Annotated in this window: 56 protein-coding genes (2 of these 56 cut by a window edge); 41 read left to right on the top strand and 15 right to left on the bottom strand. The window is 34.9% G+C overall.

Going from position 1 to position 57,671, the window contains the following annotated elements:
* The 6 genes from M0G43_RS05065 to M0G43_RS05040 all read right to left on the bottom strand — a co-directional run.
* Positions 1–291 carry the 5' portion of an acyl-CoA thioesterase gene (locus tag M0G43_RS05065; protein ID WP_248024047.1) on the bottom strand. The gene continues 261 nt to the left of window position 1, outside the view, so 291 of the gene's 552 nt are visible here — the first part of the coding sequence; it begins with the start codon at positions 289–291; its stop codon lies beyond the left edge, outside the window.
* A gap of 3 nt (positions 292–294) precedes the next feature.
* Positions 295–1,686 carry a DNA recombination protein RmuC gene (gene rmuC, locus M0G43_RS05060; RefSeq protein WP_248024045.1) on the bottom strand — a complete coding sequence of 464 codons (1,392 nt, stop codon included), beginning with the start codon at positions 1,684–1,686 and terminating at the stop codon, positions 295–297.
* 60 nt (positions 1,687–1,746) lie between these two features.
* Positions 1,747–2,541, bottom strand: a complete 795-nt coding sequence (locus M0G43_RS05055; protein WP_248024044.1) for an ABC transporter ATP-binding protein — start codon at positions 2,539–2,541, stop codon at positions 1,747–1,749.
* A 126-nt stretch (positions 2,542–2,667) separates the two neighbouring features.
* Complete coding sequence (locus M0G43_RS05050; protein ID WP_248024043.1) at positions 2,668–3,696, bottom strand: FecCD family ABC transporter permease; 1,029 nt, start codon at positions 3,694–3,696, stop codon at positions 2,668–2,670.
* Positions 3,697–4,836 (bottom strand): ABC transporter substrate-binding protein, encoded by a 1,140-nt coding sequence (locus tag M0G43_RS05045; RefSeq protein ID WP_248024041.1) that lies wholly within the window; start codon positions 4,834–4,836, stop codon positions 3,697–3,699. It abuts the gene before it with no gap.
* 120 nt (positions 4,837–4,956) lie between these two features.
* Positions 4,957–6,402 carry a S41 family peptidase gene (locus M0G43_RS05040; protein ID WP_248024039.1) on the bottom strand — a complete coding sequence of 482 codons (1,446 nt, stop codon included), beginning with the start codon at positions 6,400–6,402 and terminating at the stop codon, positions 4,957–4,959.
* Between the two features lie 158 nt (positions 6,403–6,560).
* Between M0G43_RS05040 and M0G43_RS05035 the strand changes: the two genes are divergently transcribed.
* From M0G43_RS05035 to M0G43_RS05020, 4 genes are read left to right on the top strand one after another with little or no spacing between them, the layout of a single operon-like run.
* Positions 6,561–7,070 carry an RNA polymerase sigma factor gene (locus M0G43_RS05035; RefSeq protein WP_248024037.1) on the top strand — a complete coding sequence of 170 codons (510 nt, stop codon included), beginning with the start codon at positions 6,561–6,563 and terminating at the stop codon, positions 7,068–7,070.
* Entirely contained in the window at positions 7,057–7,581 is a 525-nt protein-coding gene (locus M0G43_RS05030) for a hypothetical protein (protein ID WP_248024035.1), read from the top strand. Before M0G43_RS05035 ends, M0G43_RS05030 begins: the two co-directional genes overlap by 14 nt.
* Positions 7,582–7,598: 17 nt before the next feature.
* Positions 7,599–8,174, top strand: coding sequence for a DUF4252 domain-containing protein (locus M0G43_RS05025; protein WP_248024033.1), 576 nt, complete (start codon positions 7,599–7,601; stop codon positions 8,172–8,174).
* 2 nt (positions 8,175–8,176) lie between these two features.
* Positions 8,177–8,722, top strand: coding sequence for a DUF4252 domain-containing protein (locus tag M0G43_RS05020; RefSeq protein ID WP_248024030.1), 546 nt, complete (start codon positions 8,177–8,179; stop codon positions 8,720–8,722).
* A 27-nt stretch (positions 8,723–8,749) separates the two neighbouring features.
* Here M0G43_RS05020 and M0G43_RS05015 read toward each other — a convergent pair whose 3' ends face one another.
* Positions 8,750–8,953, bottom strand: coding sequence for a hypothetical protein (locus M0G43_RS05015; RefSeq protein ID WP_248024029.1), 204 nt, complete (start codon positions 8,951–8,953; stop codon positions 8,750–8,752).
* 1 nt (position 8,954) lies between these two features.
* Positions 8,955–10,298 (bottom strand): adenylosuccinate lyase, encoded by a 1,344-nt coding sequence (gene purB / locus M0G43_RS05010; protein WP_248024027.1) that lies wholly within the window; start codon positions 10,296–10,298, stop codon positions 8,955–8,957.
* 114 nt (positions 10,299–10,412) lie between these two features.
* Here purB and M0G43_RS05005 point away from each other — a divergent pair, with 114 nt between their 5' ends.
* On the top strand, positions 10,413–11,393 hold the full coding sequence (locus M0G43_RS05005) for a DUF1028 domain-containing protein (protein WP_248024025.1): 981 nt from the start codon (positions 10,413–10,415) through the stop codon (positions 11,391–11,393).
* On the opposite strand, the gene M0G43_RS05000 is transcribed toward M0G43_RS05005, so the two are convergent.
* Positions 11,380–11,946 (bottom strand): adenylosuccinate lyase, encoded by a 567-nt coding sequence (locus M0G43_RS05000; protein WP_248024785.1) that lies wholly within the window; start codon positions 11,944–11,946, stop codon positions 11,380–11,382. The two genes, M0G43_RS05005 and M0G43_RS05000, sit on opposite strands and share 14 nt — an antisense overlap.
* Positions 11,947–11,983: 37 nt before the next feature.
* Between M0G43_RS05000 and M0G43_RS04995 the strand changes: the two genes are divergently transcribed.
* From M0G43_RS04995 to M0G43_RS04985, 3 genes are all read left to right on the top strand, one after another.
* Positions 11,984–12,457: a heme-binding domain-containing protein gene (locus M0G43_RS04995; protein WP_248024024.1), complete on the top strand. Its 474-nt coding sequence runs from the start codon at positions 11,984–11,986 to the stop codon at positions 12,455–12,457.
* Positions 12,458–12,516: 59 nt separating this feature from the next.
* Positions 12,517–13,767 (top strand): glycosyltransferase, encoded by a 1,251-nt coding sequence (locus tag M0G43_RS04990; RefSeq protein WP_248024022.1) that lies wholly within the window; start codon positions 12,517–12,519, stop codon positions 13,765–13,767.
* 72 nt (positions 13,768–13,839) lie between these two features.
* The gene (locus M0G43_RS04985; RefSeq protein WP_248024020.1) at positions 13,840–15,477 is read left to right on the top strand and encodes an ABC-F family ATP-binding cassette domain-containing protein; all 1,638 of its coding nucleotides are present in this window, start codon (positions 13,840–13,842) and stop codon (positions 15,475–15,477) included.
* Here the strand turns inward: M0G43_RS04985 and M0G43_RS04980 are convergent, their stop codons facing one another.
* Entirely contained in the window at positions 15,478–16,158 is a 681-nt protein-coding gene (locus M0G43_RS04980; RefSeq protein WP_248024017.1) for an SIR2 family NAD-dependent protein deacylase, read from the bottom strand.
* A 143-nt stretch (positions 16,159–16,301) separates the two neighbouring features.
* On the opposite strand from M0G43_RS04980, the gene M0G43_RS04975 reads away from it, so the two are divergent.
* Positions 16,302–16,955 (top strand): TrmH family RNA methyltransferase, encoded by a 654-nt coding sequence (locus M0G43_RS04975; protein WP_248024015.1) that lies wholly within the window; start codon positions 16,302–16,304, stop codon positions 16,953–16,955.
* Positions 16,956–16,999: 44 nt separating this feature from the next.
* Entirely contained in the window at positions 17,000–17,530 is a 531-nt protein-coding gene (locus M0G43_RS04970; protein ID WP_248024012.1) for an SRPBCC family protein, read from the top strand.
* Between the two features lie 10 nt (positions 17,531–17,540).
* On the opposite strand, the gene M0G43_RS04965 is transcribed toward M0G43_RS04970, so the two are convergent.
* The 4 genes from M0G43_RS04965 to M0G43_RS04950 all read right to left on the bottom strand — a co-directional run bounded on the left by M0G43_RS04965 (position 17,541) and on the right by M0G43_RS04950 (position 23,277).
* Positions 17,541–18,314 carry a carboxypeptidase-like regulatory domain-containing protein gene (locus M0G43_RS04965; RefSeq protein WP_248024009.1) on the bottom strand — a complete coding sequence of 258 codons (774 nt, stop codon included), beginning with the start codon at positions 18,312–18,314 and terminating at the stop codon, positions 17,541–17,543.
* A 158-nt stretch (positions 18,315–18,472) separates the two neighbouring features.
* On the bottom strand, positions 18,473–20,368 hold the full coding sequence (locus M0G43_RS04960) for a DEAD/DEAH box helicase (protein WP_248024006.1): 1,896 nt from the start codon (positions 20,366–20,368) through the stop codon (positions 18,473–18,475).
* A 216-nt stretch (positions 20,369–20,584) separates the two neighbouring features.
* Positions 20,585–21,355 (bottom strand): O-methyltransferase, encoded by a 771-nt coding sequence (locus M0G43_RS04955; protein WP_248024004.1) that lies wholly within the window; start codon positions 21,353–21,355, stop codon positions 20,585–20,587.
* 59 nt (positions 21,356–21,414) lie between these two features.
* Positions 21,415–23,277 carry an ABC-F family ATP-binding cassette domain-containing protein gene (locus tag M0G43_RS04950; RefSeq protein WP_248024002.1) on the bottom strand — a complete coding sequence of 621 codons (1,863 nt, stop codon included), beginning with the start codon at positions 23,275–23,277 and terminating at the stop codon, positions 21,415–21,417.
* A gap of 160 nt (positions 23,278–23,437) precedes the next feature.
* On the opposite strand from M0G43_RS04950, the gene M0G43_RS04945 reads away from it, so the two are divergent.
* The 10 genes from M0G43_RS04945 (at position 23,438) to M0G43_RS04900 (ending at position 34,674) form a co-directional block, all read left to right on the top strand.
* A complete protein-coding gene (locus M0G43_RS04945; protein WP_248024000.1) occupies positions 23,438–24,232 on the top strand; it encodes a polysaccharide biosynthesis/export family protein in 795 nt (264 codons plus the stop codon).
* A gap of 16 nt (positions 24,233–24,248) precedes the next feature.
* Entirely contained in the window at positions 24,249–26,732 is a 2,484-nt protein-coding gene (locus M0G43_RS04940) for a polysaccharide biosynthesis tyrosine autokinase (protein WP_248023998.1), read from the top strand.
* Between the two features lie 83 nt (positions 26,733–26,815).
* Complete coding sequence (locus tag M0G43_RS04935; protein ID WP_262917148.1) at positions 26,816–27,409, top strand: sugar transferase; 594 nt, start codon at positions 26,816–26,818, stop codon at positions 27,407–27,409.
* On the top strand, positions 27,406–28,698 hold the full coding sequence (locus M0G43_RS04930; RefSeq protein ID WP_248023995.1) for a nucleotide sugar dehydrogenase: 1,293 nt from the start codon (positions 27,406–27,408) through the stop codon (positions 28,696–28,698). The genes M0G43_RS04935 and M0G43_RS04930 overlap by 4 nt, the downstream gene beginning before the upstream one ends.
* Entirely contained in the window at positions 28,698–29,675 is a 978-nt protein-coding gene (locus M0G43_RS04925) for an SDR family oxidoreductase (protein WP_248024781.1), read from the top strand. Before M0G43_RS04930 ends, M0G43_RS04925 begins: the two co-directional genes overlap by 1 nt.
* A gap of 119 nt (positions 29,676–29,794) precedes the next feature.
* The gene (locus M0G43_RS04920) at positions 29,795–30,661 is read left to right on the top strand and encodes an ABC transporter permease (protein WP_248023993.1); all 867 of its coding nucleotides are present in this window, start codon (positions 29,795–29,797) and stop codon (positions 30,659–30,661) included.
* 71 nt (positions 30,662–30,732) lie between these two features.
* Positions 30,733–32,025 carry an ABC transporter ATP-binding protein gene (locus M0G43_RS04915; protein ID WP_248023991.1) on the top strand — a complete coding sequence of 431 codons (1,293 nt, stop codon included), beginning with the start codon at positions 30,733–30,735 and terminating at the stop codon, positions 32,023–32,025.
* A gap of 5 nt (positions 32,026–32,030) precedes the next feature.
* Positions 32,031–32,777, top strand: coding sequence for a sulfotransferase domain-containing protein (locus tag M0G43_RS04910; RefSeq protein ID WP_248023989.1), 747 nt, complete (start codon positions 32,031–32,033; stop codon positions 32,775–32,777).
* A complete protein-coding gene (locus tag M0G43_RS04905; protein WP_248023987.1) occupies positions 32,777–33,583 on the top strand; it encodes a class I SAM-dependent methyltransferase in 807 nt (268 codons plus the stop codon). The genes M0G43_RS04910 and M0G43_RS04905 overlap by 1 nt, the downstream gene beginning before the upstream one ends.
* On the top strand, positions 33,580–34,674 hold the full coding sequence (locus tag M0G43_RS04900; RefSeq protein WP_248023985.1) for a glycosyltransferase family 4 protein: 1,095 nt from the start codon (positions 33,580–33,582) through the stop codon (positions 34,672–34,674). Before M0G43_RS04905 ends, M0G43_RS04900 begins: the two co-directional genes overlap by 4 nt.
* Here M0G43_RS04900 and M0G43_RS04895 read toward each other — a convergent pair.
* Positions 34,671–35,531, bottom strand: a complete 861-nt coding sequence (locus tag M0G43_RS04895) for a sulfotransferase domain-containing protein (RefSeq protein ID WP_248023984.1) — start codon at positions 35,529–35,531, stop codon at positions 34,671–34,673. The genes M0G43_RS04900 and M0G43_RS04895 overlap by 4 nt on opposite strands.
* A gap of 56 nt (positions 35,532–35,587) precedes the next feature.
* On the opposite strand from M0G43_RS04895, the gene M0G43_RS04890 reads away from it, so the two are divergent.
* The 21 genes from M0G43_RS04890 to M0G43_RS04790 form a co-directional block, all read left to right on the top strand.
* A complete protein-coding gene (locus tag M0G43_RS04890; RefSeq protein ID WP_248023982.1) occupies positions 35,588–36,541 on the top strand; it encodes a glycosyltransferase family 2 protein in 954 nt (317 codons plus the stop codon).
* Positions 36,542–36,671: 130 nt separating this feature from the next.
* A complete protein-coding gene (locus tag M0G43_RS04885) occupies positions 36,672–37,628 on the top strand; it encodes a glycosyltransferase family 2 protein (protein ID WP_248023979.1) in 957 nt (318 codons plus the stop codon).
* Positions 37,625–38,377 (top strand): sulfotransferase family 2 domain-containing protein, encoded by a 753-nt coding sequence (locus M0G43_RS04880; protein WP_248023977.1) that lies wholly within the window; start codon positions 37,625–37,627, stop codon positions 38,375–38,377. Before M0G43_RS04885 ends, M0G43_RS04880 begins: the two co-directional genes overlap by 4 nt.
* Positions 38,374–39,228: a glycosyltransferase family 2 protein gene (locus M0G43_RS04875; protein ID WP_248023974.1), complete on the top strand. Its 855-nt coding sequence runs from the start codon at positions 38,374–38,376 to the stop codon at positions 39,226–39,228. Before M0G43_RS04880 ends, M0G43_RS04875 begins: the two co-directional genes overlap by 4 nt.
* A gap of 35 nt (positions 39,229–39,263) precedes the next feature.
* Positions 39,264–40,271, top strand: a complete 1,008-nt coding sequence (locus M0G43_RS04870; RefSeq protein ID WP_262917157.1) for a glycosyltransferase family 2 protein — start codon at positions 39,264–39,266, stop codon at positions 40,269–40,271.
* Complete coding sequence (locus tag M0G43_RS04865; RefSeq protein WP_248023969.1) at positions 40,268–41,665, top strand: asparagine synthetase B family protein; 1,398 nt, start codon at positions 40,268–40,270, stop codon at positions 41,663–41,665. Before M0G43_RS04870 ends, M0G43_RS04865 begins: the two co-directional genes overlap by 4 nt.
* Positions 41,666–41,747: 82 nt before the next feature.
* Entirely contained in the window at positions 41,748–42,830 is a 1,083-nt protein-coding gene (locus tag M0G43_RS04860) for a glycosyltransferase (RefSeq protein ID WP_248023966.1), read from the top strand.
* Complete coding sequence (locus M0G43_RS04855) at positions 42,830–43,684, top strand: sulfotransferase domain-containing protein (RefSeq protein ID WP_248023964.1); 855 nt, start codon at positions 42,830–42,832, stop codon at positions 43,682–43,684. The genes M0G43_RS04860 and M0G43_RS04855 overlap by 1 nt, the downstream gene beginning before the upstream one ends.
* 156 nt (positions 43,685–43,840) lie before the next feature.
* Positions 43,841–44,677: a class I SAM-dependent methyltransferase gene (locus M0G43_RS04850; RefSeq protein ID WP_248023963.1), complete on the top strand. Its 837-nt coding sequence runs from the start codon at positions 43,841–43,843 to the stop codon at positions 44,675–44,677.
* 32 nt (positions 44,678–44,709) lie between these two features.
* Positions 44,710–45,765, top strand: a complete 1,056-nt coding sequence (locus tag M0G43_RS04845) for an exostosin family protein (RefSeq protein WP_248023961.1) — start codon at positions 44,710–44,712, stop codon at positions 45,763–45,765.
* A gap of 109 nt (positions 45,766–45,874) precedes the next feature.
* Complete coding sequence (locus M0G43_RS04840) at positions 45,875–47,068, top strand: glycosyltransferase family 4 protein (RefSeq protein ID WP_248023959.1); 1,194 nt, start codon at positions 45,875–45,877, stop codon at positions 47,066–47,068.
* Positions 47,065–48,258 (top strand): glycosyltransferase, encoded by a 1,194-nt coding sequence (locus M0G43_RS04835; RefSeq protein WP_248023957.1) that lies wholly within the window; start codon positions 47,065–47,067, stop codon positions 48,256–48,258. Before M0G43_RS04840 ends, M0G43_RS04835 begins: the two co-directional genes overlap by 4 nt.
* Positions 48,259–48,369: 111 nt before the next feature.
* Positions 48,370–49,113, top strand: a complete 744-nt coding sequence (locus M0G43_RS04830; protein WP_248023955.1) for a methyltransferase domain-containing protein — start codon at positions 48,370–48,372, stop codon at positions 49,111–49,113.
* Positions 49,114–49,166: 53 nt separating this feature from the next.
* Positions 49,167–49,850: a class I SAM-dependent methyltransferase gene (locus tag M0G43_RS04825; protein WP_248023953.1), complete on the top strand. Its 684-nt coding sequence runs from the start codon at positions 49,167–49,169 to the stop codon at positions 49,848–49,850.
* 254 nt (positions 49,851–50,104) lie between these two features.
* A complete protein-coding gene (locus M0G43_RS04820; RefSeq protein WP_248023951.1) occupies positions 50,105–50,710 on the top strand; it encodes a hypothetical protein in 606 nt (201 codons plus the stop codon).
* Between the two features lie 69 nt (positions 50,711–50,779).
* Positions 50,780–51,856, top strand: coding sequence for a glycosyltransferase family 4 protein (locus M0G43_RS04815; RefSeq protein ID WP_248023948.1), 1,077 nt, complete (start codon positions 50,780–50,782; stop codon positions 51,854–51,856).
* 60 nt (positions 51,857–51,916) lie between these two features.
* A complete protein-coding gene (locus M0G43_RS04810; RefSeq protein WP_248023945.1) occupies positions 51,917–53,248 on the top strand; it encodes a glycosyltransferase in 1,332 nt (443 codons plus the stop codon).
* Positions 53,245–54,348, top strand: a complete 1,104-nt coding sequence (locus M0G43_RS04805; RefSeq protein WP_248023941.1) for a glycosyltransferase family 4 protein — start codon at positions 53,245–53,247, stop codon at positions 54,346–54,348. Before M0G43_RS04810 ends, M0G43_RS04805 begins: the two co-directional genes overlap by 4 nt.
* Positions 54,345–55,469: a glycosyltransferase gene (locus tag M0G43_RS04800; RefSeq protein ID WP_248023938.1), complete on the top strand. Its 1,125-nt coding sequence runs from the start codon at positions 54,345–54,347 to the stop codon at positions 55,467–55,469. The genes M0G43_RS04805 and M0G43_RS04800 overlap by 4 nt, the downstream gene beginning before the upstream one ends.
* A 151-nt stretch (positions 55,470–55,620) precedes the next feature.
* On the top strand, positions 55,621–56,358 hold the full coding sequence (locus tag M0G43_RS04795; RefSeq protein WP_248023935.1) for a transglutaminase domain-containing protein: 738 nt from the start codon (positions 55,621–55,623) through the stop codon (positions 56,356–56,358).
* An 81-nt stretch (positions 56,359–56,439) separates the two neighbouring features.
* Positions 56,440–57,671: the 5' portion of an O-antigen ligase family protein gene (locus M0G43_RS04790; RefSeq protein ID WP_248023933.1), read on the top strand. It continues 133 nt past the right edge of the window; the window shows 1,232 of its 1,365 coding nt (coding positions 1–1,232); its start codon is at positions 56,440–56,442; its stop codon lies off the right edge, out of view.

Here is a 57,671-nt window from a genome sequence, read left to right as displayed (position 1 = left end):
TTCTGCAACTACACGAATGCCCACAACCATAGACGTATTGCCAACATAATTGATGGATGCTTTCATTGTAACCAATTCGCCTATCTCAATAGGTTTCAAAAAATCAACCGTATCTACAGAAGCTGTTACGCAATAAGTTTCGGAATGTTTTGAAGCGCAGGCAAAGGCAATTTGGTCCATCAAATTGAGGATATAACCTCCGTGAATTTTTCCGTTAAAATTGGAATGCGACGGTTGCATCAATTCAGAAATTGAAATACGAGATTCATCAACCGTTTTAAAATGACTCATAATTTAATCTTCTATAGCGTCGTTGGCGCGTTTTAACAATTTTTCATTTTGTTCCTTGCTTGCTTTCGCCCCAAGAGCACGTAAATTTTCAACACGCTTTATAAGGTTGCCTTTACCTGTGAGCTTGACCATAGCGCTTTCATACGATTTTTGAACCGTTCCTATCTGGTTTCCAACCTTTATCAATTCTTCTGTAAGATTTACAAAGGAATCGTACAATCTTCCTGCTTGCGTGGCAATTTCAATCGCATTTTCCTTTTGCTTTTCGTTTTGCCACATACTATCGATGGTTTTCAAAACGGCCAGAAGTGTGGTCGGTGTGACGATGATAATATTTTTGTCAAACGCATCAGAATAAAGAGCTGGATATTCCATAGACGCAATGGCAAAAGCCGATTCAATCGGGATGAACAAAAGCACAAAATCTGGACTTTCCATTTCATACAACTGATGATAATTCTTTTCGCCCAACTCGCTCACACGCTTTCTGATGGATACCAAATGATTTTTCAAATGAGAACTGCGCATTGATTCATCAGTTTCATTGATATAACGTTCATAGGCAACTAAAGACACCTTTGAATCAATAATCATCTTTTTATCTCCAGGCAAGGAAATGATGACGTCTGGCATCACACGTCGACCTTCATCGGTTGTGAAACTTTGTTGAATAAAATATTCGCTGTCTTTTTGGAGTCCACTACGTTCGAGAACGCGTTCCAAGACCAACTCGCCCCAATTTCCTTGCATTTTGGTGTCACCCTTCAAGGCTTTGGTGAGGTTTGTGGTTTCTTTACTCATTTGCTCATTGAGTTCCTTCAAACCTAAAATCTGGCGTCGCAAATCCGCAGTACGAGTGATATCTTCCTTATTGGTCTCCTCAACGCGTTTTTCAAAATTTTGAATTTTATCCTGAAGTGGTTTTAATATGGCATCGATATTTTCTTTGTTTTGAACTGTAAATTTGTTCGATTTTTCGTCCAAAATTTTATTGGCAAGATTTTCAAATTCTTTGGTGAATTTTTCCTGTAGCTTTTCGACTTCAGCCTTTTGTTCTAGATGTTTTTCAGAAAGATTCTCAAAATCAGCCTGTTTGCGTGTCAGTTCAGAATTCAAAAATTCCTTTTCACGTCGAATGTCTTCACGTTCACTTTCGATTTTTTCAAGCGTTTCTTTAAGAGCAGTATGTTGTTCATTGAAACTTTGCTGCGCTTTTAAAAGGTCAATTTCTGATTGCTGCTTTGCATCAGAGAGTTGCTGCACTAAATTGGAATTACGTTCTTCCAAAGTACTTCTATCACTCTTACTTTTTAATTTTGAAATGGTTAAGCCAATGTAAGTGCCAATTCCTCCTGAAATAAGAATGGCTATAATGAGAATGATGTTGTCGTTCATTTAAATAAGTTCTTTCTCAAAGATACATTACTTCAATGCTTTTGCAAAGCGAAAATAATCTTACTTATTAACGCGAAAACTTCCGGTTTCTTCATCAAAAACTATTAAGTCTTGAGGAAATAAATTATTGAAAACGCCTTCTGAAATCAATTTACAAGGCTGATTTGAAATCACTTGATTTTTGGTCATTACAATCATCATATCGCAAAGTTGAATGGCCAAATCGATTTCGTGAGAAGAAAATAGAATGGTTTTTTTTGTTTCTTTTGTAAGCTTTTGAAGAAGTTTTAAGATGTAAGCTTTATGGTACATATCGAGATGGGTTGTGGGTTCGTCTAAAACTATCAAATCGGTATCTTGGGCCAAGGCTAGTGCTATCATAACTTTTTGAAGTTGGCCATCACTTAATTCGAAACATTTTTTGCTTTTTAGGTCATCGATATTAGTCAATAAAATCGCCTGATTGATGATTCTGATATCTTCTTCGGTTAAGTTTCCAACCCAATTGGTGTAAGGTTGTCTGCCAAGAGCAATCAACTCAAAGACCGACAGATTTTTAGAAGCAATAGGTTCGGTCAATACTAAACTCATTTGTTTTGCCAGTTCCACAGGCTGGTAGTACTCTACGGACTTTGAATTTAGATAAACCACACCTTCCAATGGCTTTTGAACATTTGTAAGTGTTCTCAAAAGAGTCGATTTTCCAATACCGTTCGCACCAACCAACCCAATGAGTTTTCCTTTTTGAAGTTCCAAATTAATATTTGAGGCAATCACTTTTTTTTCCTTTTTCAATGTATAGCCAATCGAAAGGTTTTCGGTTTTTAAAACGATATGTTCATTTTTTGTAGTCACTAATTCACGAATCTTTTATATAGATTTAAAGTTCCAAATTCCAAATTCCAAATTCAAAGTTCAAGATAAAAGTTCAAAATTTGTAAATTATCAGTCTTGATTCTTGGTTCTAACATCTTAATCTAATTAAAAAATCATCCGTCGTTTTCTCACCAGTAACCAAACCACAACTGGAGCTCCAACCAGAGAATTTATGGCATTGATTGGCAAGGTGTAATCGCTATTTGGAAGTTGTGCAATGCTGTCACAAATGAGCATCAAAATGGCACCAAACAAAAATACGGCTGGCAATAAAATTTTATGATTGGATGTATGAAATAACTGTCGTGTTAAATGCGGAATTGCCAAACCGATAAAAGCAATCGGTCCTGCGAAGGCTGTCACAGTTCCTGCCAATAAACTTGTGGCTATGATGATGATGAATCTACTTTGTTTTAAATTAAGACCCAGACTTTTGGCATAATTTTCACCCAATAATAAGGTATTCAGCCCTTTGATTGAAAGGATGCTCAACACCAATCCAATGCTATAAACGAGAAAGAAAATGAACAATTCAGTCCAAGATAAATTTCCTAAACTTCCGAATCCCCAAAAAATGTATTGCTGCAGTTTTTCCGCAGAACTAAAATAGGAGAGGACGCTTATAATGGCTGCAGTAATGCTTCCAAACATCAAACCAATGATGAGGATTGCCATCGTATCTCTTACTTTTGACGATACTGCCAACACTGCCAAGAGTACCAAAAAACTACCCAAGCTCGCAGCAATGACAACGCTCCATTTTGACACTAAAATCGTAGTAAAAATGCCTCCCAAAAACCCAGAACCAAGAATTATCAAGGCGACTCCCAGACTTGCCCCAGAACTGATACCTAAAACGAAAGGTCCAGCCAACGGATTTCGAAAAAGCGTTTGCATCAACAAACCCGAAATACCAAGGCCTGAACCAACCAAAATTGCTGTAAAAGCTTTCGGCAATCGGTAATTCTGTATGATGTATTGCCAGGATTCATTTTCAATTGACCCAAATAAACTTTTAAATGTTTCTGAAATAGGTATAGAAACGGAACCCAGACTAATGTTCAAAAAGAAAAATAACACCAAAAGAATTGTGAGGATTATAAAGGACGAACGATATGTTTTCGTTTGCTCCAACTATTCCAAGTTCTTAAAAAAGTGAGGCTCGTAATCCGTCAATAATTCTGGATGACAGATTTTTACCAAATCCTTCAGCACCAAATCTGGTCTTGCAGTTCCCAGCTCGTAATAGGTGACACCACCAGTGGCTCCTTTTGTATTGACAAAAGAGTATATGTTTTTGTTCTTGAAAGCATCAAAACGCGTGTAATGCTCGTTTGCTTTTTCAAGAGCTTCCAGCGAATTGTAATAAGAGGGGCTAATCCATATTTCTGCGTTTTTAGCCTTTTCAAAAACAGCTTCAAAACTCAATGCTAAACTTCCTTCACTTTTAACATCTTGCCATAAGTAATCGACATTAGCATCTTTTAAAAGTTGTGCTTCAGGGCTGCTGCCACTTGGTAAATACCAGACATCTTTGTGCAATGCACCACTTAAAACAGTTGGCTTTTTCTGTACATCGGAAGCAATTTTTTTGGCTTCTACATAATCTTTTTCTATTTGATTGAAAATTGAATCTGCTTCTTTTTCCTTGTCGTAAAGTGCACCGAAAAATTTAACCCATTCTGCTTTTGCCAAAGGTGACGTTTCAACCCAATCGCCATTATAGATTACCGGAATGCCTGATTTTTTGATGGTTTCAAAAGTTTTGTTGTTGCCATCAATCCCAAAACCAACTACAACATCTGGTCGCAGTTCAAGTAAAACTTCTGTGTTGATGCCTTCGTTTTTGCCCAATTCCCTAACTAAATTGTTATCTATTCGCTTCCTCACATCTTCTGAAGAAATATAATCCGTTCCAGGAAAACCGATCAAGCTTTTGGTTTCACCAAGCAGTTCCAACGCTGGAATATGTGTTGTGGAAGTGACCACTATTTTTTCGATTGGGACACTTAAAATTCCGTCAAACTCATCTGAATTTAATGTAATGACTGATAACTTTTCTTGTTTTACCAATGCATAACGATAGGTTTTTTCAGACTTCGGCCACGGATTTTTTATTTCGAGAACCGAATAATCTTGGAAGTTTATTATCGAGAAACCCTTGGCATAGGAAATAGCATTTTCTTCTGATTCAAAAGAAGGTAATTTTACTTCTTTATCTTCTTTACAACTGAAAGCGGCAAGAAACAGAAATATGAATGTGAATTTTTTCAAGATGAATCTTTTTTAATATTCAAAAATAAGACAATCCAAAGATAGACAAGATGATTCTACTTGTGAAACCTTAATAGTCATAAAAAATGCCACTCATTGAGTGGCATTTTAATTTAAAACTTAATTTTTAAATAGAATTTCTGGATCAATGTACATCTCGTTTTCCAAAGGTTGTAAATCTAATTTCCCTTTGATTTCGTTTAAACTTGGACCAATCTGTAAGCCAACTCTGCCATTCCCGGAAATATGTTGAATGGCGCGAGCCAATAGTGGTTCATTTACATCTCCTAATACTCCAAAGTTTCTTGGGCTTTCAATAACTTCAAATGTAGTTTCAGGCTCAATCCCTGTTGGTGGTACTTGACCATCATTTGCATTAACAGATATGGCTACTAATGGTTGCAACGCATAGGTATGATTTGGGTTGACATTGTCTCGTGACAAATCTGGAGAATCATAAACAGTAATCGATGCCTGTGATTTTCCAACAGTTGTACCACCTATTTGAATGACTTGTATATATTCTTTTAAACTATTTATAATCATTTCACTTGCAGAAGCTGTCTTGTCAGTTGTTAGTACATATACTCTGTTCAGATTCAAGCTGTTGATTGCGGCTCCACCAGATCCTAAAGTGCTACTGAAATTATATGTGTCGTTGTTTGATTGTAAATTTTCATTGTAAATGAGCTTTGAAAACACATCGCCATTAAATTGTCCAGTAATCATACTTCCCAAAAACGCCGCAACGTCAACTCTTCCACCTCCATTATATCGTAAGTCTAATACTACATCCTGAACATTATTTGATTGGAATGTTGCAAAAGCTTGATTGAGTTGGTTCACAAAATTAGCGTTGAAGGCATTGTACATTAGATAGCCCACATTTACACCATCCACGGGAATGATAGACGCTAAATGTACAGGATTTTCAGTGTACGGTTGTTTCGTCAATGTTATCGATTCACCATTTGGAGTGATGGTGTCATCAGAGGTTTCAGGTGTGCCGTTATCATCATAATCAGCAAACTCTAAAGTATAAGTGTCTTGACCCAGTAACGAATTTAAATTACTTGCAGTCAATGGTGTTCCGTTTACAGAAGTAAAAACTTGGCCTCTTTCCAGATTCAATCCACTGGCAACGCTATTGTTAAGGACCAACCTTATAATTCCAAAGGCTTCAGTACTACTTCCAGGGATGTAATAGAAATTATATTCCAAACCATTGCTTTTAAAAACACCATTTAAAGCTTGCTCTAAAGCGATATAATCATTCACAATGATGCTAAATCTATCGACGGTTTCTCTTTCGTAAATAAGGCTTTCAAATAGCTCTTCAGGTCCTGAAAAACCATTCAAATAGGCATTATATTCTTCGTTCGAAGAAAAGCGATTATCGGCCAAATCAGGTATTTCGCTTTTATATAAGTACACTGCATTCATCGCCTTCCAAACAAAATCGGAGATATCGCTAGAAGCGATCGCGTTATCATCTTGGTCCTCAAAACAGCTTGTCATTAAGCCAAACGCAAAAACTGAAATTAAGGTGATCTTTAAAATTTTCATAGTCATAATTTTCTTATTCATAGCTATCGATAAGTCTATTAAACCCTAAATTTACTTACATTATTGTGATATAAAAATTTTTTGTAACAAAAAAGAATGTGATTCGTCGTAAAGATAGAAACGGGAATAACTAACCTGTTTTTAAAACTAATCATCAAATGACACAGGCAGATTTTGTAAATATAGTGATGCCTTTTAAAGATAAGGTATTTCGATTGGCAAAGCGATTGTTGGTTTCAAAAGAAGAAGCCGAGGACGCTACACAAGAGATACTGTTGAAATTGTGGAACAATCAGGAAAAGATTGAAGATTATAAGAATGTTGAGGCTTTTTCGATGACAATGACAAAGAATTTTTGTTTGGATCGACTAAAGTCAAAACAAGCTCAAAATCTGAAGATAGTTCACAGTAATTATCAGGACAACAACACGTCGTTACAAAAACAAGTAGAGTTGAATGATAGTGTGGATTGGGTTTCGAAAATAATTGAAGCGCTTCCTGAACAACAAAAAATAATATTGCAGCTCCGAGATATTGAGCAATACGAATTTGAAGAAATAGCAGAAATGCTTGAAATGAACCAAACAGCCATTCGTGTTGCGTTATCAAGAGCAAGAAAAACAATAAGAGAACAATTAACAAATACGCATAAGTATGGTATTAGATAGCAAACATATTGAAAGACTTTTGGAAAAGTACGACAATGGTGAGACCACGCTCAAAGAGGAGCAACAATTGAGAGAATATTTTGCTCAAGACACTATAGAACCTCATCTGGAACCTTACAAACCAATGTTTCAGTATTTCGCCAATACCAAACAGGAAACTTTTACCAAAGACGTTCCATTAAAAACCAAGAAACGTAGTTATATCTACCAATGGATTTCTGTCGCAGCTGTGATTGTCATTATGTTTGGAATTTTTATGCAGTTCAATAATCCAGCACCTAAAACTTTCAGTGATCTATCTGAAGAAGAACAGTTGGCTTATAACCAAGCAAAAGAAGCTATGGATTTATTGTCAACCAAGTTTAACCAAGGTACTTCTAACGCAAGTGTTTTGGGTATTGTTGGCACGCAATTTGACAAAGGTGCCGAAAAAGTGGAATATGTCAGTGAATTTTCAAAAACAACAAATAAGATTTTAAAGAAACCCAATAAAGAAAATAAAAACAAGTAATTAAACAATTAGAAATTATGAAGAAATTAGTAATCCTTTTAGCAATTATCATCGCTCCAGTAATGTCTTTTGGACAAAGTGTTTTCGATAAATACGAAGATATGGATGGTGTATCGTCTTTTGTATTGACTCAAAAAATGTTCAATATGCTGGCTACCATTAACATAGATATGGAAGACCCAGAAGATCAGGCCTTTTTGGATATGGCAAAGAAAATTACAGGGTTGAAAGTATATACAACAGGAAGTGAGAAAACTTCGGCAGATATGAATTCAACTGTAAAAACCTATTTGGCATCCTCAAAATTACAGGAGTTGATGCGTATGAAAGATGGCAATCAAACCGTAAACTTCTATGTGAAGGAAGGTAAAGATGAAAATCACGTAAAAGAATTATTGATGGTCATCAATGGTCTTAAAGAGTTGACCAAAGATGAAAACATCACTATCAATGGTAAAAAACGTGAGTTTGAAACGGTATTATTGTCGCTTACAGGTGATATCGATTTGAGACAAATCTCAAAAATGACTGACAAAATGAATGTGCCTGGAGGCGATCAATTGAACAAAGCCGGTAAAGGTAAAAAACAATAAATATGACCTCACTGACCAAGCATATTGTAGTACTGGTGGTTTTGGTTGCAACAATTTTCAGTTGCAACCAAAATCCATCTTTGCAAACTTATTTTGTTGACAATCAAGAAAAACCTAATTTTTTGTCGCTTGATGTTCCTGTATCGATGTTGAACATTGATCAAACAAAATTAACTGAAGATCAAAAGGAAGCTTACAATTCAGTTCAAAAATTGAATATGTTGGCTTACAGAAAAGATAGCGTTGCTACGGCTGATTATAAGGATGAATTATCTAAAGTGAAGACCATTCTAGATGACGACAAATATGAAGAATTGATGCGAGGCGGAAATTCCACAGATGGTAAATTTATGGTGAAATATGTGGGAGAGGATGATGACATTGATGAATTTATCCTGTTTGGAAGTTCCAATAATATGGGCTTTGCAGTTGTAAGGATTTTAGGAAACAATATGGAACCTCAAAAGTTAATGACCCTATCTTCTGTTTTAGATCAAAGCAATATAGATGACGGTCAGCTGAAACAAATTATCGATTTTTTCAAGTAACTTTAGATTACAAAAAAGGTTATTAAATCACTTGGAATCTTCTTCGGGTGATTTTTTTGTGTCTTCTTTAAAGAGGAAAAAATAGATATTTGCTACCACAAACGAAAAGCAGGAAAACAAAATCAATTTGACAATGATATAATCCAGGACATCTAAAATACCAGCAACAAAGAATGCCACGATAATGAATCCTGTAAACCAAACCATAAATTGATTTCTTGTAAAAGTCATTTTAAATTCCTGTGTAGTTACTTGGAGTTATTTGTTTCAGTTCAGATTTAATTTCGTCAGAAACATCAAGCGTTTCTATAAAATCCGACATTGTTTTTTGGTTGATTTTTTCATTGGTACGCGTTAATCCTTTCAAGGCTTCATACGGATTTGGATAGCCTTCACGACGCAAAATAGTCTGGATAGCTTCTGCCACCACTGCCCAATTGTTTTCAAGGTCTTCCGCAAATTTTGCTTCATTCAGAACCAATTTGTTCAATCCTTTTAAAGTAGATTTCAACCCAATAATTGTATGGGCAAACGGCACACCAACATTTCGAAGTACAGTACTGTCTGTCAAATCGCGCTGTAACCGCGAAATAGGTAATTTTGCTGACAAATGCTCAAAAAGCGCGTTGGCAATCCCAAGATTTCCTTCACTATTTTCAAAATCTATTGGGTTCACTTTATGAGGCATTGCTGAACTTCCTACTTCACCAGCTTTTATTTTTTGTTTAAAATAATCCATCGACACATAAGTCCAAATGTCTCTATCCAAATCAATGAGAATGGTGTTGATACGTTTTAAAGCATCAAACAATGCTGCCATATGATCATAATGTTCAATTTGAGTGGTAGGGAATGAATGTTGCAGACCTAATTTTTCTTGAACAAACTTGCTTCCAAAACTTTTCCAATCGATTTTAGGGTATGCAACATTGTGTGCATTAAAGTTCCCAGTTGCACCACCAAATTTAGCTGCACTGGGTATATCGTTCAACAAATTGAATTGCTCTTCAAGACGAACCACAAACACTTCTATCTCTTTGCCCAATCGAGTAGGAGAAGCTGGTTGTCCGTGAGTTCGTGCCAACATTGGGACGTTCTTCCATTCGATGATCAATTCTTTCAAGCGGTTCAAAATCACCAAATATTCAGGAACATAAACATCATTCATAGCTTCTTTGATACTCAAAGGAATCGCGGTATTGTTGATGTCTTGAGAGGTCAGTCCAAAATGAATAAACTCTTTGTATTTCGAAATATTGAGCACATCAAATTGTTCCTTGATGAAATATTCAACAGCTTTTACATCATGATTGGTAACTTTCTCAATATCCTTTATGTTCAGCGCATCTTCAGTTGAAAAGTTTCTGTAGATGTCTCTTAAGTTTTCAAATAAAGAAGTATCAAAGTCAGAAAGTTGAGGCAAAGGGATTTCGCACAATGCAATAAAATATTCAATTTCAACTAAAACTCTGTATTTGATTAAGGCCTCTTCCGAAAAGTAGGCTGCCAATTCGTTGACTTTACTTCTGTAGCGACCATCAATTGGTGAAATGGCATTAAGTGAAGATAAGGACATGGTTGTGTTGTTATTTTGAAAGACGCAAAGATAACAAAGAAAGTTAGAAGTGGGAAGCCAAGAGACAGAAGATTAATGACTAAATTCATTATATTTAAGTCAAAATTAGTCATGATGAAAAACGTTTTCTTTCTGTTCTTTTTCGGCTCAACATTAGGTGTTTTTTCACAATCTTTCAAAAAATCTGAACCTTTTACACATACTTATTCCATAGTTGCAAGAGATTCTGTGACAGGTGAAATTGGCGTGGCTGTTCAAAGTCATTGGTTCAGTGTAGGCAGTGTGGTAACCTATGGAAAAGCTGGTGTTGGAGTTGTGGCAACGCAATCATTGGTCAATCCAAGTTATGGACCAAAAGGTTTGTCGTTGATGGAACAAGGTTTGTCTCCAAAGCAAGCTTTGGATGCATTGCTGGCAAACGATTCAGGCGAAATGTACCGTCAAGTAGCATTTATGAATGCTAATGGGGAAGTGTCAACGCATACAGGAAGTTTATGTATTGCAGAATCAGGTCATAAAAAAGGTAAAAATTTTTCCGTTCAGGCAAATATGATGCTCAGCAACACAGTTTGGGATGCTATGGCTAAAGCATTTGAGTCTACCAAAGGAAGCTTAAGCGAACGTATTTTGGCAGCATTAAAAGCAGCTGAAGGAGAGAAAGGAGACATTAGAGGCAAACAATCTGCAGCAATTCTTATTGTAAAAGGAAAGGCAACAGGAAATTCTTGGGAAGATACCATAATGGATTTAAGAGTTGAGGATAGTAATGATCCTATTGCAGAATTAGAACGTCTCATTAAAATTCACAGAGCTTATGACTTTATGAACCAAGGTGATTTGGCTATGGAAAAAGGTGATTCCAAAATGGCTGAAGAACTTTATTTGAAAGCCCAAACATTATTTCCAGAAAACTTGGAAATGCAATATTGGTATGCTATAAATCTATTGAATAACAAAGACTTCGAAAGAGCAAAACCGATTCTAACTTCTATTTTTAAGAAAGATAAAAATTGGAAAACTTTAACTTCGAGATTGGTGAAAAGCAACTTGTTGAACATTTCTGAAAAAGATTTGGAAGCAGTTATGAAGCTTTAATTTTTTTCAAGATATGTTTTGCTCTGGCCTTAAAACCCGAACTTTGCATTTGGAAGTCACGCTCTAAAATAATTGCCAGTTCAGGATGAATCCAATCAATATCTTGTCCGAAGAGATACAACGTATTCATTGAGTAAGCTTTCGGAGCTATTTTTTCGTCGTTGATCATCCAGTCAAAACACGCTTCCACAATTTTTTCTTTATGCTTCGTCTTTAATGCGTGCTTAATTGAATTGTCTTCTTTTGAATAATAAGCTTTTGAAATGTATTCACAAATTTTAGCAACTGGTCTCACAGCAGGATCAAGATGCACTTTATGAATATTGTCAGTAAAAGTATCTAGATGAGGAATGATTTCTTCAAGTTTTTCCCCACACATAAATTCAAAAACCCAAGCGGCTCGGCAAGACACTTTATCATCTACCATAAATAAAATTTCCAGTAGCTTTGGAATCAAATCTGGCTGACCTATCATCAAATTGGCATATTTCAAACGGTTTGCACGAGAATGGTCAACATAATTTAATTCTTGGTACAATTGGTCAGTTGTCATCACTTTTTTCTATTTTTAGACATAAAACTAATCAAAAGTGAAAATTTTAAAAAAAATACTTCTTGTTTTGCTGATCATTTTTGTGGTTGCTCAATTTTTTAGACCAGAAAAAAATCAAGGTGATTTGGCATCCATAGATAGTTTTTATGCAGACACAAATCCGCCAGAAAATGTAAAGCTGATTCTCAAGGAGAGTTGCAATGATTGCCATAGTGACGTTACAAGATATCCTTGGTATAGTCAGATAACTCCAGTAAATTATTGGATGGCAGAACATATTGAAGACGGTAAAAAGCATTTCAATATCTCAAACTGGAATGATAATTCAATAAAGCGTAAAGACCACAAGTTTGATGAATTGATAGAGATGGTTGAAGAGCGTGAAATGCCTTTGCCCTCCTATACTTGGGGGCATCCTGAAGCAAAGCTATCTGACGAACAAATAAAATCAGTGATAGATTGGGCGAAAAAAGTCCGTTTGAAATACAGTTTAGAGGAGAAACCGCAATAATCAACTAAATTTCAAATTCCTGTTTAAGGTACTACTGAAAAAAAATAATTTGTGAATTCGTGACAAAAAAATCCCTCTTAATTATCGGTCACGTCTGGCCAGAACCTAAAAGTTCTGCGGCTGGTAGCCGGATGATGCAGCTTGTTCAAGCATTTAGAAGTCAAGACTATCATATCACATTTGCAAGCACAAGTGCTAAAAACGAAAATGCCATTGATTTGAAAAGCATTCAAATTGATGAAATGTCTATTGAATTGAACAATGCTAGTTTTGATGATTTTATCAAAAAGCTGAATCCAACAATCGTGCTATTTGACCGATTTATGGTAGAAGAGCAGTTCGGTTGGCGTGTTTCAGAACATTGTCCAGATGCCATAAAGATTTTAGATACAGAAGATTTACATTGCTTGAGAAAGGGTAGGGAACAAGCTCTAAAAGATGATGAATCGTTCGATGTCAATTATCTTTTCAACGATACCGCAAAGCGCGAGATAGCGAGTATCTATCGCTGCGATTTGAGTTTGATTATTTCAGAAGTGGAGATGAGTATTCTCAAATATCAATTTAAGGTCAATGAACAGCTGCTTTACTACTTGCCGTTTTTGATTGAAAGTGTATCGCCCGAAACCATCAGAAACCTCCCAAAATTTAAGGATAGACAGCATATGATGGTCATTGGTAATTTTTTGCATGCACCCAATTATGATGCTGTTTTGTATTTAAAGGAAAAAATTTGGCCCTTGATTCGTAAGAAGTTGAAGATGGTAGAACTACACGTATATGGCGCCTATGCATCAGAAAAAGTGAATCAACTTCACAACGAAAAGGAAGGTTTTTTGGTGAAAGGTTTTACGGAAGATGTCAATGTGGCTATGCAGGAGGCAAGATTATGCTTGGCACCATTGCGTTTTGGTGCTGGGTTAAAAGGGAAATTGATAGATGCGATGGCCAATGGTACGCCTTGTGTGATGACGTCTTTAGCTGCTGAAGGTATGTTTGGTACATTTGAACCTAACGGTTTTATTGAAGATGATGCCAAACAATTTGCCAACAAAGCCATAGAACTTTACAATGATAAAATTTTCTGGAATGGTTTGCACAAAAACGGATTTTTGGTCTTGAATGCTCGATTTGACAAACAACTTTACATTGCCGATTTCTTCTTGCATCTTTCAACGTTGACAAATAACCTTAAAACATTGCGTTTACAGAATTTTACTGGGATGATGCTCCAACACCATTCTTTGCAAAGCACCAAGTTTATGAGTAAATGGATAGAGGAGAAAAATTCTAAATCCGACTCAAATTAATTTGGGACCAAGTGAAAATTAATAGGGAATTCGAAGCTTATTTTCATAGCTTTGCAGCCTTAAAATTCTATTATGATTTCAGTTGATAATTTGGCCGTTGAGTTTGGTGGACAAACCTTGTTCAGTGATGTTTCTTTCACTATCAATCCCAACGACAAAATCGCCTTGATGGGCAAAAATGGCGCGGGAAAATCCACAATGATGAAGATCATTGCTGGCGAACAAAAAGCCACCAGAGGCAATGTTCGTTTTCCAAAAGATGCAGTCATTGCTTATTTGCCGCAACATTTGTTGACTGAAGATAACTGCACGGTATTCGAAGAAGCCTCCAAGGCATTTGCGCATGTTTTCGCCATGCGTGATGAAATGGAAGCTCTGAACAAACAGTTGGAAACCCGAACAGATTACGAATCTGATGAGTATATGAATATCATCACCAAAGTGTCAGATTTAGGTGAAAAATATTATGCGCTTGAAGACATCAACTATGATGCTGAAGTTGAAAAAGCCTTACGTGGATTAGGCTTTAAGCGTGAGGATTTTACAAGACAGACCAGCGAATTTAGCGGTGGCTACCGAATGCGAATCGAGTTGGCGAAAATATTGTTGCAAAAACCTGATTTGATACTTCTGGATGAGCCTACCAACCACATTGACATCGAATCTGTAATTTGGCTCGAAGATTTTTTAATCAACAAGGCAAATGCCGTTATGGTCATTTCGCACGACAAAGCATTTATCGATAATATTACCAACCGCACTATTGAAGTGACGATGGGTCGCATTTACGATTACAAAGCAAACTATTCACATTATTTGCAATTGCGTGAAGATAGAAGAGCCCATCAAATCAAGGCTTACAATGAACAACAGAAATTCATTGCCGACAATATGGCGTTCATCGAGCGATTCAAAGGCACTTATTCCAAGACTAATCAAGTGAATTCCCGAGAGCGTATGTTGGAAAAACTCGAAATCATCGAAATTGATGAAATCGATACTTCTGCTTTAAAACTTCGTTTTCCACCTGCGCAGCGATCAGGAGATTATCCTGTGACCGTGAAAGATTTATCCAAATCATATGGTGACAAGGTTGTCTTTAAAAACGCCAATATGTCCATTTCCCGTGGCGAAAAAGTGTCATTTGTGGGCCGAAATGGTGAAGGAAAATCTACGATGATTAAGGCTATTATGGGTGAAATTGATGTAGAAGGTCATTGCGCATTGGGCCACAACGTGAAAGTCGGTTATTTTGCACAAAATCAAGCCTCTTTATTGGATGAAGGCTTAACTATTTTTCAAACGGTTGATGAAGTTGCCGAAGGCGATATTCGAACCCAAATCAAGAATATTTTGGGGCGTTTTATGTTCAAAGGTGATGATATCGACAAAAAAGTAAGTGTGCTTTCTGGAGGTGAAAAGACACGTTTGGCGATGGTCAAATTGCTTTTGGAACCCGTTAATTTGTTAATTCTCGATGAGCCTACCAACCATTTGGATTTGAAATCGAAAGATGTGTTGAAAGAAGCACTAATGGATTTTGATGGCACTTTGATTTTGGTATCTCACGACCGAGATTTCCTCCAAGGATTATCGCAAAAAGTGTTTGAATTCAAGGACCAACGCGTCATTGAACATTATGAAACCATTGATGATTTCTTGGCACGTAATAGGATGGAACATTTACGGGAAATCAATCTGAATAAATAATCAAGATGTAATCAGAGAGATTACTTTTCTCATTCCAACGGTTGCACTTTCAGCAATGACGTTGAGGTTGCCTTTGCTCTGCATACTTGGTTTTGGGTCGATAAAATAAATAGGAATATCTTTTGGCACGTAATGAATCAGCCCAGCTGCTGGATAGACTTGCATAGACGTACCGATAATCAGCAAAATATCGGCAGTTTCACAGACTTCTGCTGCTTTTTCAATCATTGGTACGGCTTCCCCAAACCAAACAATGTGCGGTCGCAATTGATGACCTTTCGGGCAGACATCACCTAAATTGATGTCCATTTTGCAGTCATAAAACTCTTCGTCATTGATGATGCTTCGCGACTTTAGAAGTTCGCCGTGAAGGTGGGTCACATCACTACTGCCAGCACGTTCGTGCAAATCATCCACATTTTGGGTGATGATGGACACCTTAAATTCATTTTCCAAAGCTGCCAAATCATAATGCGCCGAATTAGGTTCCACTTCAAACAATTGCCTACGCCGTTGATTGTAAAACTCCAACACCAAAGTAGGGTTTGCCAAAAAACCTTCTGGTGTGGCAACTTCCATCACATCGTGGCCTTCCCAAAGTCCATCCGCATCCCGAAATGTTTTGATGCCACTTTCGGCACTTATTCCTGCTCCTGTGAGCACTACTAGGTGTTTTTTCATTATTGATAAGAATTTAATAGCCACAAATTCACGAATAATTTGATTAAACCCACGAAAAAACATTAGTGTATTCGTGGCAAAACTTACTATGCATCCTTTGTCAAGAATAGGATTTCAGTTTATAAATTTACTAATTTTGAATTATGGTAGACATTAAGCTTTTGGAATATTTGGAGAGTTTCCTGACGGAATCTCGAAAGGAAAAGTACTTACAGGTATTATCGCAGCGTACCAAGCATTTTACGGTTGCTACGGAAGATGTTTATCAATTGCACAACACGAGTGCTGTTATCAGGTCTTGCGATGTTTTTGGGATTCAAGAAATCAATATCATTGAGGAACGCAACAGAAAACGCATTGATAGAGAAATTGCGATGGGTGCTCAAAAATGGGTCGATTTGAATCGGTATCATTCGGCCAAGGAATGTCTATCTGATTTAAAATCCAAAGGATACCAAATTGTGGCTGCAACGCCTCATCGCAATGACTGCCTGCTTCAAGATTTTGACGTTACCAAAAAGTCCTGTTTTTTCTTCGGACGAGAGCGAGAAGGCCTTTCTGAAGAAGTGTTGGACAATGCTGACTGTTTTTTAAAAATTCCAATGGCTGGTTTTACCGAAAGTTTGAACATTTCTGTTTCTGCAGCGATTGTTCTGCAGCACGTTACAGCAAAATTGAAGGCTTCAGATATTAAATGGCAACTTTCTGAAGAAGAGATGCTTCAAAAACGAATGGATTGGGTAAGAAATTCGCTAAAGAGTTATGATGATATCATCAAACGATTTTATAATCAATAGAATTATCACTAAATTAGAATCACTAACCAACAAAATTGTTTATTATGCTGACTTTCATTTATATTCTAGCTTCAATCATTGTATTGATTATTGTTCTTGCCCTGATTGCTCCTAAAAAATATCACGTAAACAGAAGTATAGTGATCCAAAAGCCGCTTCCTGAAGTGTACCACTATTTAAAATTCATCAAAAATCAGGATCATTGGTCGCCGTGGAAAAAGAAAGATCCGAATATGAAGCAAACCACAGTTGGCGTTGATGGTGAAATTGGATTCATCAACAAATGGGAAGGTAACAAGGATGTTGGTTCGGGCGAACAAGAATTGACTAGACTCGTGGAAAATCAGATAGTGGAAAGTCAACTACGCTTTTTTAAACCTTGGAAATCGCAATCGGATGCTTATATCAAAGTCCATAAAGTTGATGAGGATTCTACGGAAGTTGTTTGGGGATTTTCGGGTGTCAATCAAATGCCTTCGAATATTTTCTTTTTGTTTTTCAATATGGATAAAACAGTCGGAAAAGATTTTGAAGAAGGACTTGAAAGCTTAAAGACAATTTTGGAAAACAGGTAATTTCAAGATTCTAACCTCGATTTCGGCTCAAAACCTTATACTCTTCGTAACATTCGTTGATAGCATCTAGTATTTGAAGGTCATTTGCAGTTTCAATGAAATCTTTGGAATAGTTACATTGGCTTACAATCTCATCCAAATCGACTTTATCAACCTGAAGTAAAACCATAAGCATTTCTCTGTCAAAACGTGTTGCCAACAGATTTCTGATTTCATCATCCTGTTTCATCTGACGTAGTTTGCGCATCTCTTTAGGCTTTTTGCCAAAAATATTGTGCAATAAATCAGCCGGATTAAAAATGGAGCCAAGCACTTTGGTCAATCCTTGTTTAGAGTTATTTCCTGATTCATAACCAGCAGTTGATAAACCAGAAATGCTGTAACGGTAATTGGTTTTGATAGGCACTTGCGCAATATCTACCTCCAAATATCCTGTAAGTTTGAGTTGTTTCACCACTACTTCTTCCAGCGCGAGCGCAAGCTCTGTCATTTCAATTTTGACATCACCAAATTTCAACCAGTCATTGGTGACTTTAACCTTGATGGATTTATAACCCAAATATGAAAAGTGTAAAGTGTCATTGGCCTTTGCACGAATTTCAAATTGTCCATTTTCATCTGAAGAAGTTCCTTTTACCAGATTAAGATTGACAATATTTACGCTTTCAAGAGGTTGCGTTGTGGTTGTACTGATGACAGTTCCTTTCACAGTTATCTCCTCTTCCTGCGAAAAACAAAGGGAAGCGGTTAATAAAAATGATAAAAGTAAAAGTAGGTGTCTCATACGGTAAAATTAACCATAAAAATAACAATCAAAACGTAAAAACATTTCAAACCTTACAATTTTGACTAAATATTAACTTTCGTTAGAGCTGTTAGCCATTGGTTTTGCCCTTTGGCAAACCGCTTACCATAGTTATCTGTGCCTTTGATCCTTTAAAATCAAGAATCCTTGCGTCTTGAACGTCGTGGAGGCGTAAAGCTTGGTCCAACAGGCTTATAATCGCCCATTGCACGTCTTTGCTTTCTGTTTAAATCTTTATTGTCGCTGGTTTTGGAGCTTCTAGGTTTTGAATCATCAGAACTTCTGCGACTTCTTTTATTGTCTCTTGAATCATTTGAAGAACTTCTGTCATTTGATGAGCGTCTCTCTTTTCTTGGTTTAAAATCACCATCCGAAGAACGTCTGCCACCAGAACGTCTTTTACTTCGACTTGTTCCACGACCTTTATCTTCGCTCACTTCAACATTTACAAAACGACCATTGTGTTTATAATCATTAAAAAATGATAACACTTTTTCTTGAAGTTCATTGTCGGTATTGAAAAATGAAAAACTATCCTTAACATCAACTTTGAAAACATCGTCTCTTCCCAACTCAAGAATATCTCTCAAGAAATCTTTTAGGCTCATCCAATCGTAACCATCTTTTTTACCAACATTGATAAAATAACGAGTTGAATTATCATTGCTGCTGTAATCACGTCCTCGGTCAGAATCATTGCTTCTTGAATCTGATACATTCAGGTTTTGCGTTTTTTGGTAATAATTATAGAAACGCGTGAATTCGACCGAAAAGAATTTTTTAATCAATTCTTCTTTCGAAGTATCTTCAAAAAGTTCGTTGATACTCGTTAGATATTTGTCAATTTCGTGATTGATTTCTGTATTATGAACTTTATTTGCCAAAGACATCAACTGAACTTCACAGATTTCCATTCCGTCTGGAATATCTTTCTTGATAAATTCTTTCTTGATGATGCGTTCGATGCTCTTGATTTTTCTCAACTCACTTTTGGAAACAATCACCATTGAAACACCAGTTTTACCTGCACGACCTGTACGACCAGACCTGTGCGTATAGGTTTCAATTTCATCTGGCAATTGGTAATTGATAACGTGTGTAATGTCATCAACGTCTATTCCACGTGCCGCAACGTCTGTTGCTACCAACATCTGAATTTGATTCTTACGGAACGCATTCATCACCAAATCACGTTGGTTTTGGCTCAAATCGCCGTGAAGTGCGCCAGCGCTGTAGCCATCTTCAATCAATTGTTCTGCAACTTTTTGAGTGTCTCTTTTTGTACGACAGAAAATCACCGAAAAAATATCAGGATTTGCATCTGCAAGACGTTTCAACGCTGCATATCTATCACGAGAGTTAACAAGATAGTATTCGTGAGAAACCTGTTTGGTACTTTCATTTTTATTTCCAACAGTAATTTCAACTGGAGAATGCATAAATTTTTTCGCAATCGAAGCTACTTCTTTTGGCATCGTAGCTGAAAACAACCAGGTATTTTTGTCTTGAGGTGAATGCGAAAGGATGTCAGTGATATCCTCATAGAATCCCATATTCAACATCTCATCAGCTTCATCTAAAACTGCATATTCTATTTTGGAAATATCCACCAAATTTCGGTTGATCATATCCTTCATACGTCCTGGAGTTGCAACAACAATCTGTGCTCCTCTTTTCAATTCTCTAGATTGTTCATTGATACTTGCGCCACCATAAACCGCAACCACATTTAAACCTTTGCAATATTTTCCGTAGAGCTTTAGTTCGTTGGCGATTTGTAAACAAAGTTCGCGGGTAGGAGACAGGATTAAGCCTTGAGTAGTTCTGCTATCAATATTGATTTTTTGAAGCATTGGAAAACCAAAGGCAGCCGTTTTTCCGGTTCCGGTTTGTGCCAATGCCACCAAATCTGTGTCATCTTCGAGTAAAATTGGGATTGCTTGTACTTGAACGGCGCTTGGAGATTCAAATCCTAAATCATTAATAGCGCTCAATAGGTCTTCATTGAGACCCAAATTTTGGAATGTGCTCATTCGTTTTAATAAGTATTCGATTATGTTATCAGTGTTACAACAGAAGCGAATCGACATACTTAAACCTAAACTTCTCGTAACACATCCTCACCTTGAGGAATTTAGCTCAAAATTTTCATTCTGAATTTCAAGCGGCAAATGTAATCAATAATTAACAATAAATGATGAATAATCTAGAATTTTTAAATGGTAGAGTTTTCTATATTTCACTAGGATTTAGACGCGAATTGTGAAATGTTCTTTTGCTTGTTCGGTTCTGAAAAAGACAAATCCCCAAAAAAACGTGTCGATTGTAACAGTCACTTGCGGATGGTTTTTAATGCTGTTCCAAGCTTCTGTCATCCCTTTAGACCAATGAATATCATCAAAAATAAAGACAGAATCATTGTGTGCATTCGGAAGCAATTGTTGAAAATATTCAATTGTCGCGTCCTTATCGTGATGACCATCAATAAAAACCAAATCGAATTTGTTGTGTTTAAAATCCTGCAATGCACTTGAAAATACATCATTTACTATCTGAACATTGTTGATGTTCAATTTCTTAAATTTATCAGACGTAAATCTTGAAATTTCGGGACAGCCTTCAATGCTTATGATTGAAGCATTTTGATTCCCCAAGGCCATTGAATAAGTTCCAATGCCTAAAGAAGTGCCTAATTCAATAGCATTATTCACATTCAAATACCTCGTCAACCTGAAAAGTAATTTGGATCTTTTATGTGATGTTCCAGATGTTTTGGCAATATCTTTAATTTGTCTTTTATTTGATGAAAACACCTTTGAACCTGAACCAAAATCTTTTATTTCAATAATTTGAGAATCGGATAATAAAGATTTTCGGTAAGAGTGTAGCTGATTATATTCTGGATAAAATGTTCTGTCATAGAAACATTTGGTAATCAAATCGAATACAAAAGGTGAATGGACCGCGTGCTCATTTTTGGAATGCCAGAGAAATTTTATGTATTCAATGATTTGAAACATATTCAAAATTCAGAGTTCAAAATTCAGGGTTCAGAGTCCATTTTTTCCAAAAGCTAGAATCATTCTTCCATTTTTTCCGAAAGCTCAAACCATCGTGATTCCTTGGTTGCGATGTCGTCGAGAATGATCTGCAATTCTTCTGATAATTTATTTATTTGTTCTTGAGATAAAGATGTGTCATTAAACTTTGCTTCCATTGCTTTTTTATCCAACTCTAGTGATCTAATCTTGCTTTCCAACGACTTCAGTTCCTTTTGTTCGTTATACGATAGTTTGCTTGCTTCATTCTGTTTAATGCTGGCAGATTCCGTATTTTCGGTTTTTGAGGATTCAAGAGAAGGCACTGATGCTTCGTAGTCTCTGTAATCGGTGTAGTTTCCGGGAAAATCTTCAACTTCGCCTTCGCCTTTAAACACAAAGAGATGATCAACGATTTTATCCATAAAATAGCGATCGTGCGACACTACCAATAGACATCCTGGAAAATCCAAAAGAAATTCTTCCAAGACGTTTAAAGTTACAATATCTAAATCGTTCGTAGGTTCATCAAGAATCAAGAAGTTTGGATTTTGAATGAGAACAGTACATAGATACAAGCGTTTTTGTTCTCCACCGCTTAATTTTTCAACATAATCGTATTGCTTTTTTCTGTCAAATAAAAAGCGTTCCAATAACTGTCCTGCGCTGATTTGTCTTCCTTTTGTCAACGGAATAAACTCACCAAATTCCTTGATAACCTCAATGACCTTTTGGCCGGGTTTTACCTCAATGCCAGACTGCGTATAGTAGCCAAATTTTACGGTATCACCAATGACAATCTTGCCAGAATCTGGAGTCAGGTTTTTAGTGAGCATATTTAAAAAAGTAGATTTTCCTGTGCCGTTTTTACCTATAATTCCAATACGTTCACCTCGTTTAAATACGTATTCGAATTTGTTGAGTATCGTTTTTTCGCCAAAAGATTTAGAAACATTGTGGAATTCTACAATCTTGCTGCCCAAACGTTCCATATTCAACTCTAACTGAACTTGATGGTCTTTGCGTCGTTGATGTGCTTTTTCTTTGATGACGTGAAAATCATCAATGCGAGATTTAGACTTGGTAGTTCTCGCCTTTGGTTGGCGACGCATCCATTCCAGTTCTTTTTTGTAAAGTTGTTTTGCCTTTCCAGTTTCTACAGTTTCATTGGCAATTCGTGCCTCTTTATTTTCTAGATAATAAGAATAATTTCCTTTGTAGCTGTAAAGTTTTCCGTGGTCTAATTCGATGATTTCATTGCATACACGTTCCAAAAAATACCTGTCGTGCGTTACCATAAAAAGTGTTAGCTGCGATTTTGCAAAATAACTTTCCAGCCATTCAATCATCTCCAAATCGAGGTGGTTGGTTGGCTCATCAAGAATCAAGAGATCGGGATTATTGATAAGTGCCTTTGCAAGTGCCAAGCGTTTCTTTTGGCCACCAGACATTGTTTTTATCTTTTGGTCCAAATTTTCTAACTTCAGCTGAAACAAAATCTGTTTGTACTGAACTTCAAAATCCCAGGCATTTTGGATATCCATTTGCTCAAAAGCCTTTTGATAAGCTTCCTGATCTTCAGGATGCAAAAGCGCTTTTTCATAGTTTTCAATTACCTTTAAAATAGGCAAATCAGAATTGAAAATAGTTTGCTCAATGGACAATTCTTCCTCAAAATCTGGAGATTGAGGCAAGAAAGAGAGTCTTAATCCGTTTCTTATGATGACTTGACCGTCATCGGGTACATCATCTCCCGATAAAATATTGAGAATGGAGGTTTTACCACTACCGTTTTTGGCTACAAATGCAATCTTATCATCCTTATGGATGCTGAATGACAAGTCTTTGAAGAGCTGCAATTCTCCATAAGATTTGGAAATATTTTCAACGGTTAGATAATTCACGGGATTGTTTTTTTGCAAATAACGTGATTTTTTGGTTTAAGGGATATAATTGATTAATGAATGGTTTATAGTTGATGGGGTGAGTTTAGTAAAAAAAATAATATAAATTTTGATATTGATAGTGATACGTTATATTTGTGCTTCAACAAGAGCACTCCGTATGAATAGAGTTTTATTGGTCATTGGTTTGATTTTCATCAGTTTTATGACCTCCTGCATTCCCCATAAGGATATTGTTTATTTGCAAAACAAAGATATGGCGACCGACTCACTGCAGGTCATGGTTGAAAAGCAAAAGCCATATCGTATTCAGATTAATGATATATTGAATATAAGGATAAAAGTGTTGGATCAGGAGAATGTGACTATTTTTAATCCTATCGGTGAAGGGAGTTTGAACGCTAGTGCTTCTGAGCGCGCTTATTTTGATGGTTTCACTGTTGACGCTCACGGAAATATCCGAATACCAGAGTTAGGGTATGTTAATGTACTCGGGTTTACAGCGGAAGAAGTTGAGAACCAGATAAAGGAGAAACTTCTGGAAGAACAATTTAAAGAGACTGCCAATATATTTATTACCGTTAAGCTTGCGGGATTGCGTTACACTGCAACCGGTGAAGTGGGGAGTCCTGGTAGTAAAGTTTTGTTTCAAGAACGTGTCAATATTTTTGAAGCTATTGCAAATTCTGGCGAAATCGAAATAACAGGTGATAGAAAGGATATATTGATTGTTCGACAGTATCCACAAGGTCAGCAGATACATCATTTAGATTTAACTGACATGAGTGTTATGAATTCACCGTATTATTATATCCAACCAAATGATATGATTTATGTTAAGCCTTTAAAGCAGAAAACGTGGGGAACAGGAACCACAGGAAGGGAAACTCTAACTACTGTTATTTCAGCTTTGTCTTTAGTTACCACTACGCTTTTACTCATTAACCGCTTGTAAAAAGAATATTAAAAAAATGCCTGAATTAGAGTATAGTGAACAAGATCGAAATGAGCCAAGAGGTACCACCTTTGATTTTAGGGGCTACTTGTTCAAAGTATTAAACTGGTGGAAGTTTGTGCTGATTTGTGTCGGTTTGGCTTTGGTCATAGCTTATTTAATCAATGTTCGAAAACAAAATATTTACAAGTTGAGCTCATTGATTTCAGTGGAAAGTGACCAAAATCCGTTTTTTACATCCAATACAAGTATTTCCTTTAACTGGGGAGGTGTTTCCGGTAAGGTAGGGAAAGTGCTTACCACTGTAAAAACAAGAACACATAATGAGCTAGTGGTTGATTCTCTAGAGTATTATGTGGAATATTTAAAAGAAGGTAAATATCGTAAAGAGGACATCTATAAAAAAGCTCCTTTTGAAATTATCCTGGATAAGACCAAAGGTCAAATTTTAAATCATCCGATTGGTATTCGTATCCTAAACGAACAACAGTTTGAAATTACCATTCTATTTGAAAATGAAAGTTACAGTGTGCAAAGTTATGCCAATAAAGAAAAATACAATGTCATTACTTCAATTGGTGAGTTCAAACGCAAGTTTATTTTTGGGCAGAGTATTGATTTACCTTTTTTTCATGGGACAATTAAAAGACGACTCGAGCAACCCTTGATATCAGACGATCAGTTTTATTTTCAATTTCTTAATTATGATACCGTTGTAAATCAATATCAGACAGGGGTTTCTATTTCGCCCTTCAATGGGAATTCCTCCTCTGTTTTGGAATTAAGTTTAGCAGGGAGCAACAAATCAAAGATTGTTGACTATTTGAATGCTACTTCTGCTATTTTGAGCCGTACAGAGTTGGAGCGTAAAAACCTCTATGCTACAAATACCATAAATTTTATTGATAGTAGTTTGGCGGCAGTCAATGCCAATTTAAAGGATGTCACCGATGAAATGAACCAATTCCGAAAAGAAAATAAGTTGTTTGATATTACTTCTGAAATGGCACAAATATCAGAGAAGCTAAAGGCTTATGATTTAAACAAAGAAGAAGAAAAGATGAAGCTCAATTATCTAAATTCTTTGGAAACTTATTTGAGGACCAAAACGGATTATACCAAAATTGCTGCACCGACGTCTGTAGGCATTTCTGAAAGCAATATTCTGAACAGTGTAGGTAAAATTACAGCGCTTGCAATTGAACGTCAATCTAAAGAATATACGGTTAAGGAAGGAAATATTCTTTTTAAAGATATCGACAGACAAATTGATGCGGAAAAAAATGTACTGTTAGAAACAATTACCACAACTAAACAAACAATCAGCAGTAATCTTAACAATATTAACATGAATATTGCTAGGCTTGAGGCTGAATTAGGCAAATTGCCAGAAGATCAACAGGAGTACTTGAAAATCCAGCGAAAGATGGATTTAAGTCAAGAAGCTTATAATATTTACCTCGCCAAACGCGGAGAAGCTGCTATTGTAAAAGCCGCCAATGTTAGTGACATTACCACTATTGACGAGGCTAAAGATATTGGAGGTGGTTTGATAGGACCTAATAAAAGCCTCAATTATATGATGGCATTAATGGTGGGATTTTTTAGTCCTATGTTTTTTATTTTTGTGATTTTTCTGCTGGATAATACCATTCACGGTTCAGATGAAATAGAGCGTTTGTCGAGCATTCCTATTTTGGGATTGATTGGAAAGTACAATTACAAAAATAATTTGGTGGTTTTTGAAAAGCCAAAGTCAGCAGTGGCTGAATCCTTTAGATCGATTCGTTCAAGTTTACAATTTATCTTTAAAAAACAAGGAAAAGAAGACAAAGGCAAAACTCTATTGATAACATCTTCCGTAAGTGGTGAAGGAAAAACTTTTTCCTCAATTAACATTTCAACAGTTTATGCTTTGTCTGGGAAGAAAACAATTTTACTGGGGCTTGATTTGAGGAAACCAAAAATATTTGATGATTTTCAAATCACTAATGATAAGGGAATGGTCAATTATCTCATCGGTGAAAGTACTTTAGATGAGGTGCGAACTCATACCTTTATTGAAAACCTCGATGTTATTCCATCAGGTCCAGTACCACCCAACCCTTCGGAACTCTTAATGTCTGACCAATTGAAACTACTTATTGAGCAGCTTCGTGATAGTTATGATATGATAGTTCTTGATACACCACCTCTTGGACTCGTAACAGATGCTTTGGAGTTAACACAATATGCAGATGCTACTATTTTTATGGTTAGATTAGATTACACCAAGAAAGGAATGTTATCCCTCATCAATGCTAAATATAGGGCAGGAGAGGTCAAGAACATCAGTTTTGTGCTCAACTTCTATAAGCACAAAACCAATCATAATTATGGCTACGGTTATGGCTACGGTTATGGCTACGGTTATGGCTATGGCACGTATGGGAATGCCTACCATGAAGGCAATGGGAAACGCTCACTTTGGGAGCGGGTGAAGAAAGTTTTGAGAAATTAAAGAAAAGTAGCTTATCAATTAAAGTTGTTAAGTTTTTATTTATCTGTCCATCGAAATTATAATTTATTGTTTAATCTTATCCTTTGATTACCAAAACCCAATCCATTCTTAAGAGGTTATTTGATTTGGTTTTAAGCCTTATTTTATTGCCGATGCTGATTGTTCCAATTTTTGTATTGATTTTGATAGCGACTATCGATACTGGACAATGGGGACTTTTCTCTCAATTACGTGTGGGTCAACATGCAAAATTCTTCAAAATATACAAAATAAGGACTTTGAAAAACGACGTGCATCAACTGGGACATTTAGAAAAAAGCGCGACTGAATTTGGTTCATTTTTAAGACGGACCAAACTCGATGAACTACCACAGTTGTTCAATGTCATTCGCGGAGATATGAGTTTTGTTGGTCCAAGACCTGATATTCCAGGCTTTGCTGATGTTCTTGATGGAGAAGATAGTATCATTTTAAAGGTTAAACCTGGAATCACTGGTCCTGCAACCTTGAAATATAAAAACGAAGAAGCTTTGCTGGCATTACAAGATGACCCTGAAACTTACAATAGAACGATTATTTGGCCCGATAAGGTCAAAATCAACAAAAATTATGTGCAGACTTGGAGTTTTTATTTAGATTTGAGGCACATTTTAAAATCTATAGTTAATTCAAAATGAACAGTAGAAAAAAGATTACAGTCGTCGGCCTCGGATATGTCGGTCTACCGCTAGCTGTTGAATTTGCCAAGCATTATCAGGTGGTAGGGTTTGACATTAATCAAAAACGGATCAATGAGTTAAGACAAGGAGTGGATAAGACCTTGGAAGTTGACAATGATATGCTGAAATCCGTATTGATTTCGGATTCCATATCAGATAAGGGACTATTGGTAACCAATGATGCCAAAGACATTTTGGATTCGAAGATTTATATCATTACTGTTCCCACCCCTACAGACGAGCTGAATAAACCCGATTTTACACCATTAATCAAATCAAGCCAAACTATCGGCAAAGTACTTTCTAATGGTGATATAGTCATTTACGAATCCACTGTTTACCCTGGTGCGACTGAAGATATTTGCGTGCCCATTCTTGAGAAGGAGTCAGGTCTAGTATTCAACGTTGATTTTTATGCTGGTTATTCGCCAGAACGTATCAATCCCGGTGATAAGAAACATACTGTAACCAAAATTTTAAAGGTGACTTCTGGTTCTACGCCAGAAATCGCCGAAGAGGTAGATCAATTGTATCAGTCTATTATTACGGCAGGTACTCATAAAGCGCCTTCCATCAAAGTTGCTGAAGCAGCAAAAGTCATTGAAAACTCACAACGCGATATCAATATTGCATTTGTGAATGAATTATCGAAAATCTTTCGATTGTTGAATATTGACACTAAAGACGTCTTGGAAGCTGCAGGTACCAAATGGAATTTTATCAATTTTTCTCCAGGTTTGGTAGGCGGACACTGCATAGGTGTCGACCCGTATTATTTGGCACAAAAAGCTATTGAAACTGGCTATAACCCAGAAATTATTTTAGCAGGTAGAAAAATGAATGACAGCATGGGAAGCTATGTGGCCCAAGAGACTGTCAAAATGATGATTAAAAAAGGAGCTAGGATTAAGGATTCAAAAGCTTTGGTACTTGGCATCACTTTTAAGGAAAACTGCCCAGATATCCGTAACTCTCGTGTCATTGACATCATTGAAGAATTTCAAACATTCGATGTGGATGTCGATGTCTATGACCCTTGGGCTTCTTCAGAAGAGGTCAAACACGAATATGGTTTAAATTTATTGAATTCGGAAGAAGAACTCAAATCTGATTACGATGCCATCGTTTTAGCTGTGTCTCATAATGAGTTTTTAGGACTGGATCTTAAAAAATTGAAGTCAGACACTTGTGTGATTTTTGACGTGAAATCCTTACTTCCAAAAGAATTAGTTGACGCACGCTTATGATGTTTTCAAAATGTTATCATTCGGAAGATTTGTCCAATTATAGTTTTTTGGTAACTGGAGGTGGTGGATTCATTGGGTCAAATTTGGTTGATTATTTACTTACATATAAAGCTAAAAAAGTTAGGGTCCTCGATAATTTTTCAAACGGCTATCGTGAAAACCTTGCAGAGTTTCATGTCAATCCTGCCTTCGAACTTATGGAAGGCGATATCCGAGATTTAGATACCTGTAAGAAAGCTATGGAAGGTATTGATTATGTATCACATCAAGCTGCTTTGGGATCTGTACCGCGTTCTATTAACGATCCAGCCACCACCAATGACGTCAATATATCAGGGTTTCTGAATATGTTAATAGCTCTAAAGGATTCAACAACCGTGAAGCGCATGGTTTATGCAGCTTCAAGTTCAACTTATGGAGACAGTAAAATTTTGCCAAAAGTAGAGGATCAAATTGGTAAACCGTTATCTCCTTATGCTGTTACTAAATACGTTAATGAACTATACGCTGATGTATTTGGAAAAACCTATGGCACAGACGTAATTGGTTTACGATACTTTAATGTGTTTGGTCCCAAACAGAGTCCCAATGGTGCTTATGCTGCGGTTATTCCTCTATTTATGCAGGCTTTAAAAGATGACGAGCCGCCAAGAATAAATGGTGATGGCGAACAGACACGCGATTTTACTTTTGTAGATAATGCTGTACAAGCCAATGTGAGAGGTTTTTTTGCTTCTGAAAAAGCAAGTAATCAAGTTTTTAATGTAGCTTGTGGAGAACGTATCAGTGTAAATCAATTATGGGACTATTTGAGTGAAGCGGCCAATAAATCTATTAAGCCCATCTATGGCCCAGAACGTCAGGGAGACGTTAGAGATTCTCTTGCTGATATCTCGAAGGCTGAAACATTATTAGGGTACAGGCCTGAATATACAGTAAAGGAGGGTTTGGAGATTACTTGGGAATATTTTTCATAGGTCCTGTAATTCTCTTGTTTCAGATTGAAGTTGCTTTTATCGGTTTTATTATTCCCTCATTGTTCGCTTTCAATTGTATTTGAATTTAGTATATTAGCCACTTCAAAAAAGACGTTGTTTTGAATACTACGCAAGATGATCAGTGGTTATATACCATTTCTTCCAAAAGCAAACTTGTTGATCTCAATTTTAAGGAGATATGGAGGTATCGTGATTTATTGCTGCTTTTCGTAAAGCGGGATATTACCACTGTTTATAAGCAAACTGTTTTGGGGCCTTTATGGTATGTGATCCAACCCTTAATGACTTCGGTAATTTTCACACTCGTTTTCAACAATCTTGGAAATATTCAAACAGGTGCAGCACCTTCTTTTCTATTTAATTTGGCTGGAATTACGGCATGGAATTATTTTAAGGAATGCCTTACTGGCACCAGTGATACCTTCAAGAAAAATGAAAACATTTTTGGGAAGGTTTACTTTCCTAGAGTGATCATGCCCATGTCTATCACTATTTCCAATTTGCTGAAATTCATAATCCAACTTGGGATTTTTATAGGATTTTATATCTATTATTTGAGTATTGGAAAGGACATTAGTGTCAACAGCAACTTATTATTGTTTCCCTTTTATTTGGTAATGATGGCTTTACTTGGTCTTGGAATAGGTATGATTATTTCTTCCATGACTACAAAATATCGTGATCTCACTGTAGTCGTTACTTTTGGTGTCAGTTTACTTATGTATATGTCGGCAGTACCTTATCCTGTGGCAGAAGCGCGAAAGAAGTTTCCAGAGATTGTGGCTAACATTGTAGAATACAATCCTTTGACACAGATCATTGAGGGCTTTAGATATATGCTATTAAATTCAGGTAGTTTCAGTTGGACGGGTTTCATTTATACACTAATTGTCAGTGTAGTAGTATTTCTTGTAGGGATTATTATCTTTAACAAAACCGAAAAATCTTTTATAGATACCGTTTAAATAAAATAGACAGTTGGCAGTAGCAGTAGGCAGTGGAGAATGGTCATTAGGCTAGAGGTTAAGATTGTATTATGTTGGAAGTAAACAAAGATATCATTTTAAAAGCTGAACATATCAGTAAGCAATACCGATTGGGATTGGTAGGCACAGGAACCGTGAGCCATGATTTGAATCGATGGTGGCATCGTGTCCGAGGTAAGGAAGACCCTTATTTAAAAATAGGTTCGGTTAATGACCGAAGTACCAAGGCAGATAGTGATTATGTATGGGCGTTACAGGATATTAATTTTGAGGTACAACGAGGTGAAGTTTTAGGTATCATTGGAAAAAATGGCGCAGGAAAATCAACTTTATTAAAGATATTATCTAGGGTAACCTGCCCCACTACTGGCGAAATCAAAACCAAAGGGCGTATCGCTTCTTTATTAGAAGTTGGTACAGGTTTTCATCCTGAACTTACCGGACGAGAGAATATTTACCTGAATGGTGCTATTCTGGGCATGACTAAAGCTGAAATCAAAGCAAAAGAGAAGGAAATTATTGAATTTTCTGGCTGTGAGCGTTATATTGATACGCCAGTTAAACGCTATTCTTCTGGTATGCGTGTACGATTGGCTTTTGCAGTGGCAGCTCATTTAGAGCCAGATATTCTTGTGGTAGATGAGGTTTTGGCAGTAGGTGACGCTGAATTTCAAAAGAAAGCCATTGGTAAAATGCAAGATATCAGTAAAGGTGAAGGAAGAACGGTTCTTTTTGTAAGTCATAATATGGCTGCCGTTAAAAGTCTTTGTACACGTGCCATTGTTTTAGAGCATGGTAGTACTGCTTATGAAGGAAGTGTAGATGATGCAGTAGATTTTTATTTAAAAAAGAATTCAGAAAAGGAAATAGTTTCTTTGAAAAATAGAAAAGACCGATCTGGCACTGGTGATATTATATTAAGTCAAGTTGAAATTATGAATTCAAAAAATCAAATTGTGGATTCAGTAATTTCTGGTGAATTTTTGAGATTAAGATTATCGTATGACATAAAGTCACCTGTAAATGATAAATTAATTTTAGGTGTATCATTTAAAGATCGAAATGATATCGTACTTTCTTTAACAGTTTCTGATGAAATGGATTTAGATATTAATGAACTTTTACAAAGAAAATATATCTATATTGATTTTGAAAAGTTATTATTACGTGGAGGTCATTATACATTGACATTTCTTCTATCTTCGAACACTACTGACTCTCAAAATCACATTGATCGAATAGAAAAGGCTTTTGAGTTAGAAGTTCTTCAAGGTGACTTTTACTCGATAGGTCAATTAAATAGGGTTAGACCATCTATTATAATGCCTAATACCATCCATTAAAACTTATGAAATATTTTTTCAAAAAATATATTGACTACAATGAGAAAAGAAAATATGAACATGTTTTAATAGCTTGTCTGCCTAAATCTGGAAGTACTTTTTTATCAGATGTGTTGGTCAATGTAACTGGTTTTGATTTCGTACAATTTCAACCAATAAGAGGGACAAATGATCATAATATCGATCATCATTTTTTTTACGAAAATTCTAATAAAAATACGGTAACACAACTACATATAAAGCCCAATGATAGTAACAAAAAAATATTTCTTAAAGAGAATATTAAAATTGTTTTTCTTTACAGAGACTTGCTGTCATCATTAAAATCAATGCATCGTCATATATTAGAAGAAAACAATAAGTGGTTTATGTTCTCTATAGCTGATGGTTTTGAGAGTTGGTCTATAGAAAGGCAATTTGATTTTATTATTGATCTTATTGCCCCTTGGTATATTAATTTTCTTACGGCTTGGAAAAAAGAGATTAGCTTGGGTGAATTGTCTGTACTTGAAGTGAATTATGATGATTTTAGAAAAGATAATGATAAAACTATTCACAATATTCTGAATTTCTATGGATTGAATTATTCTAAAGAAAGAATCAAAGATTCTTTAGAAATCTCTTATTCAAAAAAGGATAAATTGAGATTCAATAATAAAGAGAATAAAATTGATTACAAGTTCAGTGATGAGCAAATAGGAAAAATTAAGTCTCTGGTATCCTATTATCCAGAATACGCAATAAACATATAATGGAAAGCCCAATAGAATTTTATAATAATTTTGACAATAAACTGATTAAAGATTTTATCAAAGGCAACAAACGGTTGGTCAATGCCATTGAGTTTCTGGGCAGTTATATTGATTCCGAATCAAAGCATGTTTTAGATATTGGATGTGGATTAGGTTGGAGTTCTTTTGAGTTTGCCCGAGAATATCCGAATGTAAAGGTTACAGGTGTTGACTTAAGCCCTGTTTTAATTGAAGCGGCCAACAAGATGTTTCATGGCCTAAAGAATTTAAATTTTATTGTTCATGATTTAATCGAAGGCTTGCCAGAAGGTTCATATGATGTTGTGAGCATGATTGACGTTTACGAACATATACCTTTAGATCAAAGGAAGAGCTTTCATGTAAAATTGAAAGGTGTATTATCTCAACATTCAAAAGTATTATTGGCTTGCCCCTCTAAATTTCACCAAGAAAACTTACGACAACATAAGCCAGAAGGGCTGCAACCTGTTGATGAAGATGTTGATGTTTCTGTTATACAGAAATTTGCAGATGACATAGATGGAGAAATTGTTTTTTTTGAATATAAAAACATATGGGGCATTAATGACTACCTCTATGCAGTAATAGAGCTAAAACCAAGTTATAAAACTAAAGCGCCCAAGGTTAAAAGGAAATTACTTAAAGTGGAACCAAAAGAAAAGCGTGTAAAAAGGTTGAAAGAACGTATGTGTTTAGAAATAGCGAATCACGATACCGATAAATCTAAAAACATCAAAGCATCAAAAAAATCTTTTAAAAATTTGGTTAAAAAGTTTCGACCATGAACATTGCCATTTTTTCTCCTAATAAAAATCCTTATTCAGAAACTTTTATTAGAGCTCATAAGCGATATTTGGAAAACACTGTTTTCTACTATGGTAAAAGAGGCAATATAAAGATTGAAGGAGAGCAAAGCATCGTGCCGAAGAGTACCAAAAATTATTACCGATTTTGGTTTAGACTTTTTAAAAGTGGAAAGATTACTCTTAACGAAAAACTGATTTTAAAATCCTTAAAAGAGAAAAAAATAAATGTCATTCTGGTAGAATATGGGACTCATGCCCATAGTCTTATAAATTTACTTCATCAAAGCCAGTTGCCATTTGTTGTTCATTTTCATGGCTATGATGCTAGCAATTTCAACGTTTTAGAGAAATGCAATAATTATAAGCAGGTTTTTTTACTTGCAAAAAAAATTGTTGTTGTTTCAAAAGCTATGAAGCAGAATTTAATAAACATAGGTTGCCCTAATGAGAATTTAGTTTATAACGTTTATGGACCTAGACCAGAGTTTATCGAAGTCCAACCAAAGTATTTAAAAAAACAGTTTTTATCGGTAGGAAGATTCACAGACAAGAAGGCACCTTATTATACAATTTTAGCTTTTGAAAAGGTTTTGAAAATACATTCTGATGCACGATTAATTATGGCAGGGGATGGAGAATTACTAGAGACGTGCAAAAACCTTGTAAGTTATTTAGATCTTTCTGAAAAGGTAGTTTTTTTAGGTGTCATCTCTGAAGATAGGTATCGAGAGCTTCTATCAGAATCTTTAGCGTACGTTCAACATTCAATTACTTCTCATACAGGAGATATGGAAGGAACTCCCTTATCTATACTAGAGGCAAGTTATGCTGGGCTTCCAGTAATCGCTACTTATCACGCAGGTATTCCTGATGTCATTATTCACAATAAAACAGGACTTTTATGCAAGGAACATGATGTAGAGACTATGGCAAACCATATGATTAAACTATCAGATGACATAAATTTGGCAAAAGATATGGGCAATGAAGGAAAACTCAATATCATGGCAAACTTCAGTTTGAAACGCCATATCGATTCTCTACAAAATACTTTGAAATCTTGCATTTAAGTTTTGGAATGGTTGTTTAATGAAAAACCCCATTTCTCCACATTTATATTAAATTCTGCTCCAAATTTCAATAGGTCCTCTTGAAGAGCATTTTTTATTTTGAGTTTTTGCTTACTAGTAAGTGTTTTTTTTCTTTTAAGAAATAGACGGTTCCTGAAAAAATCTTTAATAGGTTTTGGTATCCATTTGAGTTTTCCATTCAACTGTTTTTTTAACCTGATTTCGTTTTTGTTTACTAGCTTGGTTTTATTGTTCTGAATTTTTTCAGTTAACTCAAACCTATGGTCACTTTCCAAGAAAGTGTGGATTTTAGTTATTGTTTTTTCAGGGTCGCTTCTCAGTTCGTCAAAATCCAAAACAAGAATATCAGCTTTCTTAAAAAACTTGAGGTATTCCTTCAGTTGCAATTGATAATTTGAAATGTTTATCAAATGGTCAGAAGTCATTGTGTTTTTCCATCCTAAATCTTTCTGCATATAATTATAATGAGACTCGATTCTGTCAAAAGGGTTGCGTACAATGTATATAAATTTAGGGTTTAGATTTGCTTCAAATATCCTTTTCGGAACGCCTTTTTCTAAAGGGAATTTTGAGTAGCCTGTAGAACCATCGAATGTATATTTGTGTTGAGGTTGTATAGTAAAAAGGTCTAGGTAAGCTCCATCCTTATATTTTGAATGTCCCAAGGTTTTTGAAAAGTATTCTGGCTCTTTTATAATGGGCATGCATATTTGTGGATTCTGCTGCAAGTATTTAAAAATTGTAGATGTACCACATTTCATGGCACCTATTAAAAAAACATTGTATTTGATGTATTGTTGATTCAATTTAATGTCCATTTTGCTTTTATCGTTCAATCGAGTCTCAAATTTATTTTATTTTGACTTAATTTGCCTATCCATAACAAATATAAATGAAGTTGACAAACCAACTGGTTTCCATTATCATTCCCACATATAACAGAGCTGACCTTCTTCCGCAAACGTTAGATAGTATTTGGGATCAAACTTACGAAAATTGGGAGTGTTTGATAATTGATGATGGAAGTGTTGACAACACAAAAGCAGTTGTTGCATCTTATGTTCAAAAAGATCCACGCTTTAAGTACTCTATAAGGCCCAATGGTTATGGTTCCGGTGGAAATGGAGCTAGAAATTATGGATTTGAGATCAGCAGTGGCAAATTTATACAATGGTTTGATAGCGATGATTTAATGTTACCTAATTATTTACAGGTTAAGGTGGAAGCTATGCAAGCATCTCAAAAAGACTTTGTCATCACTAAAACGTTAAATTTTCATAACGAAGATAAAATTGCAATCAAAAAATATCAGAGAAATCTAAAAAATGAACTTAATCTACTTAATTTCATTAAACAAAAGGTATATTGGTTAACTCCTGACTTTATGGTGAGACGCCATGTTATTGAAGGGGTAAAGTTTTCAGAAACTCTAAAATCCAATCAAGAGACCAATTTCTTTTTGAAATTTTTATGCTCTGACTATTTAGGAATTTATATTGATGAAACAGTTACATTAAGACGATTGCATGACAAATCCATTAGGTCTTCAGTAGAAATTTCTACAATCAATAGTCATAAATTTAGATGCCTGTCTCTGCTTGATGCTTATTTTTACATCGCGGAGCAGAATAAAGATGCCACAACTTTACTGGCATTGGAAAAAGAAATATTAAAATCTCTGTATTTATCAAGATTTCAAATAGACAATACACTTTTCAAAAAATTCTCGAGCCATATAAAAGCCCATAGAGGTCAATTGCAATATTTCTACTTAAAACTATTGAAGCATTTGTCAAAATTCAATAAAGGTCACAGATTTTATAATGAATTACAAAATTATCGGTAGTGTGTACAGAGGGTTTTCTTCTTTGTGTATTTTGGAAAAGCTTGTAGCAATGAGATTTATATTGAAAAGAGTCATTATTTTTAGAGTATCTTTTAGAGTGGAAAAATCAAGTTGTAAACGATAATACTTTATGGACAGACCTTTAGTCTCTATTGTCATACCTTATTTTAATAGACCTGAAAAGCTGCAACGTTGTCTACAATCTATTTATAATCAAAGCTATGATTATTTTGAAATTATTGTTGTAGATGATTGCAGTGATATAGAGCCAAATGAATTACCTGATGCTGTTCACTACATTCGATTATCAAAAAATTCTGGACCTGGAGCCGCACGGAATGAAGGGTTAAGGATTGCAAAAGGAATCTATATTGCTTTTTTAGATTGCGATGATTATTGGCATAAAGACTTTTTGTCAAAACTAATTAATGCATTGGCAAATCAACCAGATATTGTGATGGCTTATTCTCTATCTTATAATATGCAGAATGGCGCTTCTATTGGTGTCAAGAAGAAAGAAAGGTTATCAGTTAGAAATGCCATACTTCCGGACATCCTTTTTAAATCTAAAGCTTGGGCTACATCTGCTTGTTTGTGGCGGTTTGATTTGATAAAGCATAAGCAGTTTCCCAATCACCGTAACTGGGAAGACTATGTTTTTGATATCAAAGTAGCCATTGATCATAATTCTGTATTTTGTTTGCAAGAATATTTGACCTATTATGATGTTACAGGGGATGATAAGTTATCAGCTGATGTGAATGCCCACGCGTTAATGGAAAAAAACAAGTCTATATGTCTTATTTCAGATGTTTTATATAAATCAGATTATAGAGGTGATTTTATCATTAATAAATATATAAGTTTGTTATTGGTGAGTCATATGAAAAGGTTTAAGTCGATGCTAATAACAGATATGACTATATATGAGGACAGTTTGATTGAACTGAAAAAATGGAACTCTTCAATCTTTGTAGCAATCATAAGATTTGGATTAAAACTCAATAATAGAATGGGATTAAAGGTTTTAGACGTAGTTAAGAGGCAACTAAAAAATAGTACTGTACATAATAAGGTAAAGGAATGATCGATCATGAACATAAACTTATCTTTATCCATATTTCCAAATGTGCTGGAACAAGTATTGAGAATGCTTTTGGCTTATTGAAAAAAAAGGTTAATAAAGCTGATTATAAAAATCTTTACGGGTGGTGTGATAAGCATCAATTATTCTTACACCATGCTACGCCTCAACAGCTTTTTGATTTAGGGCATTTGGATGAAAAGACTTGGGACGACTATTACACTTTTATTATTATTCGAGACCCTTGGGATAGAAGTTATTCTGATTATGTATGGATGCTGAAGCAAGTAAAAGGTTTTGGTAGTTTCAAACAGTTTATAAATAGGGAAGGGGTTTTTCAAAAACGATTGACAGTAAAGGATAAATATTATAGAGGAGACCATCTTAACCAACAATCGGACTATTTGTTTCTGCATAATCAGAAATTACACTATAACAAAGTTTTGAAATTTGAAAACCTTAAGACTGAACTCCCTGATTTGGAGGAAGAATTAGGTCTTGAAAAAGGTTTTTTTTCCCACCAAATGAAAAGGTCTTTGAAAAAATTTAAACACTATTCAATATTCTATAATCGTAACAAGAAAAGTTTGGTGGACACATTTTTTGCCGACGATATTAAAAATTTGCCTTACTCATATAAAGACCATTTTAGGTATAGTTATTTAAAGAATTTCTTTTTTTTATTTTACCATTTTGGAATTAAAAATGCCATAAAGAAATATCTTAAGAGTGTTACAAAAATGATGATATGAACGATTTGACAGTCACCATTATATTGCCAAATTACAATCATTCTAGATACTTAAAAGAACGATTGAACAGCATCTTTGATCAAACCTATCAAGATTTTGAAGTGATTATTTTAGATGATGCTTCTACAGACAATAGTGTTGAACTTTTATCTATTTATCGAAATCATCCAAAAGTTTCATATTTCATAGTTAACAAAGTCAATTCGGGTTCACCTTTTATACAGTGGCAAAAAGGATTGCAGTTGGCCAAAGGTACCTATGTATGGATTGCTGAAAGTGACGATTATTGCGATTTAAACTTTCTTGAGTCACAATTAAATTTCATGCGAGAGCAAGAAGTGCCAATAGCTGTTGCCCAGACCATAAAAGTTAGAAATGGTCGGATTTATGGTATTGCAGAGCATCCCATTTTTAGAGATAAGGACAAGGCTACTTTTGATTTGAAAAGTTTCTTTTTTTGCCCAATACTAAATGTAAGTTCCACCGTGTTTGACCGTCGTTTGATCAAAACTGTTCGTACATTTTATAACTTTCGAATTATTGGAGATCGCGTATTTTATTTTGAAGCCTTTTTTCAAAAATTCATTGCATTGAACAGGCATACCACCGCATATTTTAGAAAAGATGATGGGAGTATTTCAAAACTAGCAAACAAAGGATTGGATTATATGCTCCAATACTTTAAGGAACATCAAGCATTTGCACTGCAAGCTCTAAAAGATGGGAAAATAGACCATGGATTATACAAAGCCTATGTGTCCCGCTTTTTTAATCGAATTAACAGCAGATTGACCAAAAGACAAAAATTGTCTTATAAATACTTAATTTTACGGTTAAAATATTACCGATAAATTTTTTGTAAAGACACGTGAAGGTAGCATTAGTCATGACCATTAAAAATGAAGCAAGATTGTTGCGGCAGAATGTGTTGTACCATTTGGGAATAGGTATTTACAAAGTTTTTATCTATCTTGATGGAACAGAAGATAACAGTGCTGATACTCTAAATGATTTGCAAAATATAGACATCCAGAATTCAGTTTCAGCAGAAAAATATCGTGGCTTCCCTTTTATGGAGAAATTTTGGGGCAATGCAAACGAACATCATACGGCAAGACAATGCTTAAATACCTTTGACGCATTGCGGAAATGCAAAGAGCAGGGAATTGATTGGTTGGTTTCTTTGGATGCCGATGAGTTGTTAATTACTTCAAATCGCGACCATATTCCATTTGATGACTTTTTTGGGGATGCCAAAATAAAAAATGCTGATATAGTGCATCTTTCTACGCTTGAAGTTGTGTCGCAAAAAATGCATTATGATTTTGTGATGGCTGAGGAAACACTTTTTAAGACACGTAAAAATTTTAAATCCAAACTCGATCAAATCTACATAAAACTCTACGACCCTTATACAGACACTTATTTTAATAGATTGTTCTGGTTTGGGCATACTATGGGTAAAGGAATTCTTAATGTGGCTAGTGATCTTATACCTGAAAATGTACATCGTTATACTAAAAAAGATTTTAGTAAACCAAAAGTTATAAAAAAAGGCCATGTGTTACATTATCACATTTATGATAGTGAAGATTTCATTAAAAAGTTTGACAATTTTAAAGATCGCTCTTCTACATATTTAAGTGGAAATGATATACAAAGAATAAAGAGATTGTGGATTCGCCTGGTGAATGACCAGGCCTATGGAAAAAAAGAACTTGAAGAATATTTTAAAGATAATCTGCTTTTTAATCAGCAAAAGCTTCAAGCGCTCTATAAAACAAGAATTTTTAATGTTCTAAAGAGAAGAGAAGAAGCTGTTATCGAGATCGATATACCTAAAAAAATTCTGTCTGATTGTCAATTGGTGCCAACTAATAGCAATATAAATTGAAAACAGTCCATTCACCAATAATACCTGTGAGACAAGAGTTTTCTATCTTGCCGAATTGTCCAAATACAATAGATAAGAAAGCACTGTGTATCTATGTTACGACTGGCTTTTTTTTAGGTGATGATAGTTTTTATGTCAATAAAAAGGTTTTACAGCCAGGAAATACCTATTCGTTAAACGAAAACAATGTGATTATTAATGAAACCCCAAACTTTAATTGGTTTCATGAACCTAGGTCTATCTCTTTTAAGACCGCGCTGGATGAGTTTACGGATTTATTTGAGACAATTATAAGAGAGCAATCTAAGAACAGCCATATGATTTTACCCTTATCAGGAGGTTTGGACAGTAGAAGTCAAGCTGTGGGGTTAAAACATATAGGAGCAGAAGTAGAAACGTACAGTTACAGTTTTAGTGGTGGATTCAAGGAGCATCGTATAGGTAAAGCCATTGCTGACGCTACTGGTTTTCCATTTTCCCCGATGATTATACCTCGCAGTTATTTATGGGACGAGATTGATGATATGGCAGACATCAATGGATGCTATTCAGAGTTTACCCATCCAAGGCAAATGGCAGTTCTGCCAGCTTTAAAACAAATGCAAGGCGAATTTTCGTTAGGACATTGGGGAGATGTCTTGTTTGATAGAGGTATATCCACATCAGACGAAAGTAAATCAGAAGTTGATTTGGTTTTTAAGAAAATCGTGAAAAGTAGTGGGTTGGAGTTGGCCAAGCTATTGTGGGTGTCTTGGAAACTTGAAGGCGATTTTGAAACTTATCTAAAGCAGAGAATTCAAAACCTGCTGGACAATATTGCTATCGAAAATAAAAGCGCCAAGATACGCGCTTTTAAATCCATGTATTGGGCACCGAGGTGGACTTCTGTTAATCTTTCTTTCTTTGAGAGCATTCACCCAATACACCTTCCTTATTATGACGATAGAATGTGTCAGTTTATTTGTACTGTGCCTGAAACTTTTTTAGCTGATAGAAAGCTCCAAATAGAATATATTAAACTACGCAACCCAAAAGTAGCAAAAATCATGTGGCAAGATCAAAAGCCTTATAATTTGTTTAATTATCATAAAAACAGACCTCCTCGAAATTTGCCATTCAAAATTCAAAGTAAAATAGTGCGACAATTTCATAAATTCATAGGTAAGCAGTATATACAACGCAATTGGGAGCTTCAATTTAAAGGATCATTAAACGATGAGAAATTAAAGGACTATTTGTTTCGTGATGAGTTTCTTGAATTTATTGGGTCTCAAACCGTAATGGGAATTTATAAAAAATTTAAAGAAGAAAATCCAATTTCTTACGCTCATGCAGTAAGTATGCTATTGACACTTTCTGTTTGGCAGCAGAAAAAAGAATCTTTAAACATGTGATTTTTTCAGCCACTTTAAATGTTTGTTCCATTGGTAAGTCAATACCATTTAAAATATTATTTTTGGCTTATCAATATCTGATATGACAAGAAAAATAAGGATTCTTTTCACAACCTCCAATTTTGACACCGCGGGAAGTGGTAAAGTTATTTATGATTTGGTAAAAGGTTTGAACAAGAGCAGGTTTGATATAGAAATTGCTTGTGGAAATGATAAAGGTTATTTTTTTGAGACCATAAAGTCTTTAGAAGTTCCTGTCCACGTGTTTTCTACAAAGACCACTTATCGACCCTATATCACTTTGCCAGTTCGTATTTTAAAGTTGGTGAAATTTTTTAGAAAGCAACGTTATGATATTGTCCATTCTTGGCAATGGAGCAATGATTGGACTGAAGCTGTGGCATCCAAAATGAGTGGAAGCAAATGGATTTACACGAAAAAGGCCATGGGATTTGCAAATAAGCATTGGTATATAAAAAGCCTTCTTGCTGATTTCATTATTACTATTAATGATGAAATGTCTCAATATTTTCCTAACAAAAAAGAACAAGAACTCATTCCTTTAGGATTGGATACAGGTTATTATAGTCCAATCGGTTTTGAAAAACGTGCTTCTGAAGTATTCAGGATTGTTACTGTTGCCAATTTGGTTCCCGTCAAAGGGATTGAATTCCTTATACGTTCAATAAGTATGATAAATGACCCGTTCATTTCCGTAACCATAGTCGGAGATGACGATAGTATCTATGGTGAAAAACTTAAAGAATTGGCTAAAACACTCGATGTCGATTCAAAAGTACATTTTTTAGGTAAGAAACCTGATGTAAGACCTTATTTGGCAGACGCAGATTTATATGTAATTCCAACTCTGGATGAAGGTCGAAAGGAGGGTATGCCTATGGCTTTGGTGGAAGCTATGAGTATGGGGGTGCCATTATTGGGTTCTGATATTACAGGCATTAATTACGTTCTTAAGGATTTTCCCGAATTATTGTTTAAACCAGCAAATGTAAAGGCACTCACAGAGAAGATTTTATACATGAAAAATTTGGGTCCGGAAGAATTGTCCAAAATAGGAATAGCGCTGAGAAACTATTGTCAAGAACATTTTACTGTTAATCGTTTTGTGGCTGCACATGAATTGTTGTATGAAAAGCTTGCGTAATGGGTGTATACAACAAACATATTATCATTGTAGGAACTGCTCGAAGTGGCACTAGCTGGATTTCGGAAACAATTGCAAAGCAACATCGCTATCGTATGTTATTTGAACCAGAACATGAAACAAATACATCAAGAGGTTATCTGTTATGTGATCAATTGATTCAAACTAAAGAAGATTCTATCGCTGCCCACCTTTATTTGAAAAAAGTATTTGCAAATAGGGTTGATTGTGATTGGATTGCACAATGTAGTAACAGAAAATTTAAACGCCACTTATGGCCTTTTATACCTAAAAGGTTCATTATAAAATTTGTTCGTGGAAATCTGTCAGCTGCCTATATGAATCGGGATTTTGATATACCAGTCGTCCATATATTGAGGAACCCTTACGATGTCTTACACTCGCAACAACAGGTTAACTTTCCTTGGCTTTATAATTTAGAAATTTTTAAATCTCAAAATGAACTGGTTCGATTAATCAGAGATAATTTCCATTTGGATATTAAAAATACTGAACACTTTACACCTCTAGAAGTCTTAACCTTGAGATGGTGCATTGAAAATGTCATTCCTTTAAAGCTGTTGAGACCACAAAGTAAAAGTTATCACGTTATTAAATATGAAGATTTAAGAAAGGACATCAATCTATTTCGGCATATGTGCAATGAGTTGAATCTTGAACCGATAAAGAAATTAGAAGAACATTATGAAAGTCCTTCTTCTAAAACACATAAAAGGAGTAAACTTCTTAATGGTGATGGTAAAATTCAGCATTTAAAGGAATCAGAATATTTAAGAATCAATAAAATTTTAGATTTGTTTTCTCCCGATTTTTACGACCGAAGAGATCATTGAAGTATAGATTTCTTTCTGTTGGAATGAGACTAATGAAGTGTTGGAGAATATAATTTAAAATATGATAGCATAAGCCTATATTTGAACTTTAAATCAAAATATAACAAATTAAAATTGCATGCATAACATAAATCATTCTGATAAAACCACTTCTAAATGAATTCAATGTCAGATTATTTTCCGCAGTACAATAAACTTACAAGGTTTGAAAAGTTGGTTCTCAAAACTTGTTGCTATTTGCCCCCAAAACCTAGAAGGCAACGAGGTGTGGATGTTGAAATGAATGTCAATAAGTATGAACGTTTGTTCCTAAACGCCTACCATATGAAAGATTTTAGTAGCCTGAACAACAAACGAATCTTAGATTTTGGATGCGGTGAAGGAGGTTTTTCTGTGGCACTCGCTATCAATTTAGCAAATTCTGAAGTAGTGGGTATTGATTTACTAGAAGGTCAGATGGCTGCCAGTAAATTTAAAAAAGAGAACGGGATTAAAAATCTGCATTTTATTGTATCACGCTCTGAACAGTTGGAGGATCAATCTTTTGACTGTGTTTTTTCCCATGATTCATTTGAACATTTTGAAGATCCCGAGTATATTTTATCTGAAATTATCCGTCTTACTAAAAAGGATGGAATGGTGATGATTAAGTTTGGGCCTACATGGTGTAGCCCATATGGTAGACATATGGGAGGAACGTTTAGAAAAGATAGACCTTGGATACATCTATTGATACCTGAGAAGCATATGATGCGCGTACATTCGGTATACCATAACAGGCATAAATTATTTGAACATTACAAGGATTTAGAAGGAGGTTTAAATAAGATGACTGTGAAAAGAGCCAACGCTATTATAAAGAAATTTAATAACGTTGAGGTTGTGGAAAGCAAAGTAAGCTATCTTTTTAAAGGAAGTGCTTTTAAAAATGTACCTGTTATTAATGAGATGCTTAGCAGCAGTTTATATATAAAATTAAAAAAGAGTCAATAGTTTATCAACTTTAGATTGCCTAATACTTGATTATGAAAATATACTTTCCAAAGACTCATTTAAACTTTGATAAGCGTGGCTATCTAACTCCAATATTACAGCCCTACTTCAAGCATAAAGGTTTTACCGATGAAGAGCGCATCACAGTATATGGTGTTTCTGAGCATGATTTCACTTTTGTAGACTCCATAGAAAATAGTGATATAGCGATTCTTCCCATGACATGGACCTATTATATTCAAAGAGAGAAGAGACAACAAGCAATCGATTTTATTATTGAGGCCCAGAAATATATGTTGAAAGTCTTAATTGTGAACAATGGTGATTTTGGATATAAAATCCCTGACTTTAAAAATGTTTTAGTTTTAAGGCAGGGAGGGGACAGAAGTAAATTCCCATCTAATCATGTAGGGTTACCAGTCTTCATAAAAGATCCATTGCCAAAATGGTTTAACCGATCTTCAACCATTACTAGAACCTACACTGAAACACCAACAGTGGGTTTTTGTGGACAAGTTAACAGTTCCATTTTGAATGCCATCAAAGAAACCTTTAAAGTTGTCTATAGAAATATTGGGTATGCATTAGGTTTCAGGATGCAGCTCCCCCAGCCTATAATCTCTACTTCTTATTTGCGATACCGTTTTTTAAAATCACTTGAGAATTCCTCATTAGTTAAAACTAATTTCATATATAGAAAGAAGCATGGAGGTGGTATTGATTTTCATAGGTCGGCATCTCATATTGCGAAAGAGTTTTTTGAGAATATAGTAGCCTCCGATTACGTACTTTGTTACAGAGGTGCAGGAAATTTTTCTGTGAGGTTCTATGAAACACTGGCTTTGGGGCGAATACCTGTTTTAATAAATTCAGAATGCATATTGCCTTTGTCAGATTCTATTGATTGGAAGCGACATGTCGTTTGGGTCGAAACGAATGAGCGTCATATAATAGCGCAGAAAGTTTTTGAATTTCACAAAACGTTGGATGAGCAATCCTTTAATCAACTTCAGGTTGACAATAGAACATTGTGGAGGGAAAAAATGCGACTTGGTGGCTATTTTAAAGCTTTGTTTGACACGCTTTAAAAATGAACAATACTAATTCTAAAATGTCTAAATTGTGAGCTTAATTGAAACTAGGTGATACAGATGACATTATTTTAATGCCATAGGAATTAAAAAATAGATACATTCATTGAATAAATCACTCAAAATAGCCATTTACTCCGGAGAAATTCCTAGTTCAACATTTATTGAAAGACTTGTTAATGGACTATCTAACTCAAATATTTCTATTTATCTTTTTGGTGCAAAATATAAAACTATCAATTATGCAACATCGGTAAAGGTGGTTGCTTACAGACATAACAAACTTTCAAAACTTTTACATTTTTTAAAGTATAACTTACTTCTTTTTCTTTTTCGCAATGAAGACAAAAAAAAGTTGGATCGTATAATTGTGGATTTATATGGGAACAATCTTTATTCAAAAGTCAAGAGTTATCCAGTTTTGTGGCATCGACCGGACGTTTTGCATGTGCAATGGGCCAAGAGTCTGGAGGAATGGGTTTGGGTAAAAGAATTTAACATACGACTTGTATTGAGCTTAAGAGGTGCCCATATCAACTATTCTCCCGTTGCTGATGAGGCATTGGCTGACTCTTATAGACAAAGTTTTCCAAAAGTTGACGCTTTTCATGCCGTTTCATGGGCTATTGCTAATGAAGCACAGAGGTACGGTGCCAAAAAAGACTTGATAAAAGTTATTTACAGTGGTTTGAACCTGCAAGCCAATAGTTTCTCAAAATCGAATTCAATTTTTAAAATTGTTTCCGTGGGAAGGCCGCATTGGGTGAAGGGTTATCATTACGCTCTTGACGCGTGTAATTTACTTGTATCAAGGGGGGTTGATTTCCACTATGAAATTATAGGAGGAAACTCTGATATAGAGCTATTATACCATCTGTCTGATCTAAATTTAACAAATCATGTACATCTTGAGGATAATCTGCCATTTGATAAAGTTAAGACAAAAATTCAATCTGCAGACTTGCTATTACTACCGAGTCTGAAAGAGGGTGTTCCAAATGTTGTTTTAGAGGCAATGGCATTAGGGACATTGGTTTTGACTACTAGTTGTGGAGGTATTTCTGAAGTTATAACAGACAATTATAACGGTTTTTTAATTCCAATACGAGATTCCAAAAAAATGGCTGATGTTATAATGGAGATACTTCAGTTACCCAATTCAAGAGTTGAAAAAATTATCGAAGCAGCTAAAAAAACAATCAAATTGCAACATACTGAAAAACAAATGATAGAAAGCATGGTAGCACTGTATCATTCTGTTTTGACCAATAATGCTATTGAAAACGATGAGGTAATATGACTGTGAAACCTAAACATATAGGTATTGTGCTATCTTCAGTTCCCAGTTATTCAGAAACTTTTTTTCGAAATAAGATAAAAGGGTTAATTGAAAATGGCCATAAGGTAACTCTGTTTGTAGATTATAAAGTACCAAAAGCTAAAGATTTTCCATGCAAGATTGTCAGCGGTACAGTTTATAGCGGGTCCACACTAAAGTTGCTTTATAGTTTGCTCTTGTCTCTTTTCAAGATTTTTTTTAAATATCCTTTGACAAGCTATCGACTGTTTCAATTGGAAGCCAAGGACGGAAAACCTTTGGTAAATTGTTTAAAATCAGTAGTGCTTAATCAATTTTTATTTTCAGAAGATTTGGATTGGCTCCATTTTGGGTTTGGAATGTTGGCTAACGGACGGGAAAATGTAGCCATGGCTATCAAGGCCAAAATGGCTGTTAGTTTTAGAGGTTACGATTTATATCTCTCTCCATTGAAACACCCTGGTTGTTATGACTTGCTTTTCAAAAAGGAGGTTAAGTTTCACGTCTTGTCTAAAGGAATGAAGACCACATTGTTGGAATATGGAATAAAAGATGAAATGATACATGTGATAACTCCTGCGATTAATGTTGAATTTTTTTCAAATAATGAACCTAAATCTGTTGTCGACCATCATTCTTTAAAAATCACAACAATAGCCAGACTTCATTGGAAAAAGGGATTGAACTATACCCTAGATTGTTTGGCTCTACTTAAAGAAAAGAAAATCCCATTTAATTATACAATTATAGGTGAAGGAGAGGAGTTAGAACGTTTGGCGTTTGCTGTGCATCAATTAGGATTGACCGGCAGCGTAGAGTTTGCGGGAAAATTGACACCAGCAGAAATTAAAGAGGTGCTAAAAAAAACCGATATTTACCTACAATATAGTGTTCAAGAAGGATTTTGTAATTCAGTTTTAGAAGCTCAATGTATGCAAGTGTTTTGTATCGTGTCCAACGCAGAAGGGCTTGATGAGAATGTGGTTGACGGCATTACTGGTTGGGTTGTTCCAAAAAGACGACCAGAGCTTTTGGCCAAAAGAATTATGGAAGTTGTTGACATGCCTGTTGAGGAGTTTCAAACAATAAAATATAAGGCTTCTGAACGCGTTAAAAAGGAATTTGATTTGGAAACACAGCAAAAAGCTTTTATTAGGTTTTACACATATTAATATTCTGCTTTTTAAAACAAAAAGGCACCAATGTTTTAAAAATACCTCAAGGATTATTGGGATTTAAACTTTATTATTGCATAAGATTAATTCTATTACACAATCGATATAATGACACGATACGAATGGTTTAGGTGGTTCACCTTTCCTGTGATGCCTGTGCACTTGCAAACTGTTAGAAGCGATATTAAAAAGTTAGTGAAGAAAGATATAAAATCTTTGAGAAACCTTCATATCCTAGATGTCGGGGGAAGAAAATCACCCTACAGTGTTGGCATAGATGCTGATTTTACTTTAATGGACATACCTCAAGAAGGTGGTACTAAAACCGAATTGAATTTAGGCTTTACTGAAGCAATATTGTCTACCATCCAAAAAAAACGCTCTAATATTAAAGACCTTATTATTCAAGATATGACAGCCTGTACATTGCGGGATTCATCCTATGATGCCGTAGTATGTGTTGAGGTCATTGAGCATGTGGAAGCAGATACCATTTTTGTGGAAAACATATCAAAGGTAATTAAACCTGGTGGATGGGCTTACTTCACTACTCCTAATGGCGATTACATAAAGAATGAAGGCATTAACCGAAATTTAGATCATATACGTCATTATACCAAAGATCAATTAAAAGCATTGCTTTCGCACTATTTCCATAAAGTAGATGTCCATTATGCGGTAAAAACGGGTAAGTATAGATTAAACGGTTTAAAGGGATTTAAAAAAAATAATCCAGCGGGAGTTATCAAGGCTATGGCGAGCAATGTTATAAACAAATTCCAATCTAAAAATTTAGACGATGTGCCTGTTGAAACGGCACACTTGGTGGCTATTGCTTATAAATTGAGATAATCAGAAGTGAGATTATAACAAAACAATTTAATCAACTTTAATACAAAAAAGAAATGAGTCAAAGTTCTTTATTTAAGATCAAACAAAGTTTGAGTAATCTCTTTAAAACCAGTAAGGAGAAAAGGCATTCTTTGGTGGGAGCTGGCAATCTATGGCAAATGAAGAGAGACTTTCAAATAAAATTTTTGATGAGTCAAGGTCTTAAGCCATCCGATAAACTGATGGATATTGGTTGTGGTACATTACGGGGTGGCATACCCATAATTGATTATCTGGATGTGTCTAACTATTATGGAATAGAGGTTAGAAAGGGGGTTTTAGAAGAGGGTATAAAGGAACTTAAGGCATCGAATTTACTACACAAAATGCCAAAACTGATTCATTTTAATCATTTCGATGAAATAAAGGCTGATGATGAGATTGATGTCATGTTTGCATTTTCGGTATTGATTCATCTTAATGATACTATAGTTGATGCTTGTTTTCAAATGGCGAGTAAACTATTGTCCGAAGATGGCAAATTTTACGCAAACGTCAACATTGGTTCTAACAAAGAAGGACAATGGCAAGGATTCCCTGTGGTTTTTAGGACCTTGGAGTTTTATAGGAATTTAGCCTATAAATATGGCCTGAGTTTGGAGGTTTTAGGCAGTTTGAAAGACCTAGGTCACATTACTGGAAAAAAATCTGACGAACAACAAATTATGTTGAAATTCTCAAGACACGGGCTAACTTAATCTCTCTTATATAAATCGGCTATTGACCAGAAAATTTAAAAGCTGAATTTTATTTCATGAAATTTTAAATGATGCAGGATTTATCCAAGAAAATACCATTTTACAATTTAAAAAAGAAACTATGGAAAAGTAGACCCTACAGACTCTATGTGTCTATATATGATTTTTTGCTAAAACTAGTTTTAAAGCTAAATCACAGGAATGTAAAAATTGTTTTTATTAACGGAATGCGGAGGTCTGGTAATCATTTCCTAATGAAAACTCTGATGGATTCGACAAGTGCCTCTGTCATATTTTTCAACAATCAAAGAATAAAACATCAAATTGATGGAAATCATGGCTTACAAGTCAAATTCAGGTTTTCCTCAAAAATATTATTGATAGTTGGATTTGAAGACTTAATACTGAAAGATTATCATGATTCTTGTAAGTACATTTTGAATACAAAACATTTTAAAGACACAGAATATTTAAAATTGCTCATAATCCGGGATGTAAAGAATGTAATGGCAAGTAGATTGAACCATGCCCATATGGCCAACCAACTTCGAAAACATAAAAAAGTAGTCGAGTTTACTAGAAATATATGGTTTGATCATCATTCAATTTCAGAAAGTATCGATATCAATATTGTAAGATATAATCATTTGATGGCTGACTTAAGAAAAATGAATTTAAAGCCATTTTTTATATCGGATTTGCAAGAGTCCAATAAAATATTGAATCGATATGGTGGCGGGAGTAGTTTTGAAAATAGTCGTTTTAACAATAGATATGAAAATTTTCAAAATGATGAAACTTTTGAGGCATTGATAAAAGATTTTATAAAAATAGACAATGAAGTATATGCGGCAAGATAAATCAAATATATTACAGTTTTTGTACTTTAGTTTGAAATAATATTTAGTGCAATCCCATAATTTAGATAATTGAAGATTTTATTATTTTATACGCGAAACAAAGGGTTGCTTTCAGATTTTTTTCAAGAATTATCTGAAAAGCTGGCAGAAGATGGCCACCAAGTGTATAACTTTCATTTAAAAAGCAAGAAAGAAAATTATTCTCTAAATGGGGTTAATGTGTATGGAAACAAGCGTGCAGGATATTTTCAGAATTATAACAATATTCGAAAAATCATAAAGCTTACAAAGCCAGATGTCATACTTTCAAATTTCAGCTTGGTCAACCCAGCATTATTGTTCGGTAAATTTTATGGCATAAAAAAAAATGTTGTATGGTTTCATACGGTTTATGGACATGGAAAACCCAACATTTTTAAGGTTTATATAAAATCACTTTTCCTTAAAATGGCACAACTTGTTATTGCCAATTCTAAAATTTTAAAAGAAGAAATGCATAGCATCTATGGTGTTCCAGAAAATAATACAAGATGTATACCCTTTTGGACAAATATTTTAAACTTTCGCTCTTTCCCTAACACTTCTATGTATGAAAATAAATTTCCGAATGCATTCAAAATAGGTTGCCCAGGTAGACTTTTAGAGGACAAAAACCATCAAATTATCTTTAAATCAATTAATTCTTTAAAAAATGCTGGACTTGAAAACATTCAATTATTTATAGCAGGAGATGGTCCAGATAAACCTAAACTGGAAAAAAAGATCAATACTTTAGGAATTCAAAAGGAGGTGATTTTTTTAGGCCCTTTATCAGTACAAGAGATGGTGTCATTTTATGAACAAATGGATGTACTAGTGTTACCCAGTCTCAATGAGGCTTTTGGATTGGTATTTATTGAAGCCATTGCTTTGGGTAGACCGGTAATCGTATCATCAAAGTTTGGGGCACTTAATTTTATTGATAAAGATCGTTTCGAAATAAACAATTTTACCTTTGATCCAACTTCCGTAGATGAACTTAATGAAAAATTGACTGCACATATTGTTAATAAAAGCTTGAAAGGTTCATATTTCGAAAATTTATATCATGAGACCTTTGATAAAGCGGTTATTTATAATCAAATTAAGTATGAACTTTTGAATTGAAATATTTATCCTAGTATATAATTGAAATAAAAATGATCTTTTGATGAAATATCCCATTTTATGCTATTTCCAATTTTAAAGTACTTGCAGCCTACCCACTATTTCCAACTGTACACCAAATCGGGGAAATCTGTATTTCCGAAAATTGAACAACTGGACAAAACTATATTGAAGCAGTTAGTGCAAGATGACGGGTATGATTCATTGAAAGCAACCGAGTATGATCTTTCTTGGCAGGCAGTACAAAAGGGTTACGTAGGCAATGCAGATACTTATATAACGGTTGAAGAAGTAAGTTTGAAAGATAATTACAGATTCATTAGAAAAAACTTTCATCCTGCTTGGGTTCTATATACTTTAGTTTTGAGATTGGCTAGCTTTAAAAATCCTGTGAAAGAACTAAAGGCTTTTGTGTCGTCAAAAGATGTCATCCGAGTCAATTTAAATGATCAACCTATCATTCACAATGGATACGATAATTTCAAATCAACCCTTTTGGAGCTTAAACCCCTTGTAAGTGTAGTTATTCCTACTTTAAATAGATATAGTTATCTAAAAGACGTTCTTAAAGATTTAGAGTGTCAAAATTATAGAAATTTTGAAATCATTATCGTTGACCAATCCGAGCCACTTGATGAAGACTTTTATAAAAAGTTCAATCTTGATATCAGCCTTATAAAACAGAATGAGAAAGCTCTCTGGTTGGCAAGAAACAAGGCAATTCAGATAGCTAGAGGAGACTATTTACTGCTTTTTGATGATGACAGTAGGGTCAAATCAAATTGGATATCTGAACATTTAAAATGTTTAGATTATTTTAATGCTGATTTGTCTTCTGGTGTTTCTATATCTGCTGTTGGTGCAAAAGTTCCAGGAAATTATTCTTTTTTAAGAGTCAGTGACCAGTTGGACACAGGAAATGTATTATTGAAGAAAGCGGTTTTTGAGAAAATCGGATTATTTGACAGACAATTTGAGAAGCAGCGTATGGGAGATGGTGAGTTTGGTTTACGTTCATATTTGAGCGATATGTTGAATATTTCAAATCCATTTGCAGAACGTTTACATCTTAAGGCAATAGATGGAGGATTACGGGAAATGGGTAGCTGGGATGCCTTGCGTCCCAAAAACTTGTTTGCACCAAGACCTATTCCTTCAGTTTTGTACTTTTATAGAAACTATTTCGGAAACAAATTAGCCCTACTTAATTTATTTAAAGTTATGCCTTCATCAGTTATGCCTTATCGTTTTAAGAGAAGCAGGGGAATGATGTTGTTGGGATCTATCATTGCAATTTTTATTAGCCCCTTTATAGTGATTCAAATCATTAAATCTTGGCGTCTTGCAACGATTAAATTAAAACAGGGCCCACAAATTGAAACTTTAAATTGAAAAGTAAAAAGCGCATTCTAATCATTACATCTGAATTTCCTCCACAGCCTGGAGGTATTGGTAATCATGCCTATAATTTGGCTTTGCAATTGTCTCGTAATGATCACCCAGTTACCGTAATCGTCGATGAACGTTCATTAAACGGTGAGGAAGAAAGCCTTTTCGATATGGATCTCCCTTTTGAGGTGCAAAGAATAAAAATTACTTCACCAAGATTTTTGATGTATTTTAAACGGTTGAAACAGGTAGACAAATCCATTAAAAAAGTTTCAACAGTTATTGCGACAGGAAAATTTTCTCTATGGACGGCCGCATTTTTCAGCTTATTTTTTAACAGATACTTTATTGCGATAATTCATGGTACGGAAGTTAACTTTAAGTCTTTATTGTTAAAAATATCAATTAATCTTTCCCTTAAAAGATTTAATACTGTTATTGCCGTTTCAAATTATACAAAGTGTTTGGTAGATCATCTTGATCTTAACATTAAAGTAATTCCTAATGGTTTTAATCCTGATAAGTTCAAATCGGATTTAAATAAAGATGTTCTTCCATTAACAGGATACCCAAAGCTGATAACAGTTGGTAACGTTACTGAGAGAAAAGGACAGAAAAATGTCATACATCACTTGCCTAATCTTATTAAAGCTTATCCAGAAATACATTATCATTGTGTAGGGATTAAAACCGAAGCTGCAGAATTTGAGATTATCGCTAAACGTTTAGATGTGAATCGACATGTAACTTTTCATGGGCGTTTAAGTGACCAAGATTTGCAATTTATGCTCGACGGATCAGATATTTTTGTAATGCTCAGCAGCGAAACCAGATCTGGAGATGTTGAAGGGTTTGGCATTGCTATATTAGAAGCCAATGCTCTCGGTGTTCCTGCCATAGGCGCATCAGGTTGTGGTATAGAAGATGCTATTGCCGTTGGTAAATCTGGCTTATTGGTTGACCCGCTTAATCAAGAGGCTTTTTTAGAGGCAGTTGCAACTATTCTTAATGAAAAAAATGTATTCACTGCCGGTGCAAAATCTTGGGCCGAGAAACATAAGTGGAGTAATATTATCAACAACTATTTGGAATGCATACCATGAGAAGCCTCACTATCATTTCTCATACAGAACATTATCTTGCAAAAGACCAGACTATTGTTGGATTAAGCTCAACTGTAACTGAAATTAACCATTTGATGGAAATATTCGACCGTGTTGTACATATTGCAATGTTGCATAAGTGTGAGCCACCCCCAAATACGTTACCCTATATCTCTGACGCCATACAATTTGTGGCACTTCCAGCTTTGGGTGGAAAGGGAGTTAAAGACAAATTCTCCATTTTATTGAATGCCCCTAAAGTTCTCACAATTATCAGAAAATATATAAAAACCTCTGATTACTTTCAATTTAGGGCTCCTACGGGAATTGGAGTTTATGTAATCCCATATTTAATATTCTTGACTTCAAAAAAAGGATGGTTTAAGTATGCTGGTAATTGGAAACAGAAAAATGCTCCTATATCTTATAGATTTCAAAAATGGATGTTGGAACGACAAATTAGAGCAGTGACCATTAACGGTTTTTGGGCTGATCAACCAAAGCAATGTTTGAGTTTTGAGAATCCTTGTTTGACTCAACAAGAAATAATTAAAGGACAATCGATTCGAAAACTCAAAACGTTATCTGCCCCAATAAATTTCTGTTTCGTAGGCCGATTGGAAGAAGCCAAGGGGGTTGGACTAATACTTGATGCTTTTGCAGGATTAGATAATTCCATTAAAAATAAAATTGGTTGTGTACATTTTATTGGTGATGGGGAAAATAAGGAGTTTTATCAAAATAAATCCTCGAGTATTGACCTCAATTTTATTTTTCATGGATATTTACCGAGACAAAAGGTTCATGAACTCTATAAGCAGTGTCATAGTATATTGTTACCTTCTAGATCTGAAGGGTTTCCAAAAGTGATAGCTGAAGCTATGAATTACGGTTGTATTCCTATTGTCTCCAATGTTTCTTCTTTAGGACATTATATAAAAGAGGATGATAATGGGTATCTTTTATCAACAATAAGTGAAGACGATTTGCGTCAGTGTCTCTATAAATTATTAAACCTCAATGGTCAACAATTTAGACGATTAATTAATTCCAATGATGTGATTTTACGATCATTTACATATAGTCATTACAATATGAGATTGTTAAATGAAATTTTATGATATTTGTTTTTTTTTTAAATTGACGGACTATCAGAAAATAAAGTCTATTTTTAACCAGTTTATACCGCTATTTGTCTGCTGAATGATTCTTAAAAAAATACAAAAGACTATTAAGAGGCATCCTTTTCTATACTTAACAAGGTTTCGCTTGTTGTCAAAAAATTCAAATTTAGAAGAGATTAGGAGTCTGAATTATAATGCACTTAATAGAAAAGAAGATATCCCTGCATATTTTTTTGAAATAAACAAATTAATTTTTAACGACGGTAGGCCCGACTCTGACCTAGAAACTGTAAGATTGCTTGGCGTATGGTTAAAAAACAATATTAAAGGTGGACCTGGCTTAAGTGAGCCGTCGGCTGAAGCTCTTCAAATAATGCTTGCAGGGAAAGGTGGTGTTTGTAGTGATATGGCACAAGTTTTTAATAATTTTTGCGTGGTAAATGACATTGCGGTTAGGGAATGGGGAACAACAAGTGCTCCATTTAACAGGGATTTTGGGGGACATTCATTCAATGAAGTCTATTGTGGAGATTTACAAAAATGGATACTTGTTGATGTTTATTGGAACTTTATGTTCTATAATGATGAGGGGGCACCTTTGTCAGTCGTTGAACTTTATCAAATGAAACGATTAGGTCAACCTATCTTTTTTAAATCATTTAATGAAGATAATATGGTAGAAGAAGCTACAGTAAATAAGAACTATTTGAACTCTTCAATTACCCCCTTTTTAATTTGTGGTTATCATAATAAAATATATGACCGATATTTATCAGTATTGAGACCTCATTTGCCTATTTTTATTATACATTTTATATTATTTGCTTTAAATAAGAGTTACCATTACCGTTTCCCTTTTGATAATTATAAAGCTATATTTTCTTAATCTGTATATCTCTCTTTGGAAATTGAATAAATTCCAATTTGTATAAAGTGCTAAAAAGACAATTGTAATACCTTTAACCTTTTGAAAACCAATATTTCCTATATCAGTGCAATTATTTTACATGTTGCAATTGGTTTTCTAGTATATTTAAATGAAGGCCTAGCCAAAATTTATTTCCTGTTTGCGTTAGTTTATTTTTTTGCTAGAATTATCGTAGCTCCATCCAATTTGAAAACATTTGAGGTATTAAAGGCATGTGCTTATTTTGTCGGTGCTGAAGTACTTTTCCGAATGACAAAGGGTGCTTTTTCGTATGAGGCAGGAAAATATTTGGTCATATTGTTTGTTCTAGTTGGAATGTTTTATAGAGGGCTCTCTGGCAAAGGATATCCATATTTCATTTATTTGATGTTTTTAATACCGTCGATTTTTGTGGCATCGACTACTTTAAGTTTTGATGCACATTTTAGAACCAACATTGCCTTTGTATTGAGTGGTCCTGTGTGTCTGGGCCTTGCAGCCTTGTTTTGCTATGACAAGCGTGTCACTTTTGCAGAAATGTCATCAATTTTATACTTTATGGTACTTCCTATTATAGCCCATACAGTATACATCTATTTTTATACTCCAAACTTGCGAGAAGTGTTGTCTGGAACAGGCTCCAATCATGAAGCATCAGGTGGATTTGGGCCTAATCAGGTATCTGCAATATTAGGTTTAGGAATGATTTTGATTTCCATAAGGCTTTTTATCAAATCACCGTCCTTTTCTCTAAAAATTCTTAATTCAATCCTTTTAATAGCAATTTCATTTCGTGCTGTGTCAACTTTCAGTAGAGGAGGGGTATTGGCGGCCATTCTCACAATATTGGTGTTTTTATTCTCATTTTATAAGAAAGTATCCATAAAAAAAAAAAATGAGATTATTGGCGTATTTACCATGCTTTGTATTAGTTTAGTTACATCGTGGATGATCAGTTCTTACCAGTCAGATGGGTTAATAGACTTAAGATATGCCAACAAAGATGTTCTGGGAAGAGAAAAGCAGGACATCACCACGGGGAGAGGACAATTGTTTAAAGAAGAATTAGAGGGCTTTGTGTCTCATCCCTTTCTTGGAATTGGATCAAGTAGAGCGAAGGACCAGCGTATTGAAGAGGAGGGGCAGGGCATTACCTCTCATAGCGAATTTAGTCGAACTTTAGCCGAACATGGAATATTCGGTGTGGTAATCTTAATTATTTTGATTTTTAAGCCCTTTGCTATTCGATCCAGGAACCAACAGAATTATTATTTCTATGCTTTCTTGGCATT

The organism is Subsaxibacter sp. CAU 1640 (genome assembly GCF_023156585.1).
Classification (GTDB): Bacteria; Bacteroidota; Bacteroidia; order Flavobacteriales; family Flavobacteriaceae; genus JBPOFM01.
Note: the sequence above shows the minus strand (reverse complement) of the source record. Positions and strands in the feature narration are given on the sequence as shown.

Coding starts and splice junctions, on each gene's coding strand:
- M0G43_RS04905 (WP_248023987.1), top strand. CDS start 32,777: ATGGAAAGCCCAATAGAATTTTATAATAATTTTGACAATAAACTGATT.
- M0G43_RS05000 (WP_248024785.1), bottom strand. CDS start 11,946: ATGACAACTGACCAATTGTACCAAGAATTAAATTATGTTGACCATTCT.
- M0G43_RS05035 (WP_248024037.1), top strand. CDS start 6,561: ATGACACAGGCAGATTTTGTAAATATAGTGATGCCTTTTAAAGATAAG.
- M0G43_RS04925 (WP_248024781.1), top strand. CDS start 28,698: ATGTTTTCAAAATGTTATCATTCGGAAGATTTGTCCAATTATAGTTTT.
- purB (WP_248024027.1), bottom strand. CDS start 10,298: ATGTCCTTATCTTCACTTAATGCCATTTCACCAATTGATGGTCGCTAC.
- M0G43_RS04960 (WP_248024006.1), bottom strand. CDS start 20,368: ATGAGCACATTCCAAAATTTGGGTCTCAATGAAGACCTATTGAGCGCT.
- M0G43_RS04980 (WP_248024017.1), bottom strand. CDS start 16,158: ATGAAAAAACACCTAGTAGTGCTCACAGGAGCAGGAATAAGTGCCGAA.
- M0G43_RS04965 (WP_248024009.1), bottom strand. CDS start 18,314: ATGAGACACCTACTTTTACTTTTATCATTTTTATTAACCGCTTCCCTT.
- M0G43_RS04820 (WP_248023951.1), top strand. CDS start 50,105: ATGAAAACTCTGATGGATTCGACAAGTGCCTCTGTCATATTTTTCAAC.
- M0G43_RS04880 (WP_248023977.1), top strand. CDS start 37,625: ATGATCGATCATGAACATAAACTTATCTTTATCCATATTTCCAAATGT.
- M0G43_RS05040 (WP_248024039.1), bottom strand. CDS start 6,402: ATGAAAATTTTAAAGATCACCTTAATTTCAGTTTTTGCGTTTGGCTTA.
- M0G43_RS04930 (WP_248023995.1), top strand. CDS start 27,406: ATGAACAGTAGAAAAAAGATTACAGTCGTCGGCCTCGGATATGTCGGT.
- M0G43_RS05005 (WP_248024025.1), top strand. CDS start 10,413: ATGAAAAACGTTTTCTTTCTGTTCTTTTTCGGCTCAACATTAGGTGTT.
- M0G43_RS04900 (WP_248023985.1), top strand. CDS start 33,580: ATGAACATTGCCATTTTTTCTCCTAATAAAAATCCTTATTCAGAAACT.
- M0G43_RS04810 (WP_248023945.1), top strand. CDS start 51,917: ATGCTATTTCCAATTTTAAAGTACTTGCAGCCTACCCACTATTTCCAA.
- M0G43_RS04940 (WP_248023998.1), top strand. CDS start 24,249: ATGCCTGAATTAGAGTATAGTGAACAAGATCGAAATGAGCCAAGAGGT.
- M0G43_RS04975 (WP_248024015.1), top strand. CDS start 16,302: ATGGTAGACATTAAGCTTTTGGAATATTTGGAGAGTTTCCTGACGGAA.
- M0G43_RS05020 (WP_248024030.1), top strand. CDS start 8,177: ATGACCTCACTGACCAAGCATATTGTAGTACTGGTGGTTTTGGTTGCA.
- M0G43_RS04825 (WP_248023953.1), top strand. CDS start 49,167: ATGAGTCAAAGTTCTTTATTTAAGATCAAACAAAGTTTGAGTAATCTC.
- M0G43_RS04860 (WP_248023966.1), top strand. CDS start 41,748: ATGACAAGAAAAATAAGGATTCTTTTCACAACCTCCAATTTTGACACC.
- M0G43_RS05025 (WP_248024033.1), top strand. CDS start 7,599: ATGAAGAAATTAGTAATCCTTTTAGCAATTATCATCGCTCCAGTAATG.
- M0G43_RS04890 (WP_248023982.1), top strand. CDS start 35,588: ATGAAGTTGACAAACCAACTGGTTTCCATTATCATTCCCACATATAAC.
- M0G43_RS04915 (WP_248023991.1), top strand. CDS start 30,733: ATGTTGGAAGTAAACAAAGATATCATTTTAAAAGCTGAACATATCAGT.
- M0G43_RS05015 (WP_248024029.1), bottom strand. CDS start 8,953: ATGACTTTTACAAGAAATCAATTTATGGTTTGGTTTACAGGATTCATT.
- M0G43_RS05030 (WP_248024035.1), top strand. CDS start 7,057: ATGGTATTAGATAGCAAACATATTGAAAGACTTTTGGAAAAGTACGAC.
- M0G43_RS04910 (WP_248023989.1), top strand. CDS start 32,031: ATGAAATATTTTTTCAAAAAATATATTGACTACAATGAGAAAAGAAAA.
- M0G43_RS04870 (WP_262917157.1), top strand. CDS start 39,264: ATGACCATTAAAAATGAAGCAAGATTGTTGCGGCAGAATGTGTTGTAC.
- M0G43_RS04835 (WP_248023957.1), top strand. CDS start 47,065: ATGACTGTGAAACCTAAACATATAGGTATTGTGCTATCTTCAGTTCCC.
- M0G43_RS04845 (WP_248023961.1), top strand. CDS start 44,710: ATGAAAATATACTTTCCAAAGACTCATTTAAACTTTGATAAGCGTGGC.
- M0G43_RS04830 (WP_248023955.1), top strand. CDS start 48,370: ATGACACGATACGAATGGTTTAGGTGGTTCACCTTTCCTGTGATGCCT.
- M0G43_RS04855 (WP_248023964.1), top strand. CDS start 42,830: ATGGGTGTATACAACAAACATATTATCATTGTAGGAACTGCTCGAAGT.
- M0G43_RS04875 (WP_248023974.1), top strand. CDS start 38,374: ATGAACGATTTGACAGTCACCATTATATTGCCAAATTACAATCATTCT.
- M0G43_RS04800 (WP_248023938.1), top strand. CDS start 54,345: ATGAGAAGCCTCACTATCATTTCTCATACAGAACATTATCTTGCAAAA.
- M0G43_RS04970 (WP_248024012.1), top strand. CDS start 17,000: ATGCTGACTTTCATTTATATTCTAGCTTCAATCATTGTATTGATTATT.
- M0G43_RS04985 (WP_248024020.1), top strand. CDS start 13,840: ATGATTTCAGTTGATAATTTGGCCGTTGAGTTTGGTGGACAAACCTTG.
- M0G43_RS04945 (WP_248024000.1), top strand. CDS start 23,438: ATGAATAGAGTTTTATTGGTCATTGGTTTGATTTTCATCAGTTTTATG.
- M0G43_RS04955 (WP_248024004.1), bottom strand. CDS start 21,355: ATGTTTCAAATCATTGAATACATAAAATTTCTCTGGCATTCCAAAAAT.
- M0G43_RS04850 (WP_248023963.1), top strand. CDS start 43,841: ATGAATTCAATGTCAGATTATTTTCCGCAGTACAATAAACTTACAAGG.
- rmuC (WP_248024045.1), bottom strand. CDS start 1,686: ATGAACGACAACATCATTCTCATTATAGCCATTCTTATTTCAGGAGGA.
- M0G43_RS04885 (WP_248023979.1), top strand. CDS start 36,672: ATGGACAGACCTTTAGTCTCTATTGTCATACCTTATTTTAATAGACCT.